Raw genomic sequence first — 57,671 nt, 5'->3', positions numbered from 1 at the left:
TGCTGTGACCACGTTCCTCGGCACCCCCACCATGCCGCCCCGCGCCCCCATCGGCGTCGGCCACCTGCGCGGCACCGAATCCTTCCAGAAGGCCGCCCACACGGAGCTGTACAACGCCACCCAGCGCCGCAACCTCCACAAGGCGACCCACACCATTCGTGCCAAGCGCGCCGCCGTCATCAACGAGATCGACGACTGGCAGGCCCTGCGCGAAGCAGGCTCCAACATTAAGCGCGACGTCATGGCCCGCATGCCGGAGCTGCTCGAGCAGTTCGAGGCCGCAGTGACCGCCCGCGGTGGCCACGTGCACTGGGCCCGCGACGCGAAGGAAGCCGGCGAGATCGTCACCCAGCTGGTCAAGGAGACCGGGGAGACGAAGGTCGTGAAGATCAAGTCGATGGCCACCATGGAAATCGGCCTCAACGACCAGCTCAAGGCCGCCGGCATTTCCGCCCGGGAGACCGACCTCGCGGAGCTTATCGTGCAGCTCGGGCACGACACCCCCTCCCACATCCTCGTGCCCGCCATTCACCGCAACCGCGCGGAGATCCGCGACATCTTCGTCAAGGAGATGCCGAACACCAGCGAAGACCTCTCCACCGAGCCCGCGGAGCTCGCCGAGGCGTCCCGCCAGTTCCTGCGCCAGCAGTTCATGGAGGCCAAGGTCGCGATCTCTGGCGCGAACTTCGGCGTCGCCGAAACCGGCACCGTCGCCATCGTCGAATCCGAAGGCAACGGGCGCATGTGCCTCACCCTCCCGGAGACGCTGATCTCCGTCATGGGTATTGAGAAGCTGCTGCCGACCTTCAAGGACTTCGAAGTCTTCCTGCAGCTGCTCCCCCGCTCCTCCACCGGTGAGCGCATGAACCCCTACACCTCCCTGTGGTCCGGTGTGACGGAGGACGACGGCCCGAAGAACTTCCACATCGTCCTCGTCGACAACGGCCGCACCGCTGCCCTCGCCGACGAGATCGGCCGCGAGGCACTCAAGTGCATCCGCTGCTCCGCCTGCCTCAACGTGTGCCCCGTCTACGAGCGCGCCGGCGGCCACGCCTACGGCTCCACCTACCCGGGCCCCATCGGCGCGATTCTCACCCCGCAGTTGACCGGCATGGATTCCGCCCACGACCCGAACGCCTCCCTGCCGTACGCCTCCTCCCTGTGTGGCGCCTGCTTCGAGGCCTGCCCCGTCATGATCGACATCCCCTCTGCCCTGCTGGAGCTCCGCCACCAGAAGATCGAGCACCACAAGCCCAAGATCGAAGGCACCATCATGGGCGCGATGGGCCTGGTGTTCGGCAACCAGAAACTGTGGAACACCGCCACCCACATGGTGTTCGCCGGACGCCTCCTCGGCGGCTTCAAGGGCAAGATCACCCACCTGCCGAGCTTCCTCGCCGGCTGGACCGACGTCCGCGACACCGCCGTGCCGCCGAAGAAGTCCTTCCGCCAGTGGTTCGACAGCGACGAAGCCAAGGACCTCCTCGCCCGCTCCCGCGCCGAAGGCCTGCCCTCCGTCGCCAACGGTGAGGACACCATCCGAAAGGACAGCAAGTGAGCACCGCCACCGACAAGCGCAACGCGGCCGCGAAGAAGGAAATCCTCACCCGCATCCGCAACGCCCACGCCCTCGCCAACACCCCGGCCGGGCCCCACGCAGTCCCCCGCAACTACAACACCACCTCGAACTTCTCCCCCGAGGAGCTCAAGGACGTGCTCGTAGACCGCCTGCTGGACTACAAGGCCATCGTCAAGCACGCCACGCCGGACACCCTCGGCGACGTGGTCAGCGGCATCCTCGCCGACCGCAACGCCAAGGACGTCGTCTACGCCCCCGGCATGGACTCCGCCCTGTTCACCTCCTTCAGCGGCACCGCCCGCCCGGACGATGTGCACAGCGATCCCCGCAAGCTCAACGACGTCGATGCGGTCGTCACCGACAGCCACGTGACCTCCGCGCAGACCGGCACCATCTGCCTCGAGTCCGGTGACCTCTGCGGCCGCCGCGCATTCACCCTGGTGCCCGACTGCCACGTCTGCATCGTCCGTATGGACTCCGTCGTCTACGGCGTGCCCGAGATGGTCGCCCGCCTCGACCACGTCCGCCCGATCACGATGATCTCCGGCCCGTCCGCCACCTCCGACATCGAGCTCAACCGCGTCGAAGGCGTCCACGGCCCCCGCACCCTCATCGTCGTCATCGTCGACTAAGACACCACCACCCCACCCACACCCAGCGCCCGCCGTGGCGCAGGTGTGAAGAGGGAACACACCGCACCCGCCCAGGGGTTTTCACCCCCGGGCGGGTGCGGTGCTAATATGGCACACGTTGCATTCAGGGCATCGCCCGAATCACACCCCGCCTCCGTAGCTCAGGGGATAGAGCACTGGTTTCCGGTACCAAAGGTCGCACGTTCGAATCGTGTCGGGGGCACACACAACTCAAGGTCTTCACCACAGCACACACTGCCCCGGGCAGCGTCGTGGTGAAGACCTTGAGTTTTTTCTCGTTTTCTCCCCCCGCCACCCGTCAGCACATCATCGGCTCAACTTGGCCTCCACGTTGCGGTCACCACGGCACGCACGGGCACCTCAGTGGCCACGAAGCCCGTAAAAGGCTCAGGCGTCCCCGGCGCCGCCATGGAACGGGCGGCAAGGGGGCTGATACGGCCACTGCCGTCCTCCGCGGACTCGCAGCGCAACAACGTCACCGGCCCCTGAAAGCCAGCCGCCTTCACGATGCGCAGCGCCCGTTCGTGTGTCACCGCCACCGCCTCTGCGAGGAGTTCCTCGACGGCAGCGTCGCGTTGAGATTCGGTGACCACGGCATCCCACCCAATATCCAGCGACACCGCAGCACCGACCTCGCGGAGAGTGGCACGCACCGCGCGTAGGAACATCGTGGCCTGCCCGAAGGAGTGCAGGCGCAGACGGATGCCCGCCCGGGCCTGCCAGTGCGCGCCCGGGGCCTCCCCCTCGGCGGGTGTCATCCTGCGAGGTTCCGCCGAAGGAAGCTCCCACACCGAGGTCGGCTCCGTCACCAGACGAGAGGCGAGCTTCTTCGTCGTGAGCTTTTCCGCCTCGCCGCAGATGACCTCCATCGCTCGATCAACCGGGGCACTCGCCTCCTCGGATGAGGGGCCAGTCGCGCTCAGCGCCAAGCGAAGATCGACCTGCTCCGGAACGACGTCCTGCTGCCGCTCAACCGTCAACGTGATGTCCATGGGTGTGTCTCCTTCAACAATTCCGCGTCCAGGGGATTGATGGGCGCCGACCGCACGTGCTTTACGCCGATCGCCGGCCCGCCTCTTTCAGTTCCTCCATGCTGTAGCGCTGCGCATCAGCAATGAACGCGTAACGCTCCGGCGCGCAGGTCAAGATGATGACCTGCTGCTCCCGACCAAGTCGGCCAATGACGGCGTTCATGGTCTGGAGCCGCTCAGTATCCGTGTTCCCCAACGCGTCATCCAAGATCAGCGGCACACGTTCCTCGGCGGCGATGAGTTGGCTGATCGCCAGGCGCTGCAGAATCGCGATCTGCTCCCGCGCGCCACCGGAGAGCTGCGCGAAATCGACGGTCTCCCCGCCCTGAAGGCGGCCGGCGATATCCAAGTTGTCGTCCAACGCGGTGGTGGACTCCGCACGGAAGACCTGCGTCATGAGCGAATCCAGCAACTGGGTGTACGGCTGGGCGTACTGGGCGCGCGCCTCATCGCGGAAGCGCAGCAGGGTCTCCAACAGCACCCACGCGGCATCGGCGCGCCGCTGGACGGCCGCCAGGCGGCGCTCCGCATCCTCGAGGGCGGCGCAGGCACGGTTGTAGCTTTCGGCCACACCCTGGGCGCTGTCGATGCGAGCGGTGCGGGTGCGCAGGTCGTCCTCGGCCTGCGCGATGGTGTCCTGTGCGCCGTGCAGCGCCGTGGCCGCGCCGCGGGCCTTGTCCTCCGCCAGCTCCGGGTCCGCCTGGGCGACCGCCTTTTCGGCGTTCTCGTAGGCCGTAATAGCCGCCGCCATCTGCGCCTGGGATTCGACGTGGGAGTCCTCCAGGGCCTGCGCGGGGTGCTGCGCCTCAAAGGCTTCCACGGCACTCGCTGCGCGGCGGGCCGCATCCGCCGCGCTCTCGGCGGTGGCCTCAGCCTTCGCGGTATCCTGCCGCAGCGGGGAGGACAGCAGCACATCCAAGTCCTTGCGGGCGGAGCTCTCTGCGGCGCGGGCCTCCTCGAAGGCCTGCTCCGCTGCGGCTGCGGTGTCGGCGAACTCCTGCTGGCGTTGCGCCAGCAGGGCATCGAATTGGGCGTTGGCCTCCGCAGCAGCTGTCTCGGTCTCCTCCCCTGCCTCGTCCTCACCTGCCGCATCAGCATCAATCGCAGGCGGGGTCAGTTCCTTCAGAAGATCTTCCAGCCCGAGGGCTTCGGCGCGGGCGGCCACGGCACTGTCCTGCTCGACCGCTGCCCGGCGGAGTGCGTCGACGCTGCTGCTGCCGATGGCCTGGCGCAAGTGATCCTCGGCGCGGTCCAGCACCGCCTGAGCCTCCTTCGACGCCGCGGCCATATCGCGCAGCTCCGCAAGGCTTTCGGCCTGCAGGTCCGCCAACGCCTCCTGCAGGGCACTGGCGGCACGCTCGTAGTCTTTCGCAGCCTGAGCTTCGCTCTGCCCCGGGGTGATGGTCACATCCACGTCACCGATGACGAGGGTGGTTTCCTCGGTAACGACCTGGGTGTGCGTGTCCTCGGCCGCGAGCGCATGCTCCTCGCCGCCGATGGCAACGGTCGTGGCGGCGCGTGCCCGCACCCGCAGGCTCGTACTCGTCGCCTCCAGCACGGCCCGCTGGGTGCGAGCCGCGACGTCGAGCTCTTCCACTGCCCGAACATCCGCGTCCGTCACACGGTGGGCGCCGCAGGCACGACTCGCCGCATCCACGGCAGCTGCCGCCTGCTCCGCACGCTCCGCCGCCCGGCGCGCCGCCACGGCAGCGCCGTGGGCGGTGACAAGCTCCACGGCAGCGCTCGCCCGCTTCGCCTGATCCCGCGCCGAGGTGGTCGCGGCCTCCAACTCGTCGACGCGACGGCGTTGCGCAACGACAGACTCCTCGTGGGCGGCGGCCCGCTCGCTCAGCTCCGCCACCGCTGCCTCTGCGGCACTCAGTGCCTCCGCTGTGCGCTGCTGTTCGCTCAGCAGGTCCTTGCGCTGTCCGAGGAGTTCCTCGGCACGCTGCAGACGCTCGCGTACGGCCGCACGGGTCGCGGCAGCCTCCTCCAGCTGGGCGCGGGTCTGCTTGGCGGCTTCCGCTTCCTGGCGGGTGCTCTCCACCCGCGCATGAAGGTCCTGCAGCTGGGCCCGCGCATGCTCCTGGCGGGCACGCGCCTGCTCCACCTCGTCGACGTCGCGCTGATGCTCGGTGTAGCGCTCCTGGAGTTCCGCGACCTGCTCGGCGGCCGCCTGCTGGGCCTGCTGGGCGGCCAGCAGCTCCTTGGTGGGTTTGCGCTTCGCGAGCGTGTAATAGCGCTCCGCTTCCTGCTGCACCCGGGCGATGAGCGCATCTTCGCTTCCATCAGCCACCACGCCGAGAGCCGCTGCACCAGCATCCGCAGCTTCTCCGGCATCCTGCGCGGACTGCGCATCCTGGCCCTGTGCCCCGAGGGACCGCTGCAACGCCGGCAAACCCAGCGCCTGCAGGGCGGTCTCCACCGAGCCCTGCTCCACGAAGGCAATCTTCTGCAGATCACTATCGTGATGCTCCTCCAGGAGGGTCCTCAACGCCTCCTCCGCATCCCCTGCCGTGAGCGTGCCCTGCGGGGTCACCAGCTTCGCCTGCGCCTTGGCGTTAAAGGTCTTGTCGATGGTGACGCGCTCGCCACCGATGGTGGCTTCCAGCACGATGCGGGAGCCTTCCGTCGAGCCCTTCGTCGCCAAGGCCTTCACGGCGGCGGCCTTCGAGTTGTACTTCACGCTGAGCACGGTGCCGATGGCCTCCAGCAGGGTGGACTTGCCCTGCTCGTTGGGGCCGTGGATGACGGTCACCCCCTGCTCGCCATCCAGCTCCAACGTGAAGTGGTCCACACCCTTGACGTGGTGCAGTTCCAAGCGGTGCAGAATCATCACTTCTCCCTCGACAGGCGGAACAACAGGTTGATGGCATCGTCCTGGCCGGTGGCGACCAGTTCCTCCAGCGCCTGGGCCGCATATCCAGCCAACCCCAGGTTGTGCAGATCGTCCTCGCTCGGCTCCAGCTGCAAACTATCCAGCCGGGTACGGCGATACAAGGCGGCGAAGGCATTCTCCAGGCGCGCTAATTCGCCCTCCAGCCGCTGCATGGCGGCCATGTCGATCGTGCCCTGCAGGGCGTACTTGATCACCACGCGCGGCTTGTCCTCGAAGGCGTTGAGGAACGCGAGGAAGTCCTCCACGTCCTCCGCACTGTTGCAATCGCGGGTGTGGGCTTCGAAGCGCCACTGCCCGGTGCGGTGTTCCTCCACGGTGACATCCACGTCGCCGGTGGCGCGCTTGTCGATGCTGACGACGAGGCAGTTGCCGGAGTTGTTCTCGTTGCCGCCCACGTCAGCGCCCGGGGCCAGCCCGTGAAAATCGTGAAAGTCAGTGACCTCCGGGGCGCCGGAGTAGTACACCTGGCCGCGGGCATCAAGCTTGCGCGTGGAGTGTGTATCCCCCAGCGCCAGGTAATCAATGCGCCCCTCGGCGAGGGCCTCCTCCACGAGGCCCAAGTCGATATGGTTCGCCGTCGCCATCGTGGTGTGGCTCTCCACCGCCCCATGGCCCACAGCGATACGAATGACGTCCGCCGGTGCGGGCTCCACGTCGCGCAGCATCACCGCCACCGGATCCTCGTACACGTGCCGTGTGAGCAGCGGCGCGGCGACGACCTCCACGCCGTCGACCCCCGGGATGGTGAACGGGCCGTGCCCGTCGAGCACCATGACATTGTCCAAGTGGGTGGCGCGGGCAAAAATGCTGTCCGCGGTCAACGGATCGTGGTTGCCCGGCAACAGCAGCACCGGCACCGGGATCGCCTTCATCGCCTCGAGTGCGCGCTGCAGTGTCGTCTCCTTCAGGCTGTTGCGGTCGAAGACGTCGCCGGCGACCACCATGAAGGCGCACCCGGTGTCGCGTGCGATGCGCCCCATCGTCGCGATGGCGTCCAGGCGAGCCTGGTCGAGGCGGGCCTGCCCGTCGGCGTCGAGCATCCAGTAGGTGGCGCCGATCTGCCAGTCGGAGGTGTGGAGGAATGTCACGCTCATGGGTTCTTCTCTACCACGTTGCCCGGAATCGGCCACGACACGCGTCGAACATCACCGCCCACCCTGGCACCAAATTTGCCTTTTCAACACGCAAAACGCCCAGCCGCTTCTTTCGAACACTTTCACCCTCAGCGCGCCACCACACGACCCGGTTCATCACCCCCTGCCCGGCGCGCCTGCGCTGTGCCCCTGGCACCGGAGTGCCGTGGCGCCGGGGTGTCGGGGTGCCGGGGTGCCGGGGTGCCGGGGTGCCGTGGCGAGAGTGTTCGCGCTACTCCTCAGCGGGGTCGTCGCCCGGGGGGTTGGTCGTGCTGTCGGAATCTGTGGTGTCGTGGAAGGTGGGTGCCGGGTCGTCCTGGCCATGTGCGTCCGTGTCTGTCGGCGCGGGTTCCGCAGTCGGGCCTTCCGTGGGTGTGGCGTCCCCGGCGGGGCTGTCTGCCGCAGGAGGGACCTCGGGTGGGACGAGGGATTTCTCCCGCAGCCGCGGCAGGTCACCGGGGTCTGCGAAGGACTGGTAGTCGTCCCAGCCGCTGCCTGTGGGGGCATCGCTGAGTTCCTGCCGGCCGGGGTCATCGAAGCTGCCCCGATCGATGAGGTCGTCGAAGAGGTCGGAGAGTTCCTCCAGCACCCGGAATTCCTCCGGGCGGCTGAAGCAGACGTAGTGCACTGCTTTGCGCAGCAGGCGCATGTCCCCGTGATCGAGGGAGTTCCGCACCGACAGTTCGGGGAAGGCGGGCAGCGGCCCGCCGGACCAGAATTCTTCTGCGCTGGGCGCGGCATCCGGGGAGGATTCCAGCTTCTGCGTAGCGATCGCGTCGGCGGATTTTTGCAGCGCCGGGATGTTGAGATACACCAGGTCGAACAGACGCTCCGGCTGCTGCTCAAGCAGGGTGCGGGTTTGCAGGGCGAGGGCGACGAGGTGTTTGCACACATGGCCGCGGGCGAAGTCCGGGCAGCTGCAGTGCATCTCGATATCGGGGGTGGTGTCGACACCGTCCAGTGCGTCCTGCGGGGTGGTGTCGGTGAGCAGCATCGTCACCACCGGCAGGCTGCGGGCGGCCGTGACGGGGGTGACCCCCTGGGAGAACTGCTCGATGAGGTACTGCTCCACGAGGCGGTTGTGTGCCGCGCTGGGGAGGTGCAGGGTGAACTTCGTCTCAAAGGGCTCGGGTTGGCTGCCCATCACCTGGGCGGTGATGTGGCCTGTGCGGAAGGTGAGCTGGCGGACGATGTCGGGGCTGGCGTAGTCGCGGCCGCGTTGCAGGCGGCCAGCGTCGGTGAGGTGGGCGACGGTGTCGTAGAGGATCGCGCCCAGGGGGTTGCCAATGCGGTCGGTCGTCGGCGCGATGCTGTCGAGGCGGGTCGACGTGGATTCTTCGGTCGTGGATTTCTGCCCGAAGTTGACGAAGATGACGTTGCCTTTGCCTTTGACTGCGTTGCGGCTGCCTCTGCGTGCCATGGTGTCCTCCTTCCCTAAAGGTGGTGTGGGTTAATCCTTGTCGCGGTCGCGCATGCGCCGCAGGTCGATGATGTCGGCGTGGTGGATGTCGTCGGCGGCGGACGTCTCTGGTGCCTCGTCGTCGTTGTCCTCGGGGATGAGGACCCGGCTGGGGGTCCACTTGCCGGCCGCATCGGTGTCGAGCTTGTCGTAGCCGTCCCACTCCGGCGATTCGCCAGGGGCATCGGCGCGCTCCAGGGGGTAGACGTTGGTGTAGGGGTCGTCCCAGTGCCCCGGTTCGAGGCTCACCAGCTGGCTCAAGTCCTCCGCGTCGAGCTGGGCCACCCAGCTTTCGCCCTGCACCACGACCTGGCTGGCGAGTTTCAGTTTGCCGCTGATGATGTCGTCGATGCGTTCTTCGAAGGTGTGCTGGGTGACCATCTTGTGCACGTGGACGTCCCGGTCCTGGCCGATGCGGAACGCCCGGTCGGTGGCCTGGTTTTCCACCGCCGGGTTCCACCAACGATCCATGTGGACCACGTGGTTGGCGGCAGTGAGGTTGAGGCCCGTGCCACCGGCGCGCAGACTCAGCACCATCAGCGGCGGGCCATCCGGGCGTTGGAAGGTGCGCACCATGGCGTCGCGCTGGGTGCGCGACGTCTGGCCGTAGAGGAAGGGAATCGGTTCGTCGGCCAGATCGGAGAGGAACTCGGCGAGCATCGCCCCAAACTTGGCGTACTGGGTGAACACCAGGACTTTTTCCCCCTCGGACAGTGCCTGCTCCACGATGCGCTGCAGGGCTTCCACCTTGCCGGAGCGGTGCTTGCCGTCGACGACCAGGGGGCTGCCGTCGCCGGTGTAGTGCGCCGGGTGGTTACAAATCTGCTTGATCGCGGTAATGAGGTAGAACACCGCACCGTGCACACTGGAGCCGGATGCCTTCGCCTTCTCAATGCGCGCCAGGAGGTTCTCCGTCGTCGCCTTGTAGAGGGCGGCCTGTTCGGCGGTCAGCTGGGTGTAGACGATGGTTTCGTTCTTCTCCGGCAGGTCGTCGATGATCGCCGGGTCGGTTTTCGCCCGCCGCAGCACGAAGGGCCGCGTCATGGACAGCAGCCGGCGGGAGACGTACTCGTCCTCCTCGCGTTCGATGGGGATGGCGTAGCGGGTGCGGAAGAACTTGGCGCTGCCCAGCATGCCGGGGTTCACCCAGTCGAGCAGGGCACGCAGGTCCGCCAGGCGGTTTTCCACCGGGGTGCCGGTGAGCGCGATGCGCTGCCGGGCGGGCACGGCGCGGGCCGCTTTCGCGGCTTTCGTCGCCGGGTTTTTGATGTTCTGCGCCTCGTCGAGGATGACGTGGTCGAAGGTGCAGGACGCCAATGCGAGCACGTCGCGGGCCAGCAGCCCGTAGGTGGTGAGCACAATGTCGTAGTCTGCGACCTGGCGCTGGAACTTCTCCAGCGTTGCCTGCCTGTCTTCGCTACTGCCTTCCTCGTCGAGGCGGAGGCGCTGCGGCCCGTAATGGGTGTAGACCTTCAGGTGCGGCACGAAGGTGGCGATCTCGCGTTCCCAGTTGCCCACCACACTGGTAGGCACCACGATGAGGCTCGGCGCCACCTCGGGGTTCTCGGCGTGCTCGACGGCGAGCAGCGCCAGGGTCTGCAGCGTCTTGCCCAGGCCCATGTCGTCGGCGAGGATGCAGCCCAGCCCATTGCCGCTCATGTATTTCAGCCAGCTCACGCCGCGCCGCTGGTAGTGGCGCAGCTCCGCGTGGACGGTGTCGGGGATGTCGACGTAGTCCGGCGGGGCGCCGTGCACGGCGGTGACGAGACTGTTGGCGAACTGGTCGTGGCCCTCGTCCCCACCGAAGGCGACGGGCGTGTCGGGGTCGGCCTCCAGCATGAGTTTTTGCAGATCGGCGGCCGCCATCTCCTGCGGGGATTGCAAGCCCATGGAGCTCTCCAGCTCGGCATACAGCTGGGCGAGCTCGTGTTCGCGGTTGACCGCAGTGTGCAGCTCGTCGATGAGCGCCTCCAGCTGGGCCTTGGTCAGCTCAGGCCCAGTGTTCATCTTCTCTTCGAGCTGCTCGATGTAGCCAAGAAGCTCACTGCGCTCGTCTGCCAACTCGGCCATGCGTTCCATGGTCGCGCCCCGAGAGTTCGCGCGCAGGTCCTTGACGAAGGCGCGCACCCTGGTCATCGTCTCCCCGTCCGCCATAACCCAGGTGTCGCGAATGCGCACCAGGTTGCCCTGGGAGGCCAACAGGGTGCGGGCTTCCTCCGCGGACAGCCCCATGCCATCGAGGTCGATGTGCAGGCCCACCTGCACCATCTCCTGGAAGGTGGTCTGCGGGGGCCGCGTCGGCGCGTCGCCACCGTCCGGGTTGACGGTGAGCCGGGCCGTCGCGCTCTTCCACGACTTCGGCAGCATGACGTGCACGCCGGCTGCCCGCAGCTTCGCCGCATCGTGGTTGACGAAACGCTCCAGCTGCTCCAGGTTGAGGGCGAGATCCCAGGCGCTCTGCTGCACCGGCACATCCCGAGAGCCGAAGGCGTAGCGCACCGGCCACACCTCCAGCGCCGGCGGCGCCTGCTCCAAACTGGGGGCGGTGTCCAGCACCTTGTCCTGCAGCAGCTGCAGGTCCTCCCGGTATTCTGCGGGCACCTCGATGTTCTCCACGCGCTCCGGCGGGGCGTTGCCTACCCGCAGGCGCAGGGTCACGGGGAAACGGGGGCGCTTCATATCCCGCACGAGCTCGTCCTCAGTGGCCGGCTCGTCATCATCGGATGTGATCGCCTCTTCCTCCACCAACACCACCACGCTCAGCGGGATGGTGGCCACCGACCGGGTCCACTCCATCAGTTTGGGCAGCATCTGCGCCCCGACCCGGGCCACCGGCTTGTTGAGCAGCAGCGCCTGGAGGAAGACATGCAGGCGCGGGAGGTCCTGCGTGATCGGCTCGTCGGCGAGGATGTCGAGCACCAGCTCGTGGAACAGGTGGTGGGCGATCGAGTCCACCAGCTGGTTGTGGGAGTTCATCACCAGCACCTGCGGGCACACGTCCTGCATGTCAGACAGGAAGCGGGAGACTTCCTGGGTCGGTGCGACGAGGAAGCGGGGGTACCACTGGTTATCCACCTGGTTCATCGTCAACGCCACCCGCCCGGAGCGCGCGCAGGAGCGCAGGCCCTGCACCAGGTGGGCGCACCAGTGGAGTTCCGCACCGATGGTCTCCCACTGGGCGGTCGTCCCCAGCCGGGTCGTGCGACTCGCCGTCTGGGAGTCGGCCTCGGCGATGACCGACAACAGCTCCACCGCCTGCTGCGGCATCAGCACCGTCACCGGGATCACCAGCTTCGGCAGCCGCCCGCGGGGGCTGCGCAGCCGCACCTGCATTTTGCGGCGGGAGGTGATGCCAGCCAGCTGCTGTTCCACCTCCGGGGGCAGGGTGCCCTCGGGCAGGTCACGGATTTGGAGCACACGGTGTCCCTCCACCTGCTCAACCCACAGGCCAAGCTGTTCGTCGGGGGTCCACACGGCGTGGAGGATGTACTCACTCATAACTGGTCAGTGTAGGCCACAGCCCGAATCCGCAGTCGGGCCGTGTGCGAGTTATCCACAGCCAGCACATCCACCCAGCTCAGGCCCCATGCCATGGGCGCGCTACCCGGCCCCACGCCCGCAGCGCGGCACGAGGTCCATGCCGCCGGTACGCCACGCGCTGGGGCACGTCGGGCGCGCCTGCACAGGGGCAGCATGGGGGCAGTGTGGGGGTTGGGCATCACGACGAGGCCCGCTAAGTTAGAACAGTCACACCTTGGCGCCCCTGCATGCCCTGGGGTGCCGACACTCCCCCGCCGCACGCGCGAGCTGTGCGCCGACGTGGGGTGGCACCGTTGTCGCCGAACACAGCAAGAAAGTTGCGTGCCCATGGACACCTCAGTCATGAGCCAAAACACGTGGTTCATCATCGCGATCGTCATCTACATGCTGGTGATGCTCCTTATCGGGTATTGGAGCTACCGGCAGACGGATGAATATGACGACTACATGCTCGCCGGCCGCGATCTCAACCCCTTCGTGGCGGCCCTGTCTGCCGGCGCGTCGGACATGTCGGGCTGGTTGCTCATGGGCCTGCCCGGCGCCCTGTTTGTCTCCGGCATGGGTGAGTTGTGGATTGCCGTCGGCCTACTCATCGGCTGTTGGGCGAACTGGATGTGGGTGGCCCCGCGACTGCGGGCCTACACGGAGGTCGCCGGCAACAGCATCACGCTGCCGTCGTTTGTGGAGAACCGCCTGCGGGACCGTTCCCGCGCGCTGCGCGTGTTGTCCTCGATCGTGATCCTGGTGTTCTTCACCTTCTATGTGTCCTCCGGCATGGTGTCCGGCGGCCGCTACTTTGAGGCGACGTTCGGCGGCTCCTACCTCGACGGCATGCTTATCGTGGCGGCGGTGACGGTGGCCTACACCTTCATCGGCGGCTTCCTCGCGGTGAGCTACACGGATGCGGTGCAGGGCATGCTCATGTTCGCAGCCCTCGTCATTGTGCCGGTGGTGGCCTATGCCTCCCTGCAGGACTCCTCCACCCTGTTCACCTGGGCGACGGAGCAGCCCTACGGCCCCTGGGAGCACGGCAACCCCGACTACTTCCACATGATCACCGGGATGAGCGCCATCGGGATCATCTCCGCCCTGGCGTGGGGGTTGGGCTACTTCGGGCAGCCGCACATCGTGGTGCGCTTCATGGCGCTGCGCAGCCCCGGGGAGGCCAAGACGGGGCGCCGGATCGGTATCTTCTGGATGCTGTTCTGCATCCTCGGCGCCACGGCCGTCGCCGTCATCGGCACCTCGTTCTTCGGCCAGGATCCCTCCATCCAGGTCACCGACCAGGAAAACTTCGAGACGATCTTCCTCGACATGGGCCGGATCCTGTTCCACCCGCTCATCGCCGGCCTGATTCTCACGGCGGTGCTGGCGGCCATCATGTCGACGATTTCCTCCCAGCTGCTGGTGACCTCCTCGGCGCTCATTGAGGACATGTTCATGATCGTGGCGAAGAAGAAGCCCACGAACCAGGTGCTCATTAACCTCTCCCGCACCGCTGTCGTCGTCGTGGCGGTGGTCGCCGGCCTCATGGCCGCCAACCCCTCTGATTCGATCCTGGGCCTGGTGGCCTTCGCGTGGGCAGGTTTCGGTTCCGCGTTCGGCCCGCTGCTCATTGCTTCCCTGTACTGGCGTCGCCTCAACACCCCCGGCGCGATTGCCGGCCTGGTGTTGGGTGCGGTCGTGTCGTTCGCGTGGGGCCAGGGCTGGCTCGACGGCGCCCTGGAGACTGTGGGCCTGGGCGCGTTGACCGACCTCTACGAGATTGTGCCTGGCGTGCTGGCCGCCACCCTGGGCATCGTGGTGGTGTCCCTCGCGACCGCCGAACCGGATGCGGAGGTCCTCGCCGAGTTCGATGAGGCCAGCGGGCTGGCGCACGCTCTCGAGGCACCCCGCGCCGCCGCGGGCGCCTAACGCGTAAGGCAGACACCCCGCACGCACAGGCTCCGCAGGCACAGGCACCGCCCCCACTGTCTTTGTGCGGCACCTTGTGCCGTGTGCGATGTTTCTCATTCTTCACGTTCTCACCGCCGGTACGAGTCCTCCCCTTGAAAAAGGGGACTGCACGGACTCGTGCCGGCGGTGTCGCGTATGGTCTGGCTGTGCCCGATCGTGCCGGGCCGCGCACCAGTGGCGGGCCCGGGTGTGTCAGGGCCAGCATGAGCACCACCGACAACACCCCGCCCGCGCGACCGCAACGCCGCCACCCGGAGCGGAATCCACAGACACCGCGCACGCCCACGCTGCCACCCGGACAGCGCCAACCACCGCCCCGGCATATGCGCCACCGGCATCGCACTCCGACTGCCCCACACCGGAACGCTGTGCGCGGGCGGGTACCTGCCGCGGCGCGCGGGCACACCACCCGCCCCCTGCAGCGCCTCCACAGCGGCGCGCCCTCCTCCCGCACGCAGGCGGGCCGCCATGAGGAGTTGCTTCACCTGCGGCTGGCCGCCTGGCGGGAGGGGGATATCTACCGCGCCGACGATCCGCCGGGGGCGCCCACAGCGCCGGCACCAACGACCCCAGGGGCCGGCGAACACCCCACACCGCACGGCCACCCCACCGCCCACGGGCACCGCGCGGACGTTGGGTCCGGGCACGGGTTGGTGCGGGTGTTCCTCGGCGTGCTGGTGCGCCTGGCACACCGGGGTGTGCGGGCGGTGATCGGCTACCGCCCGGCACGGCACATGCTGGTACTGCACTCCTTGAGCGCAGTCGTTGCTGCCGGGTGGCTGTGGCAGGCGGCCGCCCCACCACCGGCCGCCCCGGGAATCTCACCTCCCCCACTCGCGGTGAGTCTGCCCCACGTGTCCGTCACACCACTGCGGCCCCGGGTCACCGGATACGACCGCGACAACTTCGGCCACGGGTGGGCCACCGGTGCCGACGGGTGCTCCACCCGCGACCACGCCATCGCGGAACACATCCCCGGAGTCCACATCGACGGTGGCTGCACCCCGCGCGGCGGGGAGGGCATCTGCCCCTATACCGGGGAGACCATCAGCAGCCGCGGGGTGGAACTCGACCACGTCTTCCCGCTGTCGGCGGCGTGGGACCTAGGTGCGGCGGCCTGGACTGCGGCGCGGCGGATTGAGTTCGCCAACGACCCGGACAACTTGATCGTGGTCACCAAGGCCAGCAACCGGGAGAAATCCGACCAGCTGCCCGGCCAGTGGATGCCGCCCGCCCCGGGGGCGGGGTGTTGGTATGCCCGCCGGGTGGCGCTGATCGCCGCCCGCTACGAGCTGCAGCTGGCCGAGGAGGACGTGGCGGCGATGCGGCGCGCGTGCGGGGTTCGCGAACTGCTGCCCAAAACGTTAGGGTGAAAGCTTCGCGCGCGGCACGCCTCACGGCGCACCTCCGCTCACCTGTCCCCGCCCCGCCGGCAGCCCCCGGAGGAGCGAGTGCCCCTTGATGTCTCCGGGCACACCGCTGGTGTGTGGATGCCGTCCCTGGCCGTGCGGACGTCACTGACCCATCATGTGCGGTGCGCTTTCGCGCCCCGGGGACCACCTGATTCCCCACCGCCCGACATACACGAAGAAGAAAACTGCATGAACTTGCTCTACGCCGCCCACGTGCTCACCGCCCTGGTGTTCCTCGGCCCCATCACCCTGTCGACCTCCAGCTTCCACACCCGCGCCTACGCCGCCCACCAGGGTGACGCCAAGGCCCTGGGTGCCGCCCAGATGATGTACCGCGTCACCAAGGTGTACGGCTGGTTGTCGCTGCTGGTGCCCGCCATCGGTGTCGCCGCCTGGATCTTCGCCTACCCGGACCTGATGAAAAACGGTGTGTACCACACCAGCATCCTGCTGTCCGTGGTGGCCTGGGCGCTGCTGCTCGTGGTGATTCTGCCGCGTCAGCGCCAGATGCTCGCAGCCCTCGGCGGCCTCGACGAGGAGGAGTCGGATAAGCCGGTGGCCCCCATCGCCAACTGGGAGAAGGCCAAGGGCCAGCTGTCGATGTTCGGCGGCATCTTCAACGCCCTGTGGTTCATCGTCGCCCTGCTGATGATCATCTTCTAAGCAGCTGCGTCGACCAGCACCCCTTTAAGCGCGCGGCCACCCCGCACGCCACAACCCCAGGTTGTGCCCCGATCACCGGGGCGCGCCTGGGGTTTTCTCATGCCCACGCGCCTCGCGCCCGCGCAGAGTACCGCCGCCGGCCACACGGAGGAGCTGGAGGATTCTCCGCCGCCCCGGGTGGCACCAGGGCATTCCAGTATGGGCCCCAAGTCTTCACGGCCCTGGGGAGGATGCAGCCACCCTGCCGCCACGCGGCACCGCGCTCGGTGGCATGAGAAAAGCCGGCAGTGCTCCCGCCCCGACCCCGCTCTGGGGGTGCCTGGATGCTCACGGTGGTGCTGCGGGTGTGCCAGCTACTGGCGCACGTGGGGAAGGTGTCCGTGGAATCCGCACGCGGGGAGGTATCCAAGGATCGACGAAACCCGCCTGCGGGCAAGGATTGCCTGCAGGCGGGTTGATGTGTCCTACGGGTGGGGTGGGCTAGCGCTTAGTAGCGGTCGCGCCCGCCACGGAAGCCGCCACGATCATCGCGATCCCGGCCACCGCGGAAACCACCACGGTCGTCACGGCCGCCACGGTAGCCGCCGCGATCGTCACGGTCACGGCCACCGCGGTAACCACCGCGATCATCACGGTCGCGGCCACCACGGTAACCGCCCCGGTCGTCACGATCCCGACCGCCACGGTAACCACCGCGGTCATCACGGTCGCGGCCACCACGGTAGCCGCCACGCTCACCTCGGTCGCCACCGCGATCGCGGTTGTAGGCGGGGCGGCCGGCCGGCGGGCCCGGATCCGGCTCAATGTTGATCAGCTGGCCGGAGATCCGAGTATCCGCGAGCGCGTCGAAGACCTCACGGGGCAGGTCCTTCGGCAGCTCCACGAGGGAGTGCTCGGAGAGGATGCTGATGCGGCCGAAGTCGCGGTTGGACAGGCCACCTTCGTTCGCCAGGGCACCGACGATGGCACCCGGGCGGACGTGCTGGCGCTTACCGACGGCGATGCGGTAAAGGGCCATTTCCTTGCCGCTGCGATCGAAGCGGCTGGGGGCCTCCCGGTCGAAGCGGTTGCGGCGCTCGCCGCGCTCCCCACGATCGCGATCGCGGTCGCGCTCACGACGCTGCGGGGGCAGCTCCTTGAGCAGGAAGTCGTCGGCCTGCACCTGGGTGGCCAGGGCGGCGGCGATGTCCTCCAGGGGCACGTCGTGCTCCTCGGAGTACTTCTTCACCAGGCCGCGGAACATCGCGACCTCGGAGTGCTCGAGGGACTCGGTGATGGAGTCCATGAACTTCGACTTGCGGAACTCGTTGACCTCGTCGACGGTCGGCAGTTCCATCTCCTCCAGGGGAGCGTTCGTCGCGCGCTCGATGGAGCGCAGCATACGGCGCTCACGAGGAGTGACGAACAGGATGGCCTCGCCGGAACGGCCCGCGCGGCCCGTGCGGCCGATGCGGTGCACGTAGGACTCGGTGTCGTTCGGAATGTCGTAGTTCAGCACGTGGCTGATGCGGTCGACGTCCAGGCCACGGGCCGCCACGTCGGTGGCGACGAGGATGTCCAGGCGGCCATCCTTGAGCTGGTCGACGGTGCGCTCACGCTGCGCCTGGGCGATGTCGCCGTTGATGGCGGCGGCGGAGAAGCCACGGGCGCGGAGCTTTTCTGCCAGCTCTTCGGTTTCGTGCTTGGTGCGCACGAACATGATCATCGCCTCAAACTCGGTGACCTCGAGGATGCGGGTCAGGGCGTCGAGCTTGTTGCGGTGCGCGACCGACAGGTAGCGCTGCGTGATGTTCGTGTTGGTGCGAGTCTCGCTCTTGACGGTGATCTCGCGGGGGTCGTTCAGGTACTGCTTCGACAGGCGGCGGATCGCCGGCGGCATCGTGGCAGAGAACAGGGCGACCTGCTTGTGGTCCGGGGTGTCGGCGAGGATGCGCTCGACGTCCTCCTGGAAGCCCATGTTCAGCATCTCGTCGGCCTCGTCGAGGACGAGGAACTTCAGCTGGGACAGGTCCAGGGAGCCCTTGGACAGGTGGTCGATCACGCGGCCCGGGGTGCCGACGATGATCTGTGCGCCGCGGCGCAGGCCGCTGAGCTGCACGCCGTAGGCCTGGCCACCGTAGATCGGCAGCACGTGGATATCGCCCAAGTTATCGGCGAAAGACTGGAAGGCGTCTGCCACCTGCAGCGCCAGCTCGCGGGTCGGTGCCAGCACCAACGCCTGCGGGGCGCGCACCGCGGGATCAATCTTGGACAGCACCGGCAGCGCAAACGCCGCGGTCTTGCCCGTGCCCGTCTGTGCGAGGCCGACCACGTCGTGGCCGTCCATCAGCACCGGGATGGTGGCGGACTGGATGGGGGACGGAGTTTCGTACCCCACCTGAGCGACTGCGGACAGCACATTCGCGGGGAGTCCCAGGCTCTCAAAGCCCTCGTTCGGTTCGGTAGCCTCAGATGCTTTCGCTTCCCCGGCGGCGTCAAGCTCGCCCTGCGAATGATCGTCCACTTCCGACATCATGACGTTTTCCGGCTCGTTCACGTCGCCGGTGACGTTATCGGTATTGCTCATTGTCCGAACAACCCTACGCGCTCCCCCGCGCAAAAGCCATTCCTCCCCCACGGTCGGCCGACTGGCATCACCTGCACAAACGACCGGGGTGCGGCAAATCCACGCCCAGCCGAGCCTAAAGAAGCCAGCCGCCGAAACAACCCGCGCCACCCCCTCCGACGGCCACGCACCTACCACCCCGCACCCCCGCCAGGCGGGCACGATCGGGCCTCTAGCCGGGGGATATCGGACGCAATCGGGCCCGCCGCACGGGCGGCACGAACACGCCGTTGAGCAGCGGGATGGCGCCTGCGCTTATGCGGCCGCGGATGCTTTCGCGGGCAGGGTCTCCCGGCCCGGCACCCACGCCAGCACCGCCAGCACACTAATCGCGCCACACAGGGCGAAGGCCGGGCCATAGCCGGCACTTTCTGCCAGCAGGCCCACCACGAGCGGGCCCGTGATGGCACCCAAGTCCTGGGCCATCTGGAACGTCGACAGCACCGTGCCGCCGGAACGATCCTTGCCGATGATATCGGCGAGGGTGGCTTGCTGCGCAGGATTGATCATGCCCGCGCCCGCGCCCGCCGCCACGGAGAACGCCAACAGCACCCACACCGTGCCGCTGAGCCCAATGACGGCACTAAACACACCGTTGACCACCAGCCCCGCCAGGATCAACGGCTTGCGCCCCACACTGTCCGCCAAACGCCCGGAGAACTGCAACGCGATCGCATTGCCGACGGCGAAGGCCGCCAAGGCGGCGCCCGCCACCGTCGTGCCGTGCGCGAAGGCGGCCGCCGCGAACAACGGCACCACTGCCACGCGCACACCGAAGTTGCTCCATCCCATGGCAAACGTGCTCACGATGGCCGCCCGGTAGGCGCTATCGCGCAGCCCCTCGGCCAGCCGCATCGGCGGGTGCGTGTTGTGCGCTTCCGCGGCGCGAATCGCCTGCGGCTTCAACCCCAGCGCCACCACGGCAGTGGCCGCCATGAGCGCCACACCGTAGATGACGAACGGCACCCGCATCCCGAAGGGGGCCAACGCGGCACCCGCCACCGGACCAATGATGTTGCCCAGCAGGAACGCCGTCGCATACGTCGAGGACGCCCGGCCGCGAATCTCTGCGGGCGCGATGCGGACGATCAGCCCCATCGCGGACACCGTGAACATCGTCGAGCCGATGCCGCCCAGCGCCCGCAGGCCCAGCACCTGCCAGTAGCTGTGCGCCATCGCCACGGCCATCGTCGACAAGGCCACCGTGAGCAAGCCCACCAGGTAGGTGCGGCGGGAGCCGATGTGGTTGACCAGCCACCCGGAGGCCGGGGCGAAGACCAGCCGCATACCGGCGAAGGCGCTCACCACCGCCGAGGCGGCGGCGATGCTCACATCAAAGCTGCGCGCAAACTGCGGAATCACCGGGGCCACCAGGCCGAAGCCGACCGCGATGATGAAGGCCGCGCCGACGAGGATCCAGATCTCGTGCGGGATTCGCACCCGGGCCCCAGCGCCCGCCGCCGCGGGCGTGGCCACATCCCCCGGGGCCGGCAAGGAGGCCGGGGGCTGCGGGGTGCTCGCACTCGCGGGGGCAGTGTCAGCCGTCCCCGCATCCGCGGGAGAAGTGCTCGGATCAAGCTCATCGCGTTTCGTCACGACGCCTACCCTAACCCCACTGTCGAATCGAGATGGCCCACACCCCGTGCGCAGCCCCGGGTGCCACGGACAGAAAGCACGCCTACGACAGTTGGAAGACACCCCGCCGCACCGTGCGCGGAACCCGTGTTGACCTGCACACACCCCTACTTTTTAGACAACATGTTCGAATCTGGAATCTGGCGAGTCCCGGGGTTGTTCCTATGGTCATGGCCATGCGAAACATCACTGAACTGTCCACCCACTTCCCCCGTCGCCGCACCGAGGCGGCCCACACCCCGATGAGCCTCGCGGAGCGCACCCAGGTCGTGGAGCGCAATCACCGCGACACCTTAAGCGCGCTGGAGTCGATCATCGCCCACCCGCGGGCGCTGACCCGCGACAGCCTGCACTGGCGGGCACCACAGAAAAAGCTCCCCGCCGCCGGGGATTGTCCGCCACTGATCGTCACCCTGCAGCGCACCCGACTCGGGGACCTCGCCCGCCAGTCGATCCGCCACTTCGGGGAGGAGCGCGACGCCGCGTTCCTCATTACCGCCCGCTTCACCTCTCCCACCGGCCAGCCGGTGGCCCCGCAGTGGGCTCACACCTGGGTCCGGGCGCTACTTGGCGGGGCGGCGTCCTTCGACATTCACGAGCTGCTCGACGCGTCCGCGCCGACGCTGTGCTGGGTGACCGACCGGAGGCTGGAACCCCTGCGCAGCCCGGGTGCGCTCTTCGACCGCGCCTCGGCGGCGTAAGCGGACTCCCCCACAGGCACAGATCAGCCCGGCCGCCCACGGCGGTACTCACAAGAGAGACTCCACCGAAGGCCCGCACCACCGACCTCACACGCAGTGCCGCGTGAGGTCGGGGCAGACCGTGGTGTGGCGTGGGGCCGGGGTGCTCACATGTGCCCGCACATGCGCGGGCTACTGCGCCTCAACCCCCGCGTCAGCGCTGTGCAGATCGTCGTCATCGGCGTCTGCGTCGTCGAGGTCGTCCTCCGAGCCATCATCGAAGTCGTCGTCCTCCAACTCCGGGTCGTAGTCGTCATCGTCGAGCCCGAAGATGTCGTAGACCTCCGGTTCGTCGTCCATCGCGCGGGCAGAACCGGTGAGCTCCCGCTCCCAGTTCTCCGCGTGCTCGGACGCCAACTCCAGCACGTCCAGCAAACGATCGAAGTCACTGTAGGTGCCCAGCTCCAACACCTCCGAGGTCATGGCCACCGCCCACTCACTGTCCTCGGCGTCCGCGTCGGCGCTGGGGACCTCAAAGACGACCCGGGCTTCCGGCTCGGTGCCGGAATCGTCGATGAGCACCAGCAGCGAGGCAGTCTCGGCCACTTCTGCGGAGAGAATGTTGGGGTCCTCGAAGTCCTGGGTGAACACCAGGCCTTCCAGGCGCTCATCCGTGCCCAGCATCAAATCCCGGATGAGGGTGACCACCAGGTCGGTGGTGATGTAGCGCTCGATCGTGGTGACAGCATCCTCCGGGGAGAACACCACCTGCACGAGTTCCGGGGCGAACTCCTCCCCCGTGGCGTCGTCGACGGCGGCGATGTAGACGTTCGCGGCCGGCACCACCGGGTCGATCTCCACGAACTGCACCTCCACACCGGAGGTGATCGGCACCATCACGTGGCAGTCGCTGCCCACCCGGTACTCAATCTGCGCCGCATCGAGTGCCCGGGCAATGTCCTCATAAAAACTCATCTGGAAAATCCCTTCGGCGGAAATCAAGTCACGCTCCCCCCACACACCCCTCACCACACAGCACTCGCCCACAGGGGTGCCTTCGTCCTCCGTGTGCCAAGGCCACGGGGAGGACGATCTGTCGCACGGGGTGGCGGGAAAGCACATCAGGTGTCGTTCACCTGCGGCCAGCCTAATCACAGCGCTCACGTGGTGCGCCGCACGCGGGCAAACGGGGGTATCCGAGCCCTACAGCGATGCCACATACGACAGCAGCCGCTGGCTGCGTTCTTGGGGCGTGTGTTTCGGGCAGGACGTGCACTTTTCCGCCGTCGGGGAGTGATAAATCATGCAGCACGATGCCCGCCGGGCGAAGAGATGATCGTCCGGATCAATACCCCCGCCCCCGGACACGGAAGCCATCACGCGAGCGGCATTCGTTGCCGCAGGGACCCCGGCGTCCTCCCCCGCCGCGGTGTCATCATCGGCACTCGGCGCCGCCAACGCCAGCAGCTGCCCGTCGCGGACGACCTCAAAGCGGGGCCGCGGCATCACGTCCGCCATGCCTGCGTACAGCGCCTGGGCAACCAGGTAACCGCGCTGCGGATCGAAGCTCTCGTTGCCACTGTCGGCAGCATGCGCGATGAGGGAATCGCCCAGCACCGCCCACAACGGTGCCGGCCGCAGGCCAGACGCCGCGCACAGTGACTCCAGCAGGGGGCGGATACTGCGCACCAGCTGCTGTGCGCTCTGCGCGCACCCCACCAACTGGGCGAATTCCTCCTCGTCGAGGTCCCAGGCGTCACGCTCCCGCGCTACCGCGTCGAGAACCTCACGTCCAGGCAGTGCCTTCAGCACCTCCTGCACCAGGCCCTCCCCTGCGGACCCGTGGGCACACTCGTTGAGCGCTCCTGGGCGGAAACCACACCAGTAGGGATCCAGCCCCGCGTCCCCCACCCGGTGGAACAGCGTGCCGCGGTCAAGGTCGAGGCTGGGCACCACGAAGAACTCCACCATCGCGGTAATCGCTGGCCGGGTCAACGAGTGCGCCAGCGAAAACCACCACACTTGAGCCGCGTGCTTGTCCCCCAACTGATAGCGCTCCGCCGAGGCCGCGATTGCTAACGCGAGCGAATCGGGGCTGCCCAGCTGCTCCACGGTGACCACGGCCTCCGGGTAGCGGGCCACGTCGGGAACCTCCACCGCCGGCTGCAGCAGCGGATACTCCGCCACCACGTGGGCCAAGGTCTTGTCCACACTCGCCACTGTTGTGCCCCCTTTTTTGTGTGTCGGGTTGTCGGAATTGTTGCAGGGTGCCACGCGGGTGCGGGCACCGCCGAAGGACTGGAAGAAAAAGTAAAGAAGAAAAACCGGACGTCGAAGTCAAGGAAGGAGAATCAAGGCATCGCTCAAGCACGGGCCTTGTGCGTGTGCCTCGGGTAAAAAGCCGCAGGCACAGCCCTTAGCGGTCGCCCCGACGGCGTTTCACTTTTCGGCCGCGCTCCGCGCGGGTGGTTTGTGATTCCTTCACGCTGCGGCGACGACCCCGGCGCGACGGCGTCGTGGTCGATTGTGCCGAATCCTGTGCGGCAGGACCCGCTGCGTGCTCATTATCTGCGGGTGTCACGTCGACTGCGTCGGCGATCTGTTCACCCCGCAGCCCCCGGCCGCGGTCGAGCCCCAGTCCGTCGAGTATGACCCGGGCGGTGGGCACGCGCCGCCGCCAGCGGCCGCGGGTGGGTTCCGCGGCGCCAGGTGCCGCCGTGAGGCCCGTTCCGGTGGCGCCCAGCTCCCCGCCCCGCGTGACAGCGAGGCTGCCCTGCTCCTGGGGTGGAGCGGTCTGCGGCAGAGTTGTCGTCGCGTTCTCTGTGTTCTCTGTATTCTTTGTGTTCTTTGTGGTCTTTGCGGTCTTGGTGTCCTTGGCCTCCTTCTTTCCCTTCCTGTTCTTCTTGTTCTTCTTGGTTTTCTTCGTGCTCTTCTTCGTCGTGGGCTGTGTCTTCGTGTCGCGTGCGGGCTCTTCGCCTTCAGCGAAGGTGCCGCCGCGTCCCGGCACGTCCGCAGGCGCGGGCGTCACCGCGTTCTGCTGCGAGTGCTTGGCGTGGGTGTTCTTCTGCTTCGTGCGCGCTTTGTAATTCGAGTAGGACTCCTTGGTGTCCTGCTTGGATTCGGCGTGCGCCGCCTTGACGAGGCGTTTCAAATCGACCGCGCTCACGGGCTCGCCGGACGAAGACTGCGGTGCAGGGGTCCGCGCAGCACCACCTGCCGTCGCTTCAGCGTGTGCCGCATCCTGGGCGTCGGCGGTGTCCATGGGCCGTGCGGGGTGCGCGGACGCTCCGGCAGCCGCGTCCGTGCTGCGCGCAGCACTACCCGTGCCACAGTCAGCACTCTCCTCGGCCCCACCATCCTCCAGATCCTTGTGCGTACCGCCCGTGGCGGCGAGGAAGCCGGGGATGCCGCGCCCCCACTCCGTCATGGTGTAACCCTCCCAGGCGATGCGCTGATAGGCGCGCGGATCGTAGGCCACCTCATGGGGCGCGTTAATGATGAGGGTGGCGCGGTCGAGGTGCCGGCACACCTGCGGCTGGGATCCGCCCGGCGCGCCGGGGGCGTCGTCGATGCGGTAGGCCGGCCAGTCTGCTTGTGGGGCACCACCGTGGATGAAGGCACCCCAGTGGCGTTGCATAAGCGTGGTCACCGCCCCGAAGCGTGAGTCGTCGCCCATCTTGTGCACCGAGCTGATGCGGGAGGCGTCGACGTCGTTGAACAGGTAGGCCAGTTCCATGGAGTGGGTGGCGCCCATGCCGATTTTGCGCATCCAGGCGCTGGCGAAGTCGTAGCGGTACATCCACACGGGGTGGCCGTGGCGGGCGTGTGCTTCCGCGATGCGGACGCTGGGACCCCAGAACACCGCGTCTGTGAGCAGGTGGGCGAAGTCGGTGCGGCGGCGGGCGTGTTTGTATGCGGCAAGCACGTGGTCGGCGTGTTCCGGGTCGTAGGCCCGCAGGATGGTCCGGGCCCGGGCGCTGCGGGGGGCGGCGCGCAGGTAGAGCAGTTTCGCGACGCTGGCCTCGTCGTTGTTGGTGCCGATGAGGAGAGGCACGGGGGCGACAGTGCCCTGTGCGAAGGCGTCGACGGGGTGCATCGGCAGCATGCCTGGTTCCACGGCTGGTCCGAAGGAGGAGTTCAACGGCCCGAAGGAGGGGTTCCGCAGGATCATGCGTTGCCCGGCGCTGATGAGCGCGTCAACAGGCACGGCCCGCAACCGCGCCAGCGGCGAGGTGCCGGCACGCCCTGGAGGTACTGGGTGCTGCCCGCGGGCGTCGTTGTCTGTGGGTGCCCCCTGTGGTGCGATCGTTGCCGCAGCATCGTCACAGCTCCCCTGCGCTGCTGTGGGGCGCCCGGGTGTGTCGGCGGCGCCGGTGTCGGCGTCAGTGTCGGCATCGGGCGGGGTGGGGTCGCCTTTGACGTGGTCGGCGAGGCGCTGCGCCCAAAACGCCGCCTGCTCCGGGTGGTGGAACGTGGCCGCCGGGGCCGACTGGGCAATCGCCTTGTGGAATAAGCCCTCGGCGACGGGGCAGGCCATGAGCGCCAGCACGGCCTGGGCGCCGGCGGATTCGCCCATGATGGTCACGTTGCCGGCATCCCCGCCGAAGGCGTGGATGTTGTCCCGCACCCAGCGCAGCGCCAGCACCTGGTCGTAGAGCGCAGGATTGGCCACCGTGCGGGACTCGGTCCCCGCAGTCCCGGCGAGCACATCTGCGGCAGTCTGCTCTCCTGGGGGTTCCAGGTGGGTGACGTCCACGTAGCCGAGCACCCCCAGGCGGAAGTTCACCGCTACGTAGACCACGTCGAGGTCGCGCACGAACTTGTGCCCCCGCAGGATTTCCTGGTGGCTGGCGCCGACCAGGAAACTGCCGCCGTGGAAGTACACCACCACCGGCAGTGTGCGCCCGTCGTCGGGGCGCACAATGTCCAGCGTCAGGCAGTCTTCCACCCCGTGGACGCGGTCCTGCCAGCTGTACCCCGGTTGCGCGGCGGGCGGCTGGTAGGTATCCGCCACCCGGGTGTCCTCCCAGGCGGGCAGGGTCTGTGGGGCGCGCCACCGCCCCGCCCCGGGGATGATCCGCCCGAAGGGCACGCCCCGCCAGCGGCGGATGCCGTCGGAGGTCTCCGGCACCAGCGGCCCCGGGGGCGGCACAGGGAGTGCGGCCTCGGCGCGCAAGGCTGCCAGCCGCGCGCGGTGGGCGTCGCTGCTGCTGGGGGTGGTGGCGGCAGGCGGCGTCGCGCGGTGCGGGGTATGCGATGCGCGCGACGAGAAGCTCATGCCACTACGGTAGTACCCATGGTGAACATCGTCGACCGTGAAACCACCCTGTGTATTTCTCTTGCGGCCCGCCCCTCCAATCACGGGGTGCGGTTCCACAACTACCTCTACGACCGGTTGGGTTTGAACTACCTCTACAAGGCGTGCGCGCCCAGTGAGATCACTGCCGCGGTGGCTGGCATTCGGGGGTTGAATATTCGGGGTGCGGGCGTGTCCATGCCCTACAAGGAGGATGTGATTCCGCTGCTCGACAAGCTGGATCCTTCCGCGGAGCGCCTGCAGTCGGTCAACACGATCGTCAACGACGGGGATGTGCTCACCGGGTACAACACGGACTACATTGCGGTGCGCCGCCTGCTCAAGCGCTCGTCCGCCACCCCGGAGACCACCGTCGCGGTGCGTGGCTCGGGCGGTATGGCGCGCGCCGTCGTCGCCGCGCTCACCGACCATGGGATGCGGGGCACGGTGGTGGCCCGCAACCAGGCCACGGGTTCCCGCCTGGCCGCCGATTTCGGGTGGGAATTTTCCACCCAGCTCCCCCGCGAGGTACAGATGCTCGTCAACGTCACCCCGATCGGCATGTATGGGGGCGAGCCCGGCTCCGAGGAGGAGCTCGCGTTCGCGGTGGAGGACATCCAGGCCTGCGAGATCGTGCTTGATTGTGTGGCGTTCCCGGTGCACACCCCGCTGGTGCGGATGGCGGAAAAACTCAACCGGGAGGTCATCAACGGCGGCGACATCATCGCCCTCCAAGCCGCGGAGCAGTTCGCCCTGTACACCGGCGTGGTGCCGGATCGGGCGCTCGTCGACGAGGCGGAAGCCTACGCCCAGCAGGAGCCGGCCGCCCCGCCGGCGCAGCCCGCCGCCGAGTAACAGCGCCGGCGCACAACGACACCACCGCCCGCGCGCTGCGCACTCACCGTGCCTGCGTGGGAATGCCGGGGGCGCGACTGCTGGTTGCATGAAGTAGCCGGCCCGCGGGCGCGCCCGGTAGCCTGGTCTGTCCACGCAGCACCCGCGGCCCGACAGCTGGCCACGAGTGACTTCGTGGACTACCTAAGCCTTCGAAAGGAAACCACCCCCACATGGGACTGTTCGACCGCACTGAGAAAAACCGCGACATCGTTGACGCCGTTGGCAGCGATCCGAAGGCCCTCGAGGAACGCGCCGGCGCCTCCGGCCGCATCCTCATCACCGCCCTCAACAAGGCGGTGCACATGCAGACCGGCCTCATCGAAGGCTACGTCGACTGGTTGCGTTCCAAGCACCCGGACGCCTCCCCCTATGAGATTCAGGCGCTCATGGACAAGCACATCATGCGTTTCGCCACCGGCTCCGGCGCCGGTGTCGGCGCCGCGGCCGCGGTGCCGGGCATTGGCTTCGCCACGGGTGCCGCCGCCGTCGGCGCAGAATCCATGCTCTTCCTCGACGCCGCTGCCCTCTACGTCATGGCGAGCGCCCACCTCCGCGGGGTGGACATCCGCAACGAGGAACGCCGCCGGGCGCTCATCCTCGTGGTGCTGTTGGGGTCGGCGGGCACCATGATCGTCGACACCGTTGTCGGCAACCTCGGCGACCGCAAGGGCGCCTCCGTGGCGGCCACCCTCACCCGCTTTGGCACCCCCAGCCTCAACGAGGTGAACTCGCGACTGATGAAGTCCGCCATGAAGCGCTTCTCCAAGAAGGTGTGGGGCACCTGGATCGGCAAGGTCATGCCGCTCGGCATCGGCGCGGTGGTCGGCACCGTCGCCAACCGCAAGATCGTCACCAAGCTCATCGAGAACTCCCGTACCTCCCTGGGCGCGGTGCCGCAGGCCTTTGCCACCCCGGCGCGCGAGGACGTCGCCAAGCCGGACACTGTCCTCAGCGACGTCGAGGTCTAACACCCCACCGGCGGGCTATACCCCGGAAACTTTTTCTCACCCCGCAACCACCACCCGGCCCCACAGCACACCTGTGGTGGCCGGGTGGTGTGCGTTGTGAGCCCACCGCACCGCGGTGCGCCCCCGCCCGGCGCGGGCCAGATGGAGCGTATGCGGGCACGATCACAGACCTGGTGTGGGCGCGCAGCACATCACCCGGCGGACCTCCCCCGGCATCCGCAGCGTGAGAGCCCTCCCGCAGGCCACGCGCCCGCAACCGCCCCACAGGCATCCGCAGGGGTGGCGCCTGACGCCCCACACCGATGGCTCCCGCCGCATTCGTTGGGTGTGTGGCGGCCACGCGCTGCAGTCCACGGCTGGGTGGGCGCATACCATCAAAGGAAGACGGCCATCCGCGCGAGGCCACCACACGAGGCACCCCACCGGGGTCTGCCCCACCGGCGCGCAGCACAGCAATCGGCGGACAGCGTTTCTCGCTGCGGGCCGCGGGTGCGCGACACCTGCTCCCGCCGCCCCTGGTGTTCGTTTCCCCTTCTCTTCTGCGCTTTTCTCCCCGTGGTCGCCTGTTCTTCCTCCGTGGCTTTCTCTTCCCGCTGAGCTTTCTCTGCCACAGTTTCTTCTCTGCTTCTTTCCTGCCACGGTTCTTCGGTTCTCTTTTTCGCTTTTCTCTTCGCGGTCGTTTGTCGACCTTTTGCTTTTCGCCACCTGTTGTTGCCTTGACGAAGGGACCAGCCCAATCGTGAGTGCCGGCCACCCCGCACACATTCCGAAACACCCCACCGCGGACCCCACTGCCACCCCCGCCGAGCGGATCGGTGGGCTGCGCCGCCTGTTCGCCATGATGGCCCTGGAGCGCCGCGCCGGGATCGTGGCGGTGGTGTTCACGGTGCTTGTCACCGCCGTGGAGACCGCCGCCCCGCTGGTGACCCGCGACGCGATTGATATCGCCACCGGCTCCCGCACGCAGGCGCTGCCGACGCGGCTGCTGCCGGAGTTCTCCCCCCTGGCGGCGGTCATCGTCGTGCTGTTGGTGTTGGCGGTGGTGCGGTTTGTGTGCCAGTTCGGGCGCCGCTGGTTCGCGGGGCGGATGTCGATCGGGGTGCAGCACCGCTTGCGCCTGAAGGTGCTGGACCGACTGCTGGGCACCTCCGGGCGGGCCCAGGACCAGGTATCGACGGGGCAGGTGGCGTCCCGGGCGATTAGTGACTTGGCGACGATTCAGGGCATCACGGCGGTCCTGCCCCTGGCGACGGGCAATGCGCTGCGGGTGGTGGCGATGATCGGGGTCATGCTGTGGCTGAGCCCCTGGCTGGCGCTGGTTGCCTTGGCGAGTGTGCCGCTCATCGTGGCGGGCGCGTCGCTGTCACGGAAGAGTTTGTTTGCGGCGACGTGGACCGCGCAGCAAAAGGCGGCGGATTTGGCGACCCGGGTGGAGGAAACCGTCACCGGGGTGCGCGTCGTCAAGGCCTTCGCCCAGGAGCAGCGGGAGGTCGACGCGGTCGAGAACTTAAGCCGCGAGGTGTACGCCCACCGGATGCGGGCGGCGAAAGTCACGGCCCGCTTCCAGCCGGCTCTCGACCAGCTGCCGCTTGTCACCCTCGTCGTCAACGTGGCCTTGGGCGGCTGGTTGACCCTGCAGGGGCAGATTTCGGTGGGCACGTTCGTGGCGTTCACGACGTATCTCACGGCGATGACGAGTGCGACGCGCATGCTGGCAGGGGTGGCGGTGCGGGTGCAGTTGGCGTTGTCCTCGGTGGCGCGCATCCACGACGTGCTGGACCTGCCGCAGGCAGTCCCCGCCGCGGGCGCGGCGGCGGATGGCGCGCCCGCGGCACCCGTGCCGGCGGGCCCGCTCGGCGTCCGTGTGGAGGACGTGAGTTTCTCCACCCGGGGTACCACGGTGCTCAGCGGGGTGAACTGGTCGGTGCCGGCTGGCGGGCACATAGCGCTCATCGGCCCGCCCGGGGCGGGCAAGACGATGCTCGTGCAGCTCCTCGGCGGGTTCTACCCGCCGGAGGCGGGCCGCATTGTGCTCACGGGTGCGGCATCCTCCCCCGAGGGCACCCCAGTGGAGGTCAATGTCTCAGACCTCGACCCGCGGGCGCTGCGGGAGGCGGTGGTGTGCGTCTTCGACGAGGCGTGGCTGCTCAGCGACACGGTGCGCGCCAACATCACCCTCGGCGGGGATTATTCGGAGGAGGAGGTGCGCCGGGCGACCGACTTGGCGCAGGCCACCGAGTTCATCGAGGGCCTCGAGCACGGCTTTGACACCGTCCTCGGGGAGCGGGGGCTCACCCTGTCCGGCGGGCAGCGGCAGCGTGTCGCGCTCGCGCGGGCGATCCTGCGCCGCCCCCGGGTGCTGGTGCTCGACGATGCGACCTCGGCGATTGATGCCGCCACCGAGGCCGCCATCATTCGCGGCATGGCGGAGCAGCTGCGCGACGTGACGATCGTGTCGGTCGCCCACCGGGAATCCACCCTGCGGGCCGCCGACACCCTCGTCGTGCTCGATGGCGGGCGGGTCACCGCCGCCGGCCCCGTAGCCTCCATGGCCGCCGATCCGCAGGTCGCCACCCTCATGGCCTTGGCCCCCACCCCTGCGGGCGAGCCGGTGCCCTTCGACGAGGGGCAGACCCCCGCCTGGGAGGAACTCTGGCCCCCGCACACCGCCGGGGACGCCGGCCAGGGTGGGCCGAGTGCCTCCCAGATGCGGCGCGCCGCGGCGAGGAACTCCGCCCGCTCGGCGGGCGGGCACCCCCACGGTGCCGGCGGGCCGGGCATGCCGGCCGCGATCAGCGCCACCCCGGAGCTCATGCGGCGGGCCGCCGCCCTGCCGCCGGCGCAGGAATCCCCCGGGGTGGATGCCGCCCGCTGGCGGGACGCCGTCGGCGGCCTGCGGCCCTGGGCGATGCTGCGGGACGTGCGCGGCCTCATCGCCGCTGTCGTCGCCTTACTCATCGTCGGTGTGGCCTGCGACTTGGCGTTCCCCGCCCTCATGCGGCTGGCCATCGACCACGGCATCGCTGCCCGCTCCGCGGCCACGTTGTGGTGGATCAGCGCCGCCGGCCTCGTCGTCGTGCTGGCCAGCTGGGCGGCCGCCGCCTGGCAGACAGTGCTCGCGGCCCGCACCGGCGAGCGACTGCTCTTTGCCTTGCGGGTGCGCTCCTACGCTCACGTGCAACGCCTGTCGCTGTCCTACTTTGAGCGCACCCGCGCAGGCTCAATCCTCACCCGGATGACGACCGACATTGATTCGCTCACCTCCTTCCTACAGACGGGCCTGGCGCAGGCGATTGTGTCCGTCGGCACCTTGGGCGGGGTGACGGCCATCCTCGTGACCACCGACTGGCGGCTCGCGCTGGTGGCCCTCGGCGTGGTGCCCGTCGTCGCCGTCGCGACGATTGTGTTCCGGCGGATCTCCTCCCGGCTCTACGGGCAGGCCCGCCGGGACATCAGCGCCGTCAACGCCGACTTCCAGGAGTCCGTCACCGGGCTGCGCAGCATCCAGGCCTACCGCGCCGAACCACACATGGCGGACCGCTTCGCGCACGCCGCGCTGCGCTACCGGACGACCCGCCTGCACAGCCAAAAAGTCATCGCGATCTACTTCACCGGGGTCTCCTTCCTGTCGCTGGCGACCGAGGCCGTGGTCCTGGGCGTCGGCGCCACCATGGTCCAGCAGGGCACCCTGTCGGCCGGCGTGCTCGTCAGCGCGGTGCTGTATCTCGGCCTGTTGCTCAGCCCCATCCAGGTGCTCAGCCAGGTCTTCGACAGCTACCAGCAAGCCCAGGTCTCGCTCGGCCGCATCGCGGACTTGCTCGCCACCGAACCGCACGTGCCGGACACCGGCACCCGCGACACGGAGGATGCCCGCCGCGCCGCACAGGGCACCATCGAACTGCGGGACGTCACCTTCGCCTACGCGCCGGCCGGGAGCAGCAACCCGGCAGAGCACCTCCCCCCGTCCACGGCGGCGCTGCACAACATCAGCGTGCGCATCGCCCCCGGCAGCACCGTCGCCGTCGTCGGCCCCACCGGGGCCGGCAAGTCGACCATCATGAAGCTGCTGGCCCGCTTCTACGACCCCGGCAGCGGCAGCGTCCGCGCAGGCGAGACGACGGGGGGCACCGACACCACAGATATCCGCGACTTCGAGCTCCACGCCTGGCGGCGCACCCTCGGGCTCGTGCCGCAGGAAGCTCACCTGTTCAGCGGCACCGTCGCAGACAACATCGCCTACGGTCGCCCCACCGCCACCGCCGAGGAGATCACCGATGCGGCGCGCCGGGTGGGGGCGCTCACCGCGATCTCCCGGATCCCGGGCGGGTTCCGCCACCCGATCGGCGAGCGCGGCCAGGGCTTGAGCTCCGGGCAGCGGCAGCTCATCGCGCTGGCGCGCGCGGAGCTCGTCGAGCCGGCGCTGCTGCTCCTCGACGAGGCGACGGCGACGGTCGACCCCGCGACCGAGACCACCATCTTGAACGCCTCCGGGCGGGCCACGCAGCGGCGCACCAGCGTTGTGGTGGCGCACCGCTTGGCGACGGCGGCGCGGGCCGACCGGATCCTCGTCGTCGATGGCGGACGCATCACCGAAGATGGCACGCACGCCGAGTTGCTGGCCCGCGGGGGTACATACCGCAGGATGTGGGAAGCAAAGACCCAGGAGAACACCCCGGGGGTAGCGGCCACCCCACCCCCAATCACACCCGAAAGAGAACAAGATGAGACATTCACCCCTGGTTCACGTTAGCCTGTAGGCAAGCGAATTCGAGCCTTCCCTACCCCCATACGAGCACTCACAGACTCCACCCCCACGACTCCACCCGGTGTCCCACACTGCCCAGCCCTGTGACGGTGTGTGCGCCCGCTACCCCCGCCGCCCACCCGGCACCCCCGGGAGGTGCTGCAGCCGGCAGGCGCGCACCCTGCGGCGACGGGCGGGAGGAGGTGGGGTGTGGAATAGCTGGGAGTGGGGCGGGTTTGAACTACCGAGCAACGATTGACCCACTTGTCGTTTTCAGAAGAAATGAGGCGAGCACCTGCCGTGAGCAGCGCAACACAGTTCGGCCAGAACCAGTGGCTGGTAGACGAGATGTACCAGCAGTTTAAGAAAGACCCGAACTCGGTGGACAAGGAGTGGCGCGAGCTGTTTGAGTCGCAGGACGGTGCCCCGAGCACCCCTGCCCAGCCCGCCAGCCCCGCCCCCGCCGCGCAGCCCGCCGCCCAGCCCGCGGCGTCGAAGCCGCGGTCCGCCGGCCCGGGCACGACGGCGCAGACCCACGAGGCGAAGGTGGCGGAAGAAAAGCGCAAGGCCGCAAGCCCGCTCAACCGCACCCGGGAGCTGCCGGAGGCCGGCAAGACCACCATGACGGGCATCGCCAAGGCGATCGCGAAGAACATGGACCTCTCCCTCGAGGTGCCGACCGCCACCTCGGTGCGCGACATGCCGGCCCGGCTGATGTTCGAAAACCGCGCGATGATCAACGAGCACCTGCGCCGCACCCGCGGCGGCAAGATCTCGTTTACCCACATCATCGGCTACGCCATGGTCAAGGCCGTCATGGCCCACCCGGACATGAACAACGCCTACGAGGTCGTCGACGGCAAGCCGACCCTCGTCGTCCCGGAGCACATCAACCTGGGCCTGGCGATCGACCTGCCGCAGAAGGACGGCTCCCGCGCGCTCGTCGTCGCCGCGATCCGTGAGTGTGAGAACCTGTCGTTCTCCGAGTTCGTCGACGCCTACGAGGACATCGTCCGCCGCGGCCGCAACGGCAAGCTCACCGGCAAGGACTTCGCCGGGGTGACGATCTCCCTGACGAACCCCGGTGGTATCGGTACCCGCCACTCCGTGCCCCGCCTGACCAAGGGCCAGGGCGCGATCATTGGCGTCGGTTCCATGGATTACCCGGCCGAGTTCCAGGGCGCCTCCGAGGATCGCCTCGCGGAGCTGGGTGTCGGCAAGCTCGTCACCATCACCTCCACCTACGATCACCGCATCATCCAGGGCGCGGAGTCCGGCGAGTTCCTCCGCACCATGAGCCAGCTGCTGGTCGACGACCACTTCTGGGATCACATCTTTGAGGTCATGGGGGTGCCCTACTCCCCGATGCGCTGGGCGCAGGACATCCCCAACCGTGGGGTGGACAAGAACACCCGCGTCATGCAGCTCATCGAGGCCTACCGTTCCCGCGGCCACCTCATCGCCGACGTCAACCCGTTGCACTGGCAGCAGCCGGGCCTGCCGGTGCCGGACCACCGTGACCTGCAGATCGAAACCCACGGCCTGACCCTGTGGGACCTCGACCGCACCTTCAACGTCGGTGGTTTCGACGGCCGGGAGACGATGACGCTGCGCGAGGTGCTCGCGAAGCTGCGCGCCGCCTACACCCTGAAGGTCGGCTCCGAGTACACCCACATCCTCGACCGCGATGAGCGCATCTGGCTGCAGAACCGCCTCGAGGAGGGCCAGCCGAAGGCCACCCCCGCGGAGCAGAAGTACATCCTGCAGAAGCTCAACGCCGCCGAGGCCTTCGAGAACTTCCTGCAGACCAAGTACGTCGGCCAGAAGCGCTTCTCCCTCGAGGGTGCCGAGTCCCTCATCCCGCTCATGGACGCCGCGATCGATACCGCGGCCGGCCAGGGCCTCGACGAGGTCGTCATCGGTATGCCGCACCGTGGCCGCCTCAACGTGCTGGCCAACATTGTGGGCAAGCCGCTGCACACCCTGTTCAACGAGTTCGAGGGCAACATCGACCCGGCGCAGGCCGGCGGCTCCGGCGACGTCAAGTACCACCTCGGTGCTGAGGGCCAGTACCTGCAGATGTTCGGCGACGGCGAAATCAAGGTGACGCTCACGGCGAACCCCTCGCACCTCGAGGCCGTCAACCCCGTCATGGAGGGCATCGCCCGCGCCAAGCAGGACATCCTCGACCTCGGCGAAGACGGCTACACCGTCGTGCCGATCCTGCTGCACGGCGACGCCGCCTTCGCGGGCCTGGGCATCGTCCCGGAGACCATCAACCTGGCGCAGCTGCGCGGCTACACCGTCGGCGGCACCATCCACATCGTGGTCAACAACCAGATTGGTTTCACCACCACCCCGGATTCCTCCCGCTCCTCCCAGTACGCCACCGACATCGCCAAGGCCTTCGGCTGCCCGGTGTTCCACGTCAACGGCGACGACCCGGAGGCTGTGGTGTGGGTCGGCCGCCTGGCGACCGAGTACCGCCGCCGCTTCGGCAAGGACGTGTTCATTGACCTCGTGTGCTACCGCCGCCGCGGCCACAACGAGGCCGACGACCCGTCGATGACGCAGCCGCAGATGTACGACATCATCGACAACAAGGAAACCACCCGCACCAAGTACACCGAGGACCTGGTGGGCCGTGGCGACCTCAACGCCGAGGATGCCGAGGCTGTGGCGCGCGACTTCCACGACCAGATGGAGTCCGTCTTCAACGAGGTCAAGCTCGCCGAGAAGCGTCAGGTCACCGCCCAGGAAGGCATCACCGCCTCCCAGCAGCTGCCCCACGGCCTGGATACGTCGATCTCCCGGGAGACGATGATCGAAATCGGGCAGAGCTACGTCAACGTGCCCGAGGGCTTCAGCCCCCACCCGCGCGTGGCGCCTGTGGCCGCCAAGCGCGCCGAATCCGTCCGCGAGGGCGGCATCGACTGGGGTTGGGGCGAGCTGCTCGCCTTCGGCTCCCTCGCCCTTGAGGGCAAGCTGGTGCGCCTCGCCGGTGAGGATTCCCGCCGCGGTACCTTCACCCAGCGCCACGCGGTGATGATCGACCCGAACACCGCCGCCGAGTACAACCCCATCGACGACCTGGCTCGTTCCCAGGGCTCCGGCAAGTTCCTCGTCTACAACTCCGCCCTGACCGAGTACGCCGGCATGGGCTTCGAGTACGGCTACTCCGTCGGCAACCCCGACGCAGTCGTGGCGTGGGAGGCCCAGTTCGGCGACTTCGCCAACGGCGCCCAGACCATCATCGACGAGTACGTGTGCTCCGGTGAGGCGAAGTGGGGCCAGACCTCCAGCGTCATCCTGCTGCTGCCCCACGGCTACGAGGGCATGGGCCCCGACCACTCCTCCGCCCGCATTGAGCGCTACCTGCAGCTGTGCGCCGAGGGTTCCATGACGGTCGCCCAGCCCTCCACCCCGGCGAACCACTTCCACTTGCTGCGCCGCCACGCCCTGTCCGACCTCAAGCGCCCCCTGGTCGTCTTCACCCCGAAGTCGATGCTGCGCCTCAAGGACGCGGCCTCCCCGGTGGAGGACTTCACCGAGGTCACCAAGTTCCGCTCCGTCATCAACGATCCCCGCCTGGTGGACCGCGACGGCAAGATCATCGGTGACGCCGCTGCGGTGAAGACCATCATGCTGGTCTCCGGCAAGCTGTACTACGAGCTGGAGAAGCGCCGCAAGAAGCTGGGCCGTGAGGATGTGGCCATCGTCCGCATCGAGATGCTGCACCCGATCCCCTTCAACCGCCTGAAGGAAGCGTTCGACTGCTACCCGAACGCCACCGAGATCCGCTTCTGCCAGGACGAGCCCGCCAACCAAGGCCCGTGGCCCTTCCTCGGCCTGCACCTCCCGGAGCTCATCCCGGGCATGCTGCCGATGAAGCGCATCTCCCGCCGCGCGCAGTCCTCCACCTCCACCGGCCTGGCGAAGGTCCACGCCTTCGAGCAGGAGCAGCTGCTGCAGGCCGCCTTCGAGGAGTAACCCTCCCCACAGGCGCCCGCCCGACGCCGGCACCACTGCCCACCACCCCGCGTTCCCTGTCCTCAGCACAGGGCACGCGGGGTGGTTTTTTGCGCCCATGTATAACGCGTTGGGCATGACATGCTTTCCTTGCATGAATGTGTGTGTGCATAATGCCTGCAACGTATCGGCACCACAGCCCACATGTGTGTGGGGCCGATATCGGGGACTCGGGGAACCATTCTTGGTCCACCGCGTGTCTAGGACTCGTGACAGGAACGCACCCCACGTCATCCACCCACCCCGGCCACTGGCCACACCACGCACACCGAAGGGAGCACACCACCCCACCCCGCCTCAGCGCGCACGCGACAGCACACCCGCACCCGGCAGGCCCGCACACCCTGCCGACAGGCCCGCGGGTGGCAGCCGGCGAATGCACGACGTCGGCCCCGCACCTGTGGGCCGCTGCGCCGCGCGTCACGGGGCACCACGCCACACAACGCTTGGCGCACGTGCCTGCACGGGGCACGCACCCGCTTCTGAGGCGGCGGTGGGGCGTGCCCCCCAAGGTGTGGCCGCCAGCGGCGCGGGGGCGGATGACCGTATCTCGGGCGTGCCCTCCCCTGTCACCACCTCGAAGTGATCCCACCATCCGCGCCACACACTGCGGCCGGTGGGCAATATTCCTCATGCCTAGCCCAAGGAGTGACACACACATGCATGACCACCGCCAACCACAGCCACCCGGCGCAGCGCCCGCCGAACCTGCACCCCGGCACCGGCGGGGACGCCCCGCCCCCGCAGCCTTCCGCACGGCCGGCGCCGGAACCTTCCAGGCGAATGTGCGGCTGCGGCTCGACGCCCAACCGCACGTGCCCTGCCCCGCACACACCCTCTCGGGCGCGAATACTGCGGCGGACGACACCGGTGCCCGGCGCGCCGCCTCCCGGGCGGGGCGGCCCTCGGGGCGCCCTCAGGTGGGCAGTCCTGTGGCCCGGCACGGGCAGCGCCCGCAGCAGCGGGCCCGGCGTCACCGTGAGGGTGAGGGCACGGGTGACTCCTCCCCCGTGTGCGGTTGAGCGCCGTCCGCGTGCCCCGCGACACCGGCAACGCCTGGAGCACTGAGAAAAGCCCCGCAGACGTCTTCTCTGCGGGGCTGGCAGCAGGCCGCGCCCGGTGAGGGCCATGTCTGTTGGCGCGGGTGTTTCTCGGGCCTTGTGGCTTAGGGCCCCTGCAGGTCGTGGGCGGCCATGTAGGGGCCGAGCACCTCAGAGACCGAGCCGGACTGGGACATCTGCGCCGAGAGTTCTTCGATGTCCTCGGTGCTCATCGTGCCGGTGACCTTATTCATGATGAGTCGCGCGTCCCGGTTGAGCACCGGCTTGCGGTAGATCGGCACAATGTTTTGCGGCAGCTTCGGCGTGGACTCCTTGCAGGCGGTCGCGCTGGAGGGGTCGGTGGCGGCCAGGCTGCCCGGCAGGGAGTTCACCAAGGCCGTGTAAGTGGTTTCCCGCCAGGTGCCATCGTTGGCGCTGATCTCGCCGGCGTCCAGGGCTGCGGTGTATTCTTCGGAGATTTTCGCCGCAGCCAGCGGGTTGAGTTCCTCCAGCAGCTCCCCCATGCAGCCGACGACGACATCGGCGTCGCCTGCGGTGAGTGCCTCGAAGCGGGGCCTGGTGGGGTCGGTGTCGGTCGGCCGGTACGGCAGGGCGGTCCGCCCGTGCCCGTTGAGCGTCTTCATGTACAGCTCACTAACGAGGCCCTGCATGGGGCGCGAGTCGTCGATGATGACCCGCACCGCCGACGTGGAGCCGGCGATCGGTTCCCGGGTGGGTTCCTCCGCGCAGCCACTGAGCATCCCTACGAGGGCGGCAGCGGCCGTGAGGACTGCGGCCGTGGAGTAGTAGGGGCGGGTCGTCGCCGCGGCGGAGGCTTCCGGTGCGGGCGGGGTCGAAACAGTCAACGCGCTCCTCGGGTCACACCCCGCCAGCCAGTCCCGGTGTCGGGCACCGCGTGGGGTGCCGCGCGCGTCGGGGTGCGGCGGGGAGAAAGGTGGCTTGTCAGGGGTGGGAAGGCAATGTGAGCCAACCGCGCTCATCTTACCCGCCGGCCCGCACCCGCCCCGCCCGCGGACACCCCCTTGTCCTATCTCGGGGTGGCCAGTGGTCTGCCGGCACGCGCACTGAGCCTTCCGGGGGCGCGCACTGCGCGGTCAAGGGGACGCGCCCGCACACGGGGCGCGCGGGCATGCGTGCCGTGGAACAGCGCTCGCCTCGCGCGCTACCTGTGGCGTGCTTTGTTGTCGCTGCTGCGTGGGGTTTAGCATGGGCGGTGGTTGGCGCGGCAGGCAGTGCCGCGCGGCGCACAGCCCGCGCCGCACAACCACCCGCATTCGACTCGCTCAGCACCACGAAGGGGGCGCACCGTGGCGACCAATCCGCTCATGAAGCCCGTCAAGGCCGCCGCAGGCGCGGCCAAGGCGCAGGCCAGCAAAGCCAAAAACGGCGGCTCAAAGTCTCCGGCACGGCCGCACACCCCCGCCCGGCCCGCCCCCGTGGAAGCCGCCATCGAGCGCTGCGCGGTGTACTGCGACGGCGCCGCCGAGAAAACCCAGTACACCTACCTCAGCGCCCTGGAGGAAGTGCGCCGCCGCGGCAAGGGCTTCGTGTGGCTGGCGTTGCGGGAGCCGGACGAGCGCCAGATGATCGCCATCGCGAACGCCTACGACGTCCACGAACTCATCGTGGAGGACGCGGTGACCGCCCACCAGCGCCCCAAGGTGGAGCGCTACGACGATCAGTTGTTCTTCGTGGTGCGCTCCGTGCAGTACAAGGAACACGAGTCGGTGGCCGACGCGAAAGAGATCATCTCCACCGGTGAGGTGCAGATGATTCTCGGGCCGGACTTCATCATCACCATTACCCACACCGGCACCGCCCCCTTGGCACAGATCCGGCGCCTCGTGGAGGCGGAGCCGGAGCAGGTGGCGATGGGCCCGGCGGGTATTTCCTGGGTGGTCGCCGACATCTTGGTCGACCAGTACCTGACGATTGCGCACCAGCTGTCGACAGACGTCGACGAGCTGGAGACCGAAGTGTTTACTCCCGACACCCGCTTCGACATTGAGCAGATCTACATGCTCAAAAGGGAGATCCTGGAGATGCGGCACGCCATCGACCCCCTGTCGACGGCGCTGCGCAGCTTGATCGCGAACCACCACGACATTTTGTCGAAGGAGCTGCGCTCCTACTACCGTGACGTCCTCGACCACGAGCTGCTCGCCGCCGACCAGATCGCCTCCTACGATGAGCGGCTCTCCGCCCTGATTGATGCCGGCGTGGCGATGATTTCTTTGCAGCAGAACAACGACATGCGCAAGATTTCCGCGCTGGTCGGCATGGCGGCACTGCCCACCATGATCGCCGGTATCTACGGCATGAACTTCGACAACATGCCGGAATTGCACAGCACCTACGGCTACTACGTGTGCCTGGCCGCCATGGCCCTGTCGGTCGTGGTGTTGTGGATTTTCATGAAGCACAAGCGCTGGCTCTAAGCAGCACGCACCCGAAGGTGACTGCTGCGGGGCACGTGTGTGTGCGGGGCACTGCGGGCACCCCACGCGGTGACGGGGTGTTGGGGTGCTGGGGTGCGCCCGGTTTAGCCGCCGAAGGGATTGCGCGGCTCCGGAGCGTGCCCCGGGGCCTGTGCCGGGGGCTGCCCGTAGCCGGTGGACTCGGGGGCGCCGTCCTGCGGGGCGGGCGGCACCGGGGCGGTGGGCTCAGGCACCGCTGAGACGTCCCCCGGGGTGGCGGGCGTGCCGGCACCGGCAGGAGCACCTGTACTCGCGCGCGGCGCACTGCCGCGCTCCTCGGCGAGCACGCCCCGCACAATGTCGCGGGCCCGCGGGGCGATATCCCGGGCGCACACCACGTCGTAACGGCTCGCCACCAGCTCCGTGCGGGTGAGGAACTTCTTCCTGCGGGGCGACATCACCGCCGGCACGAAGGTGACCACCAGGCCAAAAAGCACCGTCATCGACACGGCCATGCCGACGGTGGACACCAGCTCATCGGTCCCCATGGAGAAAAACACGCCGATGAGCATGCCGAGCACCACCGACTGCACGAGGGTAGACACGAGAATCCTCGGCCACGTCACCCGCCCCACGACGTGCTCGACCTCGACGGGGTTGACGCCGACGATAGAGAGCGCGTGAGCAGGAATGTCGGGCTCCGCGACGAGGGCGTTGACGACGCGTTCGGCCTCCGCGTAGGTGGCGAAGGAACCGACGGGCCAGCCGTCGGGCAGCTGCCGCAGGGTCGCCTCCCGGGGGCCGAAGGGCGCGCGGACGGCAGCGCGGGCGCTCGGGGCGGGGTCAGTGGTGGGGCGCGGGGTGGTCATAGGAGGTATCAACCGGCCTTTTGGGGGATTGTCGTGGCACAAGATACAGCAGAAAACTGCGGGAGAAACAGTGTGAGAAAAACAGAAAAACTAGGGTGAAGGGCACTGCGGCGGCGCACCACAGCTGTGGGGGATGCGCATCGTGTGGGACACCGCCGGTGTCTACTCCACCAACGTCTCACACTTCAGCGGTGTTCCCTCCTTCTGGCCCCTCCTTCTGTTCCCTCCTTTCCCCCGAGTCGTGTGGCTGCCCCGGGGGATCTCTCGCACGGTCGCGCCCGGTGCGGGTGCGCCGCCTGCCTGCAGCCAGGGGTGGTGGGTGCGGGTGGGGCGTTACCGCGTGGTGTGGGCTGCTCGCTAGACTGGGGCACCATGAGTTCCGTCACCCGCCTGTACGTGGGGCGCCTCGCCGGCATGATTGTCCGCGGCCCCGACACCGAACCCATCGGCCGCGTCCGCGACGTGCTGGTCACCATCCGCCCGCCGCACAACATCACCCGCGCCGTCGGCCTCGTGGTGGAGATGGTGAACAAGCGCCGCATCTTCGTACCGATGCTGCGGGTGGCGGCCATCGACCCCACCGAAATCACCCTGGTCAGCGGGTCGGTGTCGATGCGCGCCTTCCAGCGCCGGGCGGGCGAGCTGTCGCTCATGAACGACATCATTGGCTCCCGCGTCCACGTCGACGACCCGGAGTTGGAGGACCTTCACGGCAAGGCGGTGCAGGTCGCCGACGTGGAAATCGAACAGACCCGCACCCGCGACTGGCAGATCTCCCGGGTGGCGGTCTCCGGGCAAAAATCGACCTTCGCCCGCCGGGCACCCCTGCACGTGGTGCCCTGGGCTTACGTGCACGGCCTGTCGCTGACGTCGGCGGACCACTCCCCCGCCACCGCGGAGCTCGTCGCCCAGTTTGATGACATGCGACCCGCCGACGCCGCCACGCTCATGCACCGGCTGACGCCGACGCAGCGTGTCGACGTCGCTGAGGAACTCAACGACGAGCGACTGGCGGACATCCTCCAGGAGCTGCCCGAGGACCACCAGGCCGAGCTCATCGAGGCGCTCGCGATTGAGCGCGCCGCGGACGTGCTGGAGGAAATGGACCCGGATGATGCGGCCGACCTGCTGGGCGAACTGCCCGACGATAAGGCCGACGTGCTGCTGGAGCTCATGGACCCCGAGGAGTCGGAGCCGGTGCGCCGCCTCATGGACTTCGCCGACGACACCGTCGGCGCGATCATGACCCCGGAGCCGGTGATCCTCTCCCCGCAAACCACGGTCGCTGAGGCGCTCGCCACGGTCCGCAACCCGGACCTGCCGACCTCGCTGGCATCGATGGTGTTCGTGGTGCGCCCGCCGACGGCGACCCCGACGGGCCGCTACCTGGGGTGCGTGCACCTGCAGAAGCTGCTGCGGGAAGCCCCCTCCACCCTGGTCAGTGGCATCCTGGACCCCGACCTGCCGCCGCTGTACGCCAGCGACGATAAGGAAACAGCGGCCCGCTACTTCGCAACCTATAACCTGGTGTGTGGTCCGGTGCTCGACGAGGATAAGCACCTCCTCGGCGCGGTGAGCGTGGACGACCTGCTCGACCACATGCTGCCCGACGGGTGGCGTGAGATGGGCATCCGCCCGGAGGAAACCCGCAGCCGCATCACCATCCGCACCCCCCAGAAGTAGCACCCCCGTTTTTCTCCCCCGCCCGTGATCCGCCCCGTCGACGTTGGAAGGAACCCCCATGGCTGAGCAGACCCGTGGTGTCCTCGACACCCCCACCACTGGCCAGCGCCGCAAGCTGATCCAGGTCGACGGCGACGCCGTCGGCGCCTTCGCCGAAAAAGTCGCCCGCTTCTTCGGCACCGGCGAGTACCTGTTCTGGCAGACAGTGTTCGTGCTCATCTGGATTGGGCTCAACGTCGGCGGGTTCTTCTGGAGTTGGGACCCCTACCCCTTCATCCTGCTGAACCTGGCGTTTTCCACCCAGGCGGCCTACGCCGCACCCTTGATCCTGTTGGCGCAGAACCGGCAGGAGGACCGCGACCGGGCGGTGCTCAACGACGATCGTCGCCGCGCGGAGCAAACGAAGGCGGATACGGAGTTCCTCGCCCGGGAGCTCGCGAGCGTGCGCCTGGCGTTGGGTGAGACGGTGTCCCGTGATTACCTGCGCCACGAACTAGAAGACCTCAAGGACCTGCTGGCCCGCCTGGAGGACAAGCTGGATGACGCCACTGCCGTGTCCTTGGCCCGCGCCCACGATGATGGTTCCCGGGAGGCCGGCGGCGATCTCAGCGAACCCGTCGGCTGACACCACGCAGGCGTGTACCGCCTGCTGTCGTTCTTCTCCTCCCCTGTCTGCGCCCGATCCACCCGCCTTTGTGTCGGTGGTCGGGCGCACGTCGTGCAGTAGCCGTGCGGGGCCGTTCAGGGCCGTGCAGGCCGTGCAGGGGCCGCTGCGCTGTATCAGACGGGGCCACGGGCCCGGCTGCCAGGCGCATTCACTCCCCCAAGGCCCCGGGGGCGGGAGTGGACTAGGCTGGTGTCCCGTGATGAGTGAAGTGCAACAAGACGCGGTGCAAGCCGCCCTCGCTACTGTCATCGACCCGGAAATCGGCCGCCCCGTCACCGAACTGGGCATGATCGACTCGGTCGACATCGACGGCGCGACGGTGCGCGTGCACCTACTGCTGACAATCGCGGGCTGCCCGATGCGCAGCACCCTCGTCGACGGTGTGGAAAAAGCCGTCGGCGCGGTCGAGGGGGTCAACTCCGTGGAGGTCACCACCGGGGTCATGACCGACGAGCAGCGTCGCCGCCTCCGGCAGGGCCTGCGGGGCGATGCGGACGAGCTGCCCAACCCCTTCAACGACCCCACGAGCCGCACCCGCGTCTACGCGGTCGCCTCCGGCAAGGGGGGTGTCGGCAAGTCGAGCGTGACCGTGAACCTGGCGGCCGCGCTGGCGGCCCGCGGCCTGTCCGTCGGCATCGTCGACGCTGATATCTACGGCCACTCCGTGCCCCACATGCTGGGCAGCGATGACCGCCCCACCCCGGTCGACGACATGATCATGCCCCCGCAGGCCCACGGGGTGAAGATGATCTCGATCGCGCACTTCACCGAAGGTAACGCCCCGGTGGTGTGGCGCGGGCCGATGCTGCACCGGGCGATCTCCCAGTTCCTCACCGACGTGTTCTGGGGCGACCTCGACGTGCTGCTGCTGGACCTGCCGCCCGGCACCGGCGATATCGCGATCTCTGTCGCGCAGCTGCTGCCCCAGGCGGAGCTCCTCATCGTCACCACCCCGCAGGCTGCCGCCGCCGAGGTCGCGGAGCGTGCGGGTTCGATCACGCAGCAAACCCGCCAGAAAATTGCCGGCGTCATTGAAAACATGGCGGCCATGGTGCTGCCCGACGGCACCACAATGGAAGTCTTCGGTTCCGGCGGCGGCCAGATCGTCGCCGACCGCTTGAGCGTCATCACCGGCACCCCGGTGAAGCTTCTGGGCAGCATCCCCCTGGACCCGAAGGTGCGTCTCGGCGGGGATGACGGCACCCCGATCGCGATTTCTGATCCGAGCTCCCCGGCGGGGGCGGCGTTTGGGGCGATTGCTGACACGCTGGCCCGCCGCCAGGATTCCCTCGCGGGTGTGTCCTTGGGCCTCAACCCGAAGCGCTAAGCGCCTCGGCCCCACACACGATACGAGCACCGTTCACACGCCCCACACAACTCATGTGGGGAGGTGGACGGTGCTCGTGTCTGTGCGCGGCGCGCATGCCCCTTGCCGGCGCGGCGAACTTAGATGACGTCATCCCACGCGCTGGGCTGCGTCGGCTGTGGCCCAGGAGTCTGAGGGGCCGGCGCCTGTGGGGCTGCAGGGGGTGCAGGCTGCTCAGCCTGGGGTGCGCGCGGCAACACCGGCTCGGGCGGCGTGACGTCGCCCCTCGCGGTCTCTGCGGCGCCCCCAGTGGTGATCCCGGGGCGGCTATCCGGTCGGGCCACCCGGTGGGTCTCGGGGGTGTCGCCCGCATAGTTGCGCTGCCGCTGCGCGGCACCGGCGGTGCCCTCCGCCATGATCTTCTTCGGATCGAAGGCGTCGAGGAAGGTGTCATCCCCGTCCAACAGGGTGCGGGTCACCATCGCCCGCGGGGTCATGCCCCGCAGACGCTGCAAATCTTTCAGTGGTTCGGTGATGGTGTCGAACTCGGGCCCGAGTTCGCCGGCGAGTTCTTTCTTCGCGTTGTCGATCGCCTTCCGGGCCGCGTAGATGGCGGCGCGGGCATCTTCGATGACGCGGGGGAGGCGCTCCGGGCCGATGATGATGAGGCCGGCGATGAACACCACCGCAATCTCAAACCAGCCCACATTGCTAAACACGCAAGCCTCACGCCTTTCCTTGAACTGCCGCCACAGGGCCGGCTAAGCCACCATGGGGTGCTGATACTGGCCACCGCCTGTGCGCCGAAGCCCGCGGGCGCGGCGCGCCCTTAGAACCGGCGGGTGGCGCGGCGAGTGCGGCGCACTACAGCCAAAATCTTAGCAACGCCCGCCATGCTCACCGCACTGGCCACCGCTGGCCCGGTCGGCGGATCACTGCGCCGCGTGGACGGCGCGAGTTCCGCGGGATCCTCGGCAATATTCGTCAACCGCGCCACCAGGGAGCGGGGCGCACAGATCGCCTCGTCGTCTTCGTGGGCCTGCCGCAGTGCGGCCGCCGCGCGGCGCTGTGCGGCCACATCGCCGCGGCATTCGGCACAGTGCACGAGATGGACTTTCGCCCGGTGGGTGGCCCCAGGGGTGAGCTCCCCGTCGACGAAGGCGGCGACCGCCTCGGTGGAGAGGTGCTCGACGGAGGCAAAGCGCTTGACCCGCGTGGCGGACTGCAGGCGCGGCGGGATGTTCGGGCGATATTCGAGATTCATGCGCGCGACAACCTCCCTACGACGGTCACGAGGACAAACACTGAGCACTGGGCGTCTTCACGGTCTCTTGAGCGCAAGTACGCCGAGAGGCCTGTGAAGACACAAGAAGAAACACACCGGAAAAGACCTGAAGGCCGGCGCCGTGCGGAACAGCGCGGCGGGGCACTGCTGTTTCTGTGGCCCAGGGTACTCCCGCCGCACGCGCTTGTGGGGTGTGCGGGAGAAAAAATTCTCCGCGCCCCGCAGCAACGTGTGCGGGCTGGCAGGTGTTTAACTGCGGGCGGGGATGAGTTCCCCGGCAGAGGCGTTGGTCTCTGCGGCGGCCTCCAGGGAGGCGCGCAGGTGGCTACGCCCGCGGTGAATCCGGGAGCGCACGGTCCCGAGCTTTACGCCGAGAGTATCGGCGATTTCGTCGTAGCTCATGCCCATGACGTCACAGAGCACGACCGCGACCCGGAAGTCGGGGGCCAGGTCATCCAGCGCCTTCTGCAACACCGGGTCCAGGTTCGCCACCGTGTAGGCCTGCTCGGGGGTGAGGTCATTACCGGGCACCCGGTCGTAGTCCTCCGGGAGGGCTTCCATCCGGATCTTCGCCCGGTGGCGCACCATGTCGAGGAACAAGTTGGTGGTGATGCGGTGCAGCCACCCCTCGAAGGTGCCGGGCTGGTAGTTCTTCAGGCTGCGGAACACCCGCATGAAGGTTTCCTGCGTGAGGTCCTCCGCGTCCTGCTGGTTGCCGGAGAGCCGGTACGCGAGGCGGTAGACGCTATCCGCGTGCTCTTCGACGAGTTCCGCCCAGCTCGGCATGCCGGCGACACCGGCGTCAAAAGCGGCCGTGCCCGTGAGCTTCTCGCTCTCGTGGGCGTCAGTCTGCGGGGTGCGGTTCACACTCATGCGGGGATTGTCCATCGTGGAGTTAGTGTACCCCGGGGAAATACCTGAGACCTAGTTCCGCGATTACTGGCAAAACCCTGTGACATGTGCCCGTGAATGCCTGGAAGCACCCCCACCCCACCCCCGCAGCCACAACACCGGGCCCACTCACCATCCCCCACAGGCACCCCCAGAACCGGGCCCTCGCCGCAGCGCACCGAGGCGGGGCGTCACCGCCACCCCCACTCACCACAGCATTCACAACAGACCACACGCGTTTCATGTTGCACCTGGCCCGCGTGCCTGCAGTGAACACCAGTGCACGCTGCCCCTATGATGGCCGCGTGACTACTTCCGCTTTCGATGCCCTGCAGCGATACATCAACTCCACCGCCAGCGCGGACGCCGCACTGGTGGACGCCGTGGACACTGCCGAGGAGTTCGGCATCGCCGTGCCCGATACGGCGACCGCGTCCCTGCTGACGACCCTGGCGGCGCTCGCCGCAGGTGGCGAGAAAGCCTCCCTCGTGGCCGTCACCCCGGCGGCGGCGGTCGTCGGCCTGCATCTGCTGGCCGGAGTGGCCCCGGGGAGCCAGCTGACTGCCATCGACCCCGAATCGGAGCACCAGCGCCACGCCCGCGAGGCCCTGTCGGCGGCCGGCTACCCGGCCTCCACGCTGCGCTTCCTCCCCTCCCGTCCCCTGGAGGTCATGGGGCGCTTGGCGAAGGGCTCCTACCACCTCATCTACGCGGATGTGCGCGCCACCGACCTGGCCGCCATGACGCAGGCCGCGTGGCCGCTGCTCGCAGACGGTGGCGTGCTGGTGCTGGCCGACAGCCTGCTGGACGGGCTCGTCGGCGACGAGTCCCGCTCCGATCGCGACACCGTCGCCGCCCGCGAGGCCGATCAGGCGCTCGCCGACCTGGAGGGCGCGATTGTCATGCGCCTGCCACTGGGCGCGGGCCTGACCTGCATCACCAAGCGCTAGCCGCTACTCACACCCGCCCCGCGCACAGGCATCGCGGGCGGGCATCACGCGTCAGGCATCGCGCGCACAAGCACCACACGCCGCTATCTCACCCAGAGGTAGCGGCGTGTGTCGTTGTGCGCCCGTCGCTGCCGGCATGCACGACCAGGGCCGCCCCGCCCACGGGCGACTACTCCCCCATTCGCTGCCTTCGCAGGGCCAGTCCTCAGGACGAGGCCGTGGGGCCAGTCCGCAGGGCCAGTGGCCGCGTGATGGACGGGCCGGGTGACTGTTGGTCACCTGCCCCAGGCAAGCGCATGCGCCCATCCCGCCAACCTTGGGATGAGCGCATGCACGGCTGTGGCCCCCGAACAACACACAGGCCCCTGCACGTGGCATATCGCTGCACTCAGCGCCAGCAGGCACGCCGACCACGGCGCCTCCACTCAGGTGTCCGGGGTGGGGGTACGGGGCGTGACAGAGAAGCACGCCATGTGAGTCCGCCTCACGGCGAAAAAGCCTGCGGCGGGGGTGTCAATGGCGTGCACTGCGCGCGGGGCGCGGAAGTTGTTCGAAAGGGAAATGAAGTCTCGGGGCATTCCCGCTTCCGGGTGGGGCTGCCAGCGCCTTCTCATGTGGCAGCCGCCCGGAATTTTTTCGCGGTGGGTGTCCGACACGCCCGGGATGGTGATCTCGGGAGCGTGGCCCCTGCGCGGGGTGCGGGGATGCGCGGTGGATGGGTGGAAAATCGTGGCCCGGGGTTGCCTCCGGCCACGGGGCGGGCAGGGGGCATGGTGTCCCCCTGCCGACAAGGGTTAGACCGTCTGGTTCTTGCCGACGCAGACCACGCCGCCGGGGCTGATCTGGAAGCGGGTGGCATCGCGCTCGTGGTCGACGCCGATGAACTCGCCGTCGGAGACGCGGACGTTCTTGTCGAGGATGGCGTGGCGGACCACGGCACCCTTACCGATGCGCACGCCCGGCATGAGCACGGAGCCTTCGACCGTGGCACCTTCCTCCACGATGACGTTGGAGCTCACCACGGAGTTGCGCACCGTCGACGCGGAGATAATCGACCCGGAGGCCACCATCGAGGACTGGGCGATACCGCCGGCAACGAACTTCGCCGGGGGCAGGTTGCCGTCGTCGGTGTTGTGGATCGGCCACGAGCGGTTGTACAGGTTGAACACCGGGTGGACGCTGATGAGGTCCATGTGGGCCTCGTAGAAGGCGTCGATGGTACCGACGTCACGCCAGTAGCCCTTATCGCGCTCCGTGGCGCCGGGCACGTGGTTGGACATGAAGTCGTAGACGTGGGCCTCACCCTTGCGGGCGAAGTACGGGATGATGTCCCCGCCCATGTCGTGCTCCGAGTCCTCGTTCTCCGCGTCCGCCTTGAGCGCCTCGATGAGCGCGCTCGTGGTGAAGACGTAGTTACCCATGGAGGCGTACGTCATGTCGGGATCGTCAGGCGTGGCCGGCGGGTCGGCCGGCTTCTCCACGAACTCGGTGATGGTGCCGTCCTCATCGGACTGGATGCAGCCGAAGGCGGAGGCCTCCGAGCGCGGGATACGAATACCGGCGACGGACACCGATGCGCCGGAGGCGATGTGCTCGTCGACCATCTGCTTCGGATCCATGCGGTAGACGTGGTCGGCACCGAAGACGATGACGTAATCCGGGTCCTCATCCTCAATGAGGTTCATGGACTGCAGGATGGCGTCTGCGGAACCGGTAAACCAGCGCTTACCCAGGCGCTGCTGGGCGGGCACCGGGGTGATGTACTGCCCCGCCAGGCCCGACAGCTGCCACGAGGAGGAAATGTGGCGGTCAAGCGAGTGGGACTTGTACTGCGTCAGCACGCAGATCTGCATGTAGCCTGCGTTGACGAGGTTCGACAGCACAAAGTCGATGAGTCGGTAGGTGCCGCCGAAGGGGACGGCGGGTTTTGCCCGGTCGGCAGTCAGGGGGAAAAGGCGCTTCCCCTCACCGCCGGCGAGGACGATAGCTAGGACGTGCGGTTGGCTTCTCACGTCTTCCAACGCTAGTAACGTTTCCGCGAATTCGCCTGCGGCCCAGCCACCCTGCAGCCCCAAACAGTAGCTACGCCACAGCCCACGGCGTTTTGTGATTTTGTTCATAGCGATATATCCGCTGTGCATTAGCACTCAGCGCGGGCCACGCTTACGCTAGAAGCCATGCGAGTTGCAATGTTGACCAAGGAGTACCCCCCGGAGATTTACGGCGGCGCCGGAGTGCACGTCGCCGAACTCGTGCGCCACATGCGCGAGCTCACCGAGGTGGATGTGCACTGCATGGGTGGCCCCCGCGACGAAAAAGACGTCTACGTCTACGGCGTCGACCCGGACTTGGCGGACGCCAACGGCGCCCTGAAGACCCTGTCGACGGGCCTGCGGATGGCCAACGGGGTGGGCGACGCGCAGGTCGCGCACTCCCACACCTGGTACACCGGCCTGGGTGGGCACCTGGCGGGACTGCTGCACGGCATCCCCCACGTGGTGACTGCCCACTCCCTGGAGCCGCACCGCCCCTGGAAGCGGGAGCAGCTGGGCGGCGGCTACGACGTCTCCAGCTGGTCGGAGCGCAACGCCTTCGAGTACGCCGACGCCGTCATCGCCGTGTCCGCACAGATGAAAGGCGCGGTCCTCGAGGCCTACCCGCGGGTGGACGCCGACAAGGTGCACGTCGTGCTCAACGGTATTGACACCCAGCTGTGGCAGCCGCGCCCCACCTTCGCCGCCGCGGAGAACTCCGTCCTGGAGGAGCTCGGCGTCGACCCCACTCGCCCGATCGTCGCCTTCGTCGGCCGTATTACCCGCCAGAAGGGCGTGGCCCACCTGGTGCGCGCGGCGAAGAAGTTCGCCCCGGAGGTCCAGCTGGTGCTCTGCGCCGGCGCCCCGGACACCCCGGAAATCGAGGCGGAAATCACCGGCCTCGTCGGCGAACTCCAGGAAGCCCGCGACGGGGTGTTCTGGGTGCAGGACATGCGCCCCCGCCACCAGATTCAGGAAATCCTCTCGGCCGCCACCGTGTTCGCCTGCCCCTCCATCTACGAGCCGCTCGGCATCGTCAACCTGGAGGCCATGGCCTGCGGCACCGCCGTGGTCGCCTCCGACGTTGGCGGCATCCCCGAGGTCGTCGTCGACGGCACGACCGGCACCCTGGTGCACTACGACGAGAGCGAGCCGGAGGAATTCGAAGCCGGCATCGCCGACGCCATCAACGCCCTCGTGACCGACCCGGCGAAGGCGGCCGCCTACGGCGAGGCGGGCCGCGCCCGCGCCGTGGACGACTTCTCCTGGGCTGCCATCGCGCAGCAGACCCTCGACGTCTACAGCACCCTGCTGTAGCACCTCCCTGCTGCAGCGCCGCGCCACACTAGCGGCGCACCTTATCCCACCGCACCCACCCCACTGCCCGCACCGCTGGCGGACAGGCACCGTGCACGTGTCGTCACGTGCGCCCTGGGGTGGGTGCGGTGGTGCGTCACGGGCACGTCTGTTTCCGGGCGGCCCCGACTTCCCCCACGCGGAGCCCACCCCACACCCATGCACGTGTGCTTATATGGCTGGGTGCTGGCACTTTGCCCACAGCTGCGCCTCCCCCAACCCCGCCGCACGGGTGAGGGCACCCCACAGCAGATGTGCAGCCCCTTGTGCGAGTGTGGGGCGTTGCCCGCTGCACAGTGGGTGAGAAATCACTAGGGTGGGCCAGGTGAGCGCTAACAGCACGTTGCCGATCGAACGGCACACTATCTTCCAGAACTCGTTAATGACTGCCCTGTTGGACGGCATTTACGACGGCGAGATGACCGTCAGTGAGCTGCTTGGGCACGGCAACTTCGGCCTGGGCACGTTCGACGCCCTCGATGGGGAAATGGTCATCATCGACGGCACCTGCTACCAGCTCCGGGGCGACGGCACCGCCCGCGTCGCCGACCTGCAGCAGCGCAGTCCTTTCGCGGTGGCCACCAACTTCGTGCCCCGCATCGTCCGCGACGCACCGCCCGGCTGGGCACGCAAAGACCTCTCGGCGTTCATTGACGGGATGATGCCCTCGAAGAACTACATGTACGCCTTGCGCATCACGGGCACGTTCAGCATGGTCAAGGTCCGCACCGTCACCAAGCAGCAGCGCCCCTACCGCCCCATGGCGGACGCCATCGGCGACGATGCCGAGCACGTCTTCACCAACATCGACGGGGTGGTGGCGGGCTTCCGCACCCCCATCTACGAAAAAGGCATCTCGGTGCCGGGCTGCCACGTGCACTTCATCGATGCCGGCCGTACCCGCGGCGGGCACATTCTCGACTTCGTGCTCGACGAGGGCGTCATCGAATTATGCCCCGGCACCGACCTGAAACTGCGGCTGCCGGTGACGAACGATTTCCTCGACGCGGATCTCGCGCCCGAGGACTTGGATGCCCAACTACACACCACCGAGGTGAAGGAATAGCCATGGCCACCCCCGACGCACACGACACCCCCCTCGCCCCGGAGCACACCCCCACCCAGCCCGCACAGTCGGCGCGGCCGGTGTACGCGCCCCGCCGCCCGGAGCTGCACGTCACCGCCGAAGCCGGCATCGTCGGCGCGCCCGCCGGCGCGATCTACGCCCACGGCACCTGGCACATCTTCCACCAGTACCGCGCCAGCGTTGACCGTTCCGCCCGCTGGGCGCACCAGGTCAGCTTCCGCCACGCCTACGACTGGGACGTGTGCACCGACGTGCTGGCCGCGGCGACGCATGCCACCACCGACAACGTGTGGGCCGGCTCCGCCGTGCCGAAGGGGGCGGGCGCGTGGCTGTACTACACCACCACGACTGGCTGGCCGGACAACACCGCCACCACCATTCAGCGTGCCTCCATCGAGGACCTGCAGGCCACGGTGGAGCACCTCGATGAGGACGCGACCGCCGTCGACCCGCTCGTCGTCCACCACGGCAGCGTGCTCGACGACATTGCCGGCTACACGCGGCTGCGTTCCCCGTGCGTGCTGCCGCCGCTCGACGGCCGCTACCGGATGCTCGTCTGCGCCGACGATGCGGCCACCGGGCAGCCGGAGCTCATCCTGTGCGAATCCACCGACGGGCACTCCTTCCACCCGCAGGGCCCCATCGTGTTCGCCGGCGACACCGGCATCCAGCCGGGTGCCCGGCTCGTCAGCCCCCGCATGATCCGGCTGCGCGATGACGTCACCGGCACCCTCCACGACGTGTTCATCACCACCATTGAGCTGCCCGCCGATGATGCTGCCGGTACCCCGGCGCGCGATGTCACGGGCTACCTCGTCGGCCGCTGTGAGGGCACCACCTTCACCGTCGCCACCGGGTTCACCCCGATCGACTACGGCCACGATTTTGTGCGCCCCCGCAACACCAACGTCGCCGACGACACCACCTTCGACCAGGCGGTGCTCTTCGGCCTCATGAACGGCGCGGGCCGTTTCGACGATGGCTCCTCCCACCCGTCCTTGAGTGACGAGGGCTGGGCGAACTGCCTGAGCATTCCCCGGCTGGCGACCCTGCAGGACGGGATCTTGTACCAGACGCCGACGCCGGGGCTGCGGGACGCCATCGTCACCTCCTCCCGTGCGAGCGCCTGGACGGGCATCATCGACACCACCCGGGGGCACCTCCGCCTGGAGATCGCCAACGAGGCCGGCGACGTCGCCGCCATCGTCACCCACGACGGCGACACCCTCACCCTGGACCGCAGCTTCGGTGATTTCGCCGGCAGCACCCCTGCGACCGCGCCGCTCATCGTGGCGGACTCCGACACGCTCACCGTCATCGTCGATGGCTCCACCGTGGAAGTCTTCGCCGACGGTGGTGTCGTCGCCATGGCGAGCCGCATCGACTTCCGCGGCACGCCCGAGTTCACCGTCACCACCCACGGCGGGGCGGAGATCCTCCACAGCGAGGTGCTGCGCCCCGGCCTGCCGCCCCTGATGTAGGGCGCACGCACCCAATCACCCAGCCGCACAGCCGCACAGACGCACAGACGCACGAGGCCTGTCATCTCACACTCCCGGTGGAGTTCTCCACGGAGTGCGAGGCGACAGGCCTGTAGTCGTTCTCGGGGTCTGTGTCGCAGCATGGCACAGCGACAAGAGCGGGGGTGGGGTGGCGGGGTGTTACTGCTGCTTGCGTTCCAGGCGGATGACGGCGGCGCGGGCGGTGACCTTCATGTGGTCATCCAGGGCCGCGATGCGGCGGGCCAGCACCTCCGGGTGGATGTGGCGTGCCGAGGGGCTCATCCCAATCTGGGCGGCAATCGACGCCTGATCCAGGTTCATGGGGAACTCGATCATCTCCGGCTCCGCGACGGGCACCAGGTGGGAGGACGCCTGATCGATGAGGCGCTCCAGCTTGCCGGCCTCCACATCGGTGATCCCCAGCGGCTCCCGCAGCTCCACGAGGTGGCCCGGCACATCCGTGAGGACCACGACCTGGCCGCCGGGGGCCAGCACGCGCGCAAACTCGGCGGCATTGCGCGGCGCGAACGCCACCGTGATGGCGTTGACGGACGCGTCCCGCAGCGGCAGCTGCGCCCACGCGTCCGCCACCACGGCGCCGACGCGGGGGTGGCAGTGCGCCAGAATCGACGCCGCCGGCACCGACACATCGATGCCGATGCCCACGGAGCCGGGAATAGTATCCAGGCTGTGGGAGAGGTAGTAGCCGGTGCCGGCCCCCACCTCCAGCAGGACCGGGCGGTGAGCGTCATCGATCTGCGCATCATCCAACGCATCATCGACAGCTGCGGTGACGGCCTCCACGAACTGGGCGTAGTGGCCGCGCGACAAAAACGCCTCGCGGGCCGCAATCATCTCCGCATCATCACCCTGGTAGCGCAGCCCCTGCTCCCCCGCGATGGTGACATAGCCGGACTCGCTGACCGGGTAGCTGCGACCATCCGCCGCCACCAGGCAGCGGCCATCCGCGCCCAACTGCAGCGGCTGGCAATCGCCGGGAGTGGCCAGGACGTCAAGAATGTCATTCAGCACGGTGACACGCTTTCTCTACGGGGTGAAAGAAGGAAAAACAACAAACATCAACTCAGCCACACACAGCCCTCAAAAGGAGGTGCTGCGGGGCAGCAGCCCCAGCCGGAGCCTTCTTGCAAGGCAATGGCCGGGACAACGATGAGAATAATGCAGCGGCCGGAATGAACGCCCGCGTGCCCTACTTCATCACAGCACCCCGGACGCTGACAACACCCGACGCGCCACCACCCCACCGTGCGCGCCCGTCGGCCGCCACCTGTTACCCCACGCCCTCCTCGTCCCACGCCGGCCACCGCCGCCGTGCGGCACGGACCTGCTACCGCCGGTGACGTGGACACGCTGCGCGATTTCGGGCCCACCTTCCCGCAGTCGCCCGGCCCCCTCCGCGCCCGGCACAGCCACGCACCCACCCGGGTGAGAAGCCCACCCCGACCGCGCGCCCCTGACACGCCAGCACACCGCACCACCCCCGTTGCCACCCCCGCTATACCCCGGGGAGTAACCGCAGGAAAAGACTCCGGGACGTCTCTCCCCCCACCCAGACACACATTTTGTCTTTCAACCCGATCTTTGCGCCCCCGGCAAACGCAAAAGCACCCGCCGCGCGGCCCTCACGCTACGGGGGCCGGCACAGCGGGTGCCGCAGGATTCGACGCCGCAACGCACAGTTGCGGGCGTGACTGCGTTATTCGGAAGCAGCGACCAGAAGAGCGCCGAGCTCTGCGGCCTCCTCCTTGTTGAGCTCCACGACGAGGCGGCCACCACCATCGGTGGGGATACGCATCACAATCTTGCGGCCTTCCTCGGCGGCTTCCATCGGACCATTACCAGTACGGGGTTTCATCGCTGCCATAGCAACCGACACTCCTTCACGAATTTCTTGCGTTGACATAGCTTGCAGATGCCCCGTGGCGCCGCCCGCGCACGCGGGCGAACACGAGGAACGGGTCACACAACACCCCAGGCGCTCCCCTGCCGACACGACGGCGGGGGCGCACGTCACGACACCAAGCTCTGTGCAACGAGCACACACCGGTGCGTGGGGCGCGGGATCTGCGGGGCCGCAGCGCGTGGCCCCATCAGTCAACCCACCGCCGCAGCGGAGGCGAACCCTGATGACAACACGCGCCTAAACTTTCACCCATTCTACCGAAAGCCCGCGTGCAGCAACAGGGGCATAAGGGTGTGACCTGCAGACAAATCCGCCGCCCACATAGCCGGCGTCACGCCCACCCTGTGGTGCCGGTCGCCCACACGCCCCCTCACCCGGGCGGCGGGGGCCACCTACCCCTGCGCCGACGGCGCGGGCGTCACCGGCGCGTGAGGCCCCTGGGCCTGACGCGCCTGGCGCAGCTGCGCCAGCAAACCATCGATGACCGCATCCACCTGCTGCTGGTCATAGCCCCGGGCGCGCACATCGAAGCTCACCTGCTCCGGGGCACCGTCGGCAAGGGCCTGGGCGTTCGCCACCAGGCGGGCCGCCTGCTGCTCCGCGGGTAACGCATCCGCGTCCACACCAGCAACAGCGGCCGCATCCTCCGCGGCGCTCAAGCGGCGCAGCGCAGACACCGCCGTCACCGACAGTAGGAACGCGAACACCACGACAACAACGGCGATGGCAACGAAAAGCATGAGTGGGTGGGATCCTTCCCGGGGACAAACAACGAGGGAGATAAACACGCACCACGCCACGGCGCACACCGGCACGCGTGCCCGGCGCGCCGTGTGTCGGTGCGCGGGGGCCGGGCGGGGTGACGTGGACGGTGTTAGTGGGTGTCGGCGGCGTCGGTGCGCATCTGGGCGTGCACGGACTGAATGTGGGCGACCGCCTCATCGACGGAGTCGGTCACGTAGAAGATATCCAGGTCTTTCTCCGCGATCATGCCTTCGGCAAGCAGACGGTCTTTGAGCCACTGGACCAGCCCGCCCCAGAATTCGGTGCCGATGAGCACCACCGGGTAGTGGGTGATCTTGCCGGTCTGCACCATGCACAGGGCTTCGAAAAGCTCATCCAAAGTGCCGAAGCCGCCGGGCAGGCAGACGAAGGCCTGGGAGTACTTGAGGAACATCGTCTTACGGACGAAGAAGTAGCGGAAGTTCAGCCCGAGTTCAATGTAGTCGTTGAGGTGCTGTTCGTGGGGCAGCTCGATGCCGAGGCCGATGGACAACCCGCCATTGTCCGTGGCACCCCGGTTGGGGGCTTCCATGAGGCCGGGCCCGCCGCCGGTGATGACGGCGTACTTGGCTGCGGCGAGTGCAGCACCAAGTTCCTGGCCGATGGCGTAGTAGGGGTGGTCTTCCGGGATGCGTGCGGAACCGAAAACGGTGACGGCCTGCGGGATTTCGGCGAGTG

38 protein-coding genes, 1 tRNA gene and 1 pseudogene (2 of these 40 cut by a window edge) are annotated in these 57,671 nt (G+C 68.2%); 20 read left to right on the top strand and 20 right to left on the bottom strand.

Annotation, left to right across the window (positions count from 1 at the left end; translation table 11 throughout):
- The 4 genes from C1Y63_RS01840 to C1Y63_RS01825 all read left to right on the top strand — a co-directional run.
- On the top strand, window positions 1-8 hold the final stretch of the coding sequence (locus C1Y63_RS01840; RefSeq protein ID WP_106014757.1) for a (Fe-S)-binding protein. The gene continues 778 nt to the left of window position 1, outside the view; 8 of the gene's 786 nt are visible here — the last part of the coding sequence; its start codon lies beyond the left edge, outside the window; it ends in the stop codon at window positions 6-8.
- Complete coding sequence (locus tag C1Y63_RS01835; RefSeq protein ID WP_106014756.1) at window positions 5-1,558, top strand: lactate utilization protein B; 1,554 nt, start codon at window positions 5-7, stop codon at window positions 1,556-1,558. The genes C1Y63_RS01840 and C1Y63_RS01835 overlap by 4 nt, the downstream gene beginning before the upstream one ends.
- Entirely contained in the window at window positions 1,555-2,211 is a 657-nt protein-coding gene (locus C1Y63_RS01830; protein WP_106014755.1) for an LUD domain-containing protein, read from the top strand. Before C1Y63_RS01835 ends, C1Y63_RS01830 begins: the two co-directional genes overlap by 4 nt.
- 150 nt (window positions 2,212-2,361) lie before the next feature.
- Window positions 2,362-2,434: transfer RNA gene (locus C1Y63_RS01825), tRNA-Arg, on the top strand.
- Window positions 2,435-2,546: 112 nt separating this feature from the next.
- Here the strand turns inward: C1Y63_RS01825 and C1Y63_RS01820 are convergent.
- The 5 genes from C1Y63_RS01820 to C1Y63_RS01800 all read right to left on the bottom strand — a co-directional run bounded on the left by C1Y63_RS01820 (window position 2,547) and on the right by C1Y63_RS01800 (window position 12,252).
- Entirely contained in the window at window positions 2,547-3,224 is a 678-nt protein-coding gene (locus C1Y63_RS01820) for an SIMPL domain-containing protein (protein WP_106014754.1), read from the bottom strand.
- A 61-nt stretch (window positions 3,225-3,285) separates the two neighbouring features.
- The gene (locus C1Y63_RS01815; protein ID WP_106014753.1) at window positions 3,286-6,099 is read right to left on the bottom strand and encodes an AAA family ATPase; all 2,814 of its coding nucleotides are present in this window, start codon (window positions 6,097-6,099) and stop codon (window positions 3,286-3,288) included.
- A complete protein-coding gene (locus C1Y63_RS01810; RefSeq protein ID WP_106014752.1) occupies window positions 6,099-7,256 on the bottom strand; it encodes a metallophosphoesterase in 1,158 nt (385 codons plus the stop codon). Before C1Y63_RS01810 ends, C1Y63_RS01815 begins: the two co-directional genes overlap by 1 nt.
- A 271-nt stretch (window positions 7,257-7,527) precedes the next feature.
- Window positions 7,528-8,715, bottom strand: coding sequence for an SWIM zinc finger family protein (locus tag C1Y63_RS01805; RefSeq protein ID WP_106014751.1), 1,188 nt, complete (start codon window positions 8,713-8,715; stop codon window positions 7,528-7,530).
- A gap of 30 nt (window positions 8,716-8,745) precedes the next feature.
- A complete protein-coding gene (locus C1Y63_RS01800) occupies window positions 8,746-12,252 on the bottom strand; it encodes a DEAD/DEAH box helicase (RefSeq protein ID WP_106014750.1) in 3,507 nt (1,168 codons plus the stop codon).
- Window positions 12,253-12,636: 384 nt separating this feature from the next.
- Here C1Y63_RS01800 and putP point away from each other — a divergent pair, with 384 nt between their 5' ends.
- From putP to C1Y63_RS01785, 3 genes are all read left to right on the top strand, one after another.
- Window positions 12,637-14,208: a sodium/proline symporter PutP gene (putP, locus tag C1Y63_RS01795; protein ID WP_106014802.1), complete on the top strand. Its 1,572-nt coding sequence runs from the start codon at window positions 12,637-12,639 to the stop codon at window positions 14,206-14,208.
- 410 nt (window positions 14,209-14,618) lie between these two features.
- On the top strand, window positions 14,619-15,623 hold the full coding sequence (locus tag C1Y63_RS01790; RefSeq protein WP_158256057.1) for a DUF1524 domain-containing protein: 1,005 nt from the start codon (window positions 14,619-14,621) through the stop codon (window positions 15,621-15,623).
- Window positions 15,624-15,851: 228 nt separating this feature from the next.
- Window positions 15,852-16,325: a DUF2269 domain-containing protein gene (locus C1Y63_RS01785; protein ID WP_106014748.1), complete on the top strand. Its 474-nt coding sequence runs from the start codon at window positions 15,852-15,854 to the stop codon at window positions 16,323-16,325.
- A 487-nt stretch (window positions 16,326-16,812) separates the two neighbouring features.
- Here C1Y63_RS01785 and C1Y63_RS01780 read toward each other — a convergent pair whose 3' ends face one another.
- Both C1Y63_RS01780 and C1Y63_RS01775 read right to left on the bottom strand, forming a co-directional pair.
- Complete coding sequence (locus tag C1Y63_RS01780) at window positions 16,813-18,891, bottom strand: DEAD/DEAH box helicase (protein ID WP_106014747.1); 2,079 nt, start codon at window positions 18,889-18,891, stop codon at window positions 16,813-16,815.
- Window positions 18,892-19,185: 294 nt separating this feature from the next.
- Window positions 19,186-20,406 carry an MFS transporter gene (locus tag C1Y63_RS01775; RefSeq protein ID WP_233195531.1) on the bottom strand — a complete coding sequence of 407 codons (1,221 nt, stop codon included), beginning with the start codon at window positions 20,404-20,406 and terminating at the stop codon, window positions 19,186-19,188.
- 335 nt (window positions 20,407-20,741) lie between these two features.
- On the opposite strand from C1Y63_RS01775, the gene C1Y63_RS01770 reads away from it, so the two are divergent.
- Window positions 20,742-21,266, top strand: a complete 525-nt coding sequence (locus tag C1Y63_RS01770) for a hypothetical protein (RefSeq protein WP_146128830.1) — start codon at window positions 20,742-20,744, stop codon at window positions 21,264-21,266.
- A 171-nt stretch (window positions 21,267-21,437) separates the two neighbouring features.
- On the opposite strand, the gene C1Y63_RS01765 is transcribed toward C1Y63_RS01770, so the two are convergent.
- From C1Y63_RS01765 to C1Y63_RS13210, 3 genes are all read right to left on the bottom strand, one after another.
- Window positions 21,438-22,220, bottom strand: a complete 783-nt coding sequence (locus C1Y63_RS01765; RefSeq protein ID WP_106014800.1) for a hypothetical protein — start codon at window positions 22,218-22,220, stop codon at window positions 21,438-21,440.
- A gap of 228 nt (window positions 22,221-22,448) precedes the next feature.
- Complete coding sequence (locus C1Y63_RS01760) at window positions 22,449-23,456, bottom strand: (2Fe-2S)-binding protein (protein ID WP_146128829.1); 1,008 nt, start codon at window positions 23,454-23,456, stop codon at window positions 22,449-22,451.
- Between the two features lie 205 nt (window positions 23,457-23,661).
- Window positions 23,662-26,523: a carboxylesterase/lipase family protein gene (locus C1Y63_RS13210; RefSeq protein ID WP_106014744.1), complete on the bottom strand. Its 2,862-nt coding sequence runs from the start codon at window positions 26,521-26,523 to the stop codon at window positions 23,662-23,664.
- A gap of 18 nt (window positions 26,524-26,541) precedes the next feature.
- Between C1Y63_RS13210 and C1Y63_RS01750 the strand changes: the two genes are divergently transcribed.
- The 4 genes from C1Y63_RS01750 (at window position 26,542) to C1Y63_RS01735 (ending at window position 37,140) form a co-directional block, all read left to right on the top strand.
- Window positions 26,542-27,396, top strand: coding sequence for a shikimate 5-dehydrogenase (locus C1Y63_RS01750; protein ID WP_106014743.1), 855 nt, complete (start codon window positions 26,542-26,544; stop codon window positions 27,394-27,396).
- Between the two features lie 212 nt (window positions 27,397-27,608).
- On the top strand, window positions 27,609-28,406 hold the full coding sequence (locus C1Y63_RS01745; protein ID WP_106014742.1) for a hypothetical protein: 798 nt from the start codon (window positions 27,609-27,611) through the stop codon (window positions 28,404-28,406).
- Between the two features lie 838 nt (window positions 28,407-29,244).
- A complete protein-coding gene (locus C1Y63_RS01740) occupies window positions 29,245-33,156 on the top strand; it encodes an ABC transporter ATP-binding protein (protein WP_106014799.1) in 3,912 nt (1,303 codons plus the stop codon).
- 294 nt (window positions 33,157-33,450) lie between these two features.
- On the top strand, window positions 33,451-37,140 hold the full coding sequence (locus C1Y63_RS01735) for a multifunctional oxoglutarate decarboxylase/oxoglutarate dehydrogenase thiamine pyrophosphate-binding subunit/dihydrolipoyllysine-residue succinyltransferase subunit (protein ID WP_106014741.1): 3,690 nt from the start codon (window positions 33,451-33,453) through the stop codon (window positions 37,138-37,140).
- 1,204 nt (window positions 37,141-38,344) lie between these two features.
- Here C1Y63_RS01735 and C1Y63_RS01730 read toward each other — a convergent pair.
- Window positions 38,345-39,085, bottom strand: coding sequence for a hypothetical protein (locus C1Y63_RS01730; protein ID WP_106014740.1), 741 nt, complete (start codon window positions 39,083-39,085; stop codon window positions 38,345-38,347).
- A 462-nt stretch (window positions 39,086-39,547) separates the two neighbouring features.
- On the opposite strand from C1Y63_RS01730, the gene C1Y63_RS01725 reads away from it, so the two are divergent.
- Window positions 39,548-40,678: a magnesium and cobalt transport protein CorA gene (locus C1Y63_RS01725; RefSeq protein WP_233195521.1), complete on the top strand. Its 1,131-nt coding sequence runs from the start codon at window positions 39,548-39,550 to the stop codon at window positions 40,676-40,678.
- A gap of 104 nt (window positions 40,679-40,782) precedes the next feature.
- Here the strand turns inward: C1Y63_RS01725 and C1Y63_RS01720 are convergent, their stop codons facing one another.
- Entirely contained in the window at window positions 40,783-41,526 is a 744-nt protein-coding gene (locus tag C1Y63_RS01720; RefSeq protein ID WP_106014739.1) for a general stress protein, read from the bottom strand.
- Between the two features lie 372 nt (window positions 41,527-41,898).
- Here C1Y63_RS01720 and C1Y63_RS01715 point away from each other — a divergent pair, with 372 nt between their 5' ends.
- From C1Y63_RS01715 to C1Y63_RS01705, 3 genes are all read left to right on the top strand, one after another.
- Complete coding sequence (locus tag C1Y63_RS01715) at window positions 41,899-43,209, top strand: magnesium transporter MgtE N-terminal domain-containing protein (RefSeq protein WP_106014738.1); 1,311 nt, start codon at window positions 41,899-41,901, stop codon at window positions 43,207-43,209.
- 58 nt (window positions 43,210-43,267) lie between these two features.
- The gene (locus tag C1Y63_RS01710) at window positions 43,268-43,834 is read left to right on the top strand and encodes a DUF1003 domain-containing protein (protein ID WP_106014737.1); all 567 of its coding nucleotides are present in this window, start codon (window positions 43,268-43,270) and stop codon (window positions 43,832-43,834) included.
- A 241-nt stretch (window positions 43,835-44,075) separates the two neighbouring features.
- Window positions 44,076-45,203 (top strand): P-loop NTPase, encoded by a 1,128-nt coding sequence (locus C1Y63_RS01705; RefSeq protein WP_106014736.1) that lies wholly within the window; start codon window positions 44,076-44,078, stop codon window positions 45,201-45,203.
- A gap of 251 nt (window positions 45,204-45,454) precedes the next feature.
- Here C1Y63_RS01705 and tatB read toward each other — a convergent pair.
- The 3 genes and pseudogenes from tatB to sigE form a co-directional block, all read right to left on the bottom strand.
- Window positions 45,455-45,901, bottom strand: a pseudogene (gene tatB / locus C1Y63_RS12930) (twin-arginine translocase subunit TatB); the annotation flags it as partial.
- A 110-nt stretch (window positions 45,902-46,011) separates the two neighbouring features.
- Window positions 46,012-46,446, bottom strand: a complete 435-nt coding sequence (locus C1Y63_RS01695; protein WP_106014734.1) for a zf-HC2 domain-containing protein — start codon at window positions 46,444-46,446, stop codon at window positions 46,012-46,014.
- Between the two features lie 270 nt (window positions 46,447-46,716).
- Window positions 46,717-47,340, bottom strand: coding sequence for an RNA polymerase sigma factor SigE (gene sigE / locus C1Y63_RS01690; protein ID WP_369831007.1), 624 nt, complete (start codon window positions 47,338-47,340; stop codon window positions 46,717-46,719).
- A gap of 323 nt (window positions 47,341-47,663) precedes the next feature.
- Here sigE and C1Y63_RS01685 point away from each other — a divergent pair, with 323 nt between their 5' ends.
- The gene (locus C1Y63_RS01685) at window positions 47,664-48,308 is read left to right on the top strand and encodes an O-methyltransferase (protein WP_233195520.1); all 645 of its coding nucleotides are present in this window, start codon (window positions 47,664-47,666) and stop codon (window positions 48,306-48,308) included.
- A 794-nt stretch (window positions 48,309-49,102) separates the two neighbouring features.
- On the opposite strand, the gene glgC is transcribed toward C1Y63_RS01685, so the two are convergent.
- Window positions 49,103-50,320 (bottom strand): glucose-1-phosphate adenylyltransferase, encoded by a 1,218-nt coding sequence (gene glgC / locus C1Y63_RS01680; RefSeq protein WP_369831006.1) that lies wholly within the window; start codon window positions 50,318-50,320, stop codon window positions 49,103-49,105.
- 165 nt (window positions 50,321-50,485) lie between these two features.
- On the opposite strand from glgC, the gene glgA reads away from it, so the two are divergent.
- From glgA to C1Y63_RS01665, 3 genes are all read left to right on the top strand, one after another.
- Window positions 50,486-51,658, top strand: a complete 1,173-nt coding sequence (gene glgA / locus C1Y63_RS01675; RefSeq protein WP_106014730.1) for a glycogen synthase — start codon at window positions 50,486-50,488, stop codon at window positions 51,656-51,658.
- 364 nt (window positions 51,659-52,022) lie between these two features.
- Window positions 52,023-52,763 carry an acetolactate decarboxylase gene (budA, locus tag C1Y63_RS01670; RefSeq protein WP_255414018.1) on the top strand — a complete coding sequence of 247 codons (741 nt, stop codon included), beginning with the start codon at window positions 52,023-52,025 and terminating at the stop codon, window positions 52,761-52,763.
- A gap of 2 nt (window positions 52,764-52,765) precedes the next feature.
- Window positions 52,766-54,265: a GH32 C-terminal domain-containing protein gene (locus C1Y63_RS01665; RefSeq protein WP_158256056.1), complete on the top strand. Its 1,500-nt coding sequence runs from the start codon at window positions 52,766-52,768 to the stop codon at window positions 54,263-54,265.
- Between the two features lie 180 nt (window positions 54,266-54,445).
- Here C1Y63_RS01665 and C1Y63_RS01660 read toward each other — a convergent pair whose 3' ends face one another.
- The 4 genes from C1Y63_RS01660 to C1Y63_RS01645 all read right to left on the bottom strand — a co-directional run.
- Window positions 54,446-55,318: a methyltransferase domain-containing protein gene (locus C1Y63_RS01660; protein WP_106014728.1), complete on the bottom strand. Its 873-nt coding sequence runs from the start codon at window positions 55,316-55,318 to the stop codon at window positions 54,446-54,448.
- Window positions 55,319-56,003: 685 nt separating this feature from the next.
- Window positions 56,004-56,171 carry a DUF3117 domain-containing protein gene (locus tag C1Y63_RS01655; RefSeq protein ID WP_106014727.1) on the bottom strand — a complete coding sequence of 56 codons (168 nt, stop codon included), beginning with the start codon at window positions 56,169-56,171 and terminating at the stop codon, window positions 56,004-56,006.
- A 431-nt stretch (window positions 56,172-56,602) separates the two neighbouring features.
- Window positions 56,603-56,950 carry a hypothetical protein gene (locus tag C1Y63_RS01650; protein WP_106014726.1) on the bottom strand — a complete coding sequence of 116 codons (348 nt, stop codon included), beginning with the start codon at window positions 56,948-56,950 and terminating at the stop codon, window positions 56,603-56,605.
- A gap of 134 nt (window positions 56,951-57,084) precedes the next feature.
- Window positions 57,085-57,671, bottom strand: partial view of a TIGR00730 family Rossman fold protein gene (locus C1Y63_RS01645; protein WP_106014725.1) — the 3' portion only. Its footprint extends 187 nt past the window's final position; the window shows 587 of its 774 coding nt (coding positions 188-774); the start codon falls outside the window, past its right edge — the gene reads right to left on this strand; its stop codon occupies window positions 57,085-57,087.

Origin of the sequence: Corynebacterium sp. 13CS0277, assembly GCF_002994655.1 — a bacterium.
Classification (GTDB): Bacteria; Actinomycetota; Actinomycetes; order Mycobacteriales; family Mycobacteriaceae; genus Corynebacterium.
The sequence above is the reverse complement of the archived record's forward strand: the minus strand, read 5'-3'. Positions and strand labels throughout refer to the sequence as shown.

Excerpts from the sequence above, each read along its gene's own strand:
- putP (WP_106014802.1), top strand. The coding sequence starts at position 12,637 with ATGAGCCAAAACACGTGGTTCATCATCGCGATCGTCATCTACATGCTG.
- C1Y63_RS01800 (WP_106014750.1), bottom strand. The coding sequence starts at position 12,252 with ATGAGTGAGTACATCCTCCACGCCGTGTGGACCCCCGACGAACAGCTT.
- C1Y63_RS01665 (WP_158256056.1), top strand. The coding sequence starts at position 52,766 with ATGGCCACCCCCGACGCACACGACACCCCCCTCGCCCCGGAGCACACC.
- C1Y63_RS01650 (WP_106014726.1), bottom strand. The coding sequence starts at position 56,950 with ATGCTTTTCGTTGCCATCGCCGTTGTTGTCGTGGTGTTCGCGTTCCTA.
- glgA (WP_106014730.1), top strand. The coding sequence starts at position 50,486 with ATGCGAGTTGCAATGTTGACCAAGGAGTACCCCCCGGAGATTTACGGC.
- C1Y63_RS01710 (WP_106014737.1), top strand. The coding sequence starts at position 43,268 with ATGGCTGAGCAGACCCGTGGTGTCCTCGACACCCCCACCACTGGCCAG.
- C1Y63_RS01805 (WP_106014751.1), bottom strand. The coding sequence starts at position 8,715 with ATGGCACGCAGAGGCAGCCGCAACGCAGTCAAAGGCAAAGGCAACGTC.
- C1Y63_RS01695 (WP_106014734.1), bottom strand. The coding sequence starts at position 46,446 with ATGAATCTCGAATATCGCCCGAACATCCCGCCGCGCCTGCAGTCCGCC.
- C1Y63_RS01785 (WP_106014748.1), top strand. The coding sequence starts at position 15,852 with ATGAACTTGCTCTACGCCGCCCACGTGCTCACCGCCCTGGTGTTCCTC.
- C1Y63_RS01655 (WP_106014727.1), bottom strand. The coding sequence starts at position 56,171 with ATGGCAGCGATGAAACCCCGTACTGGTAATGGTCCGATGGAAGCCGCC.
- C1Y63_RS01750 (WP_106014743.1), top strand. The coding sequence starts at position 26,542 with ATGGTGAACATCGTCGACCGTGAAACCACCCTGTGTATTTCTCTTGCG.
- C1Y63_RS01705 (WP_106014736.1), top strand. The coding sequence starts at position 44,076 with ATGAGTGAAGTGCAACAAGACGCGGTGCAAGCCGCCCTCGCTACTGTC.
- C1Y63_RS01745 (WP_106014742.1), top strand. The coding sequence starts at position 27,609 with ATGGGACTGTTCGACCGCACTGAGAAAAACCGCGACATCGTTGACGCC.
- sigE (WP_369831007.1), bottom strand. The coding sequence starts at position 47,340 with ATGAGTGTGAACCGCACCCCGCAGACTGACGCCCACGAGAGCGAGAAG.
- C1Y63_RS01810 (WP_106014752.1), bottom strand. The coding sequence starts at position 7,256 with ATGAGCGTGACATTCCTCCACACCTCCGACTGGCAGATCGGCGCCACC.
- C1Y63_RS01720 (WP_106014739.1), bottom strand. The coding sequence starts at position 41,526 with ATGACCACCCCGCGCCCCACCACTGACCCCGCCCCGAGCGCCCGCGCT.
- C1Y63_RS01820 (WP_106014754.1), bottom strand. The coding sequence starts at position 3,224 with ATGGACATCACGTTGACGGTTGAGCGGCAGCAGGACGTCGTTCCGGAG.
- C1Y63_RS01765 (WP_106014800.1), bottom strand. The coding sequence starts at position 22,220 with ATGAGTTTTTATGAGGACATTGCCCGGGCACTCGATGCGGCGCAGATT.
- C1Y63_RS01715 (WP_106014738.1), top strand. The coding sequence starts at position 41,899 with ATGAGTTCCGTCACCCGCCTGTACGTGGGGCGCCTCGCCGGCATGATT.
- C1Y63_RS01780 (WP_106014747.1), bottom strand. The coding sequence starts at position 18,891 with ATGAGCAATACCGATAACGTCACCGGCGACGTGAACGAGCCGGAAAAC.
- C1Y63_RS01815 (WP_106014753.1), bottom strand. The coding sequence starts at position 6,099 with ATGATTCTGCACCGCTTGGAACTGCACCACGTCAAGGGTGTGGACCAC.
- C1Y63_RS01770 (WP_146128830.1), top strand. The coding sequence starts at position 20,742 with ATGCGAAACATCACTGAACTGTCCACCCACTTCCCCCGTCGCCGCACC.
- C1Y63_RS01740 (WP_106014799.1), top strand. The coding sequence starts at position 29,245 with ATGATGGCCCTGGAGCGCCGCGCCGGGATCGTGGCGGTGGTGTTCACG.
- C1Y63_RS13210 (WP_106014744.1), bottom strand. The coding sequence starts at position 26,523 with ATGAGCTTCTCGTCGCGCGCATCGCATACCCCGCACCGCGCGACGCCG.